Source organism: Rhizobium sp. BK619 (assembly GCF_014195245.1).
Classification (GTDB): Bacteria; Pseudomonadota; Alphaproteobacteria; order Rhizobiales; family Rhizobiaceae; genus Rhizobium; species Rhizobium acidisoli.
This window is the reverse complement of sequence record NZ_JACIBH010000001.1, coordinates 621,254-675,586: the sequence shown is the minus strand read 5'-3', so window position 1 is coordinate 675,586 and position 54,333 is coordinate 621,254. Positions and strand designations below refer to the sequence as shown.

The window sequence follows — 54,333 nt, the reverse complement described above, 5'->3', positions numbered from 1 at the left end:
CTGGTGCGGCAGCTCTGTCTGGAGCTCGAGAAGCGGGGACTTGGGGTGCGGCGCGCCGACCTGATCGTCCACCGCGTCGACAACACGCTTCAGTCGCTTCGGGCCGGCACAGCCAAACCGGTCCGTGACATTGCCTGGCTGACCAAACTCTTCCGTGATCGGATCGAGAAGATCGAGCCTGGCTTCGGTATCGAGAAGCTGAGCCTGACCGCTATCATTGCCGAACCGCTCGTTGACATGCAGTCGGCCTCCTCGTTGATCGAAGAGCAGGTCACCGATGTGACGCCGCTCATCGATGTGCTCGGCAATCGCGGCGGCCAGCGGATTTTCCGCGTGGCGCCAGTGGCAAGCGACGTCCCGGAACGCAGCGTCCAGCGCATTGCGCCCACGGCAGACGAGATCGGCGCTACCTGGCCGCTCCATTGGCCGCGGCCTTCCAGGCTTTTGCCGCATCCGGAGGCGATCGAGGTGATTGCGCTTCTGCCCGATCATCCGCCGGTCTCCTTTACCTGGCGCGGCAAGCGGCGTCGGGTGAAGCGCGCTGACGGCCCTGAGCGGATATTCGGAGAATGGTGGCAACGCAGCTCCGAATGGGTCGCCGTGCGCGACTACTTCGTGGTCGAGGATGACGCCGGCGAGCGCTTCTGGATCTTCCGATCCGGCGATGGCGTCGATGCGGAGACCGGATCGCGCAAATGGTTCCTGCATGGAGTGTTTGCCTGATGCGCTACGCCGAACTGCAGGTCACCAGTCATTTCTCCTTCCTCCGCGGCGCAAGCTCGGCGGAGGAGCTGTTCGCGACCGCCAAGCTCATGGGCATCGAGGCGCTCGGCATCGTCGACCGCAACAGCCTGGCCGGCATCGTCCGGGCGCTCGAGGCCTCGCGCGCCACCGGTCTGCGGTTGGTCGTCGGCTGCCGGCTCGATCTCGCCGACGGCATGTCGATTCTCGTCTACCCCACCGATCGCGCCGCCTATTCGCGGCTGACACGGCTGCTGACCTTGGGCAAGGGCAGGGGCGGGAAGGCCAAGTGCATCCTGCATCTCGACGATGTGGCGCTCTACGCCGAAGGCCTGATCGCCATCCTGGTGCCGGACATGCCAGACGACAGCTGCGCCGTGCAGCTCAGGAAGATGGCGGAACTCTTCGGCGACCGTGCCTATGTCTCGCTCTGTCTGCGTCGCCGCCCCAACGATCAGTTGCGGCTGCATGAGCTGTCGAACCTGGCGATAAAGCACCGGGTTAAGAGCGTGGTCACCAATGATGTGCTGTTTCATGAGCCTGGCCGGCGGCAGCTACAGGATGTCGTCACCTGCATCCGCACCGGCACCACCATCGACGACGTCGGATTCGAGCGCGAGCGGCACGCCGACCGTTATCTGAAGCCGCCCGAAGAGATGGCGCGTCTCTTTCCCCGCTACCCCGAAGCGCTGGCACGCACCATGGAGATCGTCGAGCGCTGCAGGTTTTCACTGGAAGAGCTCGTCTATCAGTATCCAGAAGAGGCGCTGATCCCGGGCATGACGGCGCAACAGTCGCTGGAGCACTATACCTGGAAGGGCGTCAGGGCACGTTACCCGGAAGGGCTGCCGGCGCATGTCGACAAGACCATCCGCCATGAATTGACGCTGATCGAGACCATGAAATACGCCCCCTATTTTTTGACGGTATTCTCCATTGTCCGTTATGCCCGATCGCAGGACATTCTCTGCCAGGGCAGGGGGTCGGCTGCCAATTCGGCCGTTTGTTATGTGCTCGGCATTACCTCGATCGACCCGGAAACCAACGACCTCCTCTTCGAGCGGTTCGTTTCCCAGGAGCGCGACGAGCCGCCCGACATCGACGTCGACTTCGAACATGAAAGGCGGGAGGAAGTCATTCAGTGGATCTACAAGACCTACGGCCATCACAAGGCGGCCCTATGCTCCACCGTGACCCGCTATCGCGCCAAGGGCGCCATTCGCGACGTCGGCAAGGCGCTCGGTCTGCCCGAGGATCTGGTCAAGGCGCTTTCCTCCGGCATCTGGTCCTGGTCGGAAACGGTCGGCGAGAACCAGGTGCGCGCCCTCGGCCTCAATCCGGAGGACCGCCGTCTCGCCTTGACCCTGCAGCTTGCCCAGCAGCTGATGGGAGCACCGCGGCATCTTGGCCAGCATCCCGGCGGCTTCGTCCTGACCCATGACAGGCTCGATCATCTCGTGCCGATCGAACCGGCGGCGATGGCCGACCGCCAGGTGATCGAATGGGACAAGGATGACGTCGAGGCGCTCAAGATGATGAAGGTCGATGTCTTAGCCTTGGGCATGCTGACCTGCATGGCCAAGGCCTTTGCCCTCATCGGCGAGCACAAGCATCAGGATCTCGACCTCGCCACCATCCCACAGGAAGACCCGGCGACGTATGCGATGATTCGCAGGGCCGATACTTTGGGGACGTTTCAGATTGAGAGCCGGGCGCAAATGTCGATGCTCCCGCGGATGAAACCGAAAACATTCTATGACCTCGTCATTCAGGTGGCGATCGTCCGCCCCGGGCCGATCCAGGGCGATATGGTCCATCCCTACCTGCGCCGCCGCGAAGGCAAGGAGAAGGTCGAGTATCCGACGCCCGAACTGGAGGCGGTCCTCCACAAGACGCTGGGCGTGCCGCTGTTTCAGGAGTCGGCGATGAAGGTGGCGATGGTCTGTGCCGGGTTTACCGGCGGCGAAGCCGATCAGTTGCGGAAATCCATGGCGACCTTCAAGTTCACCGGCGGCGTCTCGCGATTCCAGGACAAGCTTGTGAGCGGGATGATCCGAAACGGCTACACGAAGGAGTTTGCCGAGAGGACGTTTTCGCAGCTGGAAGGTTTTGGCAGTTACGGCTTTCCCGAAAGCCATGCCGCCTCCTTCGCACTGATTGCCTATGCCTCCAACTATGTGAAATGCCATTTTCCGGATGTCTTTTGCACAGCACTTCTGAACTCGCAGCCGATGGGTTTTTATGCGCCGGCACAGATCGTTTCCGACGCGAGGAAACACGGCGTCGAGGTCCGCCCGATCTGCATCAACCGCTCGCGCTGGGACTGCACGCTCGAGGAGGTGGAGGGTACAGGCCGGCACGCGGTGCGGCTCGGCATGCGCCTGGTGCGAGGATTGGCGACCGCCGACGCGGCACGCATTGTCGCCGCGCGCGCCGATGAACCCTTCGCATCGGTGGACGACATGTGGCGGCGGTCGGGTGTGCCGGTGGCGTCACTTGTCGAGCTCGCCGAGGCCGACGCCTTCCTGCCGTCATTGCGGCTCGAACGCCGCGATGCGCTCTGGGCGATCAAGGCGCTGCGCGACGAGCCGTTGCCTCTGTTTACCGCCGCCGCCGAACGCGAGGCGCGGGCGATTGCCGAGCAGCAGGAGCCGGACGTCGAGCTCAGGCAGATGACGGACGGCCATAACGTCGTCGAGGATTACAGTCACATCGGGCTGACACTCCGGGAGCATCCGTTACGATTCCTGCGGGCCGATCTTACCAAGCGCCGGATTGTGACCTGTGCCCAAGCGATGACGGCGCGGGACGGCCAGTGGCTGATGGCGGCCGGCCTGGTGCTGGTTCGGCAACGACCGGGTTCAGCGAAAGGCGTTATGTTCATCACCATCGAGGATGAGACCGGCATTGCCAACATCGTCGTCTGGCCGAAACTGTTCGAACGGTCCCGCCGGGTGGTGCTCGGCGCCAGCATGATGGCGATCAACGGCAGGATCCAACAGGAAGGGGAGGTACTTCACCTGGTCGCCCAGCAGCTCTTCGATCTCTCGGCCGATCTGTCAGGGCTTGCCGGGCGTGACGGTGCCTTCCATCCGCCGACCGGCCGCGGCGATGAATTCGCCCATGGCTCGCCGGGCAGTCCGGATTCACGCGAAAAAGCGCCTCCAGGGGTTCGTGCCAGGGATATGTTCACGCCGGATCTTCATATTGATACGATGAAGATCAAGAGCCGGAATTTTCAGTAGATTGGCGTAGGCCGAATGCTGCAATCGTGGGTTGTCAGTCCAGATCCCTTCAAGGCGATGGATTCCGTTAGAGCTGGTCGAGTGCTTCTTTGCGTTCGCAGCGACCTACGAAAACTGGCACCATTGAATTCCCGTTGATGAGCATTCCGGCCGTGGACGAACCGCGGCCGGAAACATGAAGAGAGGGGCTTCTATGATCCGCTCACGCGTGCCTTAACCGTACGCTCCGAGCCACTGCTCCTGACGGTCAGCTCGATCTGCGAGCCAACGGGCGTCAGGCCGATGCGATTGCGCAGATCAGCAGCACCATGAACCGGTCGACCATCGACAACCGACACCACGTCACCCGGTTTCAAACCCGCGCTAGCGGCCGGAGATCCTTGCTCAACCGCCGCGATCAGCGCGCCGCCCGCGTCATCCAGCCCGAGTGACGCTGCCATATCGGAAATCGCCACGCCAAGCTTGCCGCGAATGACCTCGCCATGTTGGATCAGCTGGGTCATCACCAATCTTGCGATCTTGCCCGGTATGGCGAAGCCGATACCGATGTTGCCGCCAGCCGGGCTGAGGATCGCGGAGTTGATCCCCGCAAGCCTGCCGTCAAAGGTTACCAATGCGCCGCCCGAGTTGCCGGGATTGATCGAAGCGTCCGTCTGGATAAAATCTTCATAACCATCGCGGCTAAGACCGCTTCGGCCAAGCGCGCTGACGATGCCCGATGTAACAGTCTGTCCAAGTCCAAACGGATTGCCGATCGCCACGACATAATCGCCAACGCGCAATGCATCCGAGTCGCCAAAAGGCAACGCGGTCAGATTGCGGGCCGGTATCTGGAGAACGGCGACGTCGGTACCCTTGTCGGACCCGACAAGCTTCGCATCCAGCCGCCTTCCGTCCTTGAGCGTCACGAGGATCTTACGGGCATTGGCGACGACATGATGGTTCGTTAACACGTAGCCTCGTGTCGCATCGACAATGACCCCCGATCCGGCGCTTAGACGAGGTTCCGCCTGAGGCTGATCCGGAAGGTTAAAGTAGCGGCGGAAATAGGGGTCACTGTAGAGCGGGTTATCCTCTTCGGGCGCCTGCGAGACAACTGAGATGTTGACGACTGCCGGCGTGACCTTTTCCAGCATCGGAGCAAGCGTCGGTACGCTGCCGCCGATCCCGGACACGAACTGCGCCTGGGCTGGAACGCCGCCAATGAGGAGGGAGACGGTGAAGACGATGATCAATGGCCTGATGAGCCTTATGAACGCGGACATAGTCCCTCCTTCTTTCGAACATACAGACGCAGAAAAAAGCCGGAGGGCGTCCTCCGGCTTTTTCCTTAATGTTTGATCGCGATGCGCTTGACCTGTGATTGCGCCTTCTCGTCCTTGGGCAAGGTTACGGTCAGCACGCCGTTTCGGAAGCGCGCATCGACTTCGTCTTCCCTGACTTCGACGCCGAGAGGAATCCGGCGCTCGAAGCGGCCATAGTAGCGCTCAGTAAACTGGCGATCCTTGTCTTCGGTCTCCGAGCGCTTCTCGCCCTTCAGCGTTAGCACGCCGTCGTTGAGCAGGACCTCGATGTCCTTCTCTTCGAGGCCGGGCACTTCAGCCGTGATCCTGATCTCCTTGTCGGTGTCGGAGATCTCGACGCTCGGCCAGCCGGAACCGAGGGCGGAAGTGCTGGTGAACGATGGCAGACCGGAGCCGAAGCCGCGGAAGACGTCGTCGAACAGGCGGTTTACCTCGCGATGCAGCGACAGGAAGGGATCACGGTCCCCATCGCGCGGAAGACCTGGAACCTGATTGCCATTGCTTCGGCCCCAGGGAATCAAATCACGAACACTCATGTTTCTTCTCCTTATCTTGTGGTTCGGCAAAGCTTCGCAGCTGGCACCGGGCGTCGCCCGGGGCCTTGTGCGCGTATTGGCGCCGTGGAAGGCTTACGCCGCTTGCTTGTTTGCTTCGATCTGCTTGGTCTCTGTCATGGGCAGCGCCTCGCCGGTGCTGATCGCGATCTGGCGCGGTTTCGCCTCTTCGGGGATTTCGCGCTTGAGATCGATGGTCAGCAGACCGTTGACGAGGACAGCACCGACGACCTTGACGTGGTCGGCAAGTTCGAACCGGCGTTGGAACGAGTGTCCCGCGATGCCGCGATGAAGATACTGAACATCGTCGGCATTTGCCTTCTGGCCGGATACGAAGAGCATGTTCTGCTCCTGCGTGATCGTCAGTTCGTCCAACGTGAAGCCCGCCACTGCCATGGCAATGCGATACGCGTCCTCACCAGATTTGACGATGTCGTAGGGCGGCCAGCTGTCAGTCGTTTCAACGCGGCTTGCAGCCTCGAGCACGTTCAGCATTCGGTCGAAGCCGATACTCGACCGGAACAGGGGAGAGAAATCGAGGTTTGTCCTCATAGCCATATCCTCCTTGTAAGCAACATGGATACAAGGAGACGCCAAGAGCACATGGCGCCTCCTGGACTTGTCGATCCCCATTGGGCAATCGAACAATAGTTATGTAATTCAGTAGCTTGCAATTTCAAGAACTTCGGATTTGGCCGGTAGAAAAAATTGATTTTTTTGCTCGGGTCACCAGATTCCGGTGAGGCAAACAGAAGGAGCAAAGGGTATGACAATGACCTCCGAAGACGTCATCGCTATCCTCGGACCTGTCGACGAAACTTTGATAGCTGATGTGGTGGCAACTGGTGCCAACCAAGCCGAACTGGCCGAAGCGTTCGCGTGGACCAACAGCGACGAAGCGTTGATGGGTGAACGGCGGCCTCTGCCGACGGGTAGAACCGCCTTGTTGATCGACCTTCTGGTCTCAGACGAGGAGGAGTTGGACTAGCAAGGTGCCTGTGTGGAAGCGGCCTCGCCTAAGCGGTGGTCAGCACGCGAACCTCGCCCCGGCGCCCGAGGGTGTCTACAACGACGCTTCGTCCAGAGCGACGTATCGCAACATCGGCGGAGCCGCTTGCGACCTGCAGGTGTCGCAGGATCACCTCATCCAGGAACGAGGGCAGTTGCGGCTCGTTGAAGCTTATGATCTGGGCATTGGGCTCGAAGTCGAGGCCGAGACAGCACTGGAGTAGAAGGAGGGGCGCTGCGGCTGCAGCACATCGAATTCGCGCGCCCGCCGGCGAATTTCCTCCAGCATCACAACCTGATGCGGCAGGTGATCTTTGACGGCAGGATTAAGACGGAGCGCCACATCTGCAGGACACCAGCTTCGCGGCGGTGATCGAATCTCCGCTGGCAAAAAGTGTGACGTCGTGACCTTGTGCGACGAGTGCGTCGGTGAGATAGGAAACAATGCGCTCGGTCCCACCCTAAAGCTTGGGCGGAACGCTTTCGGCGAGCGGTGCGATCTGAGCGATCTTCATCGGCAAAACCTCCTCAATTGAGCAAAGAGTCGACGGCAAAAATCAAGCTCGCGTCCTCTAGAGGCACGCGGCGGATGCGAAGTGTTTATATCTCGAATGGTTGTCGGCGACGTTCTTCTTTCCAATAGCTGCACAGGCCGAGCCCGCCAAATCGGCGCGTTCGCGGATTGCGGCGGTGGCGTCTGGGTACAGCGGAGCGAGCGGACACGCGTTCGACGCTTGCTTCACTATCCTTATCCAGGATCTTCAAAGCGTCGATGATGTCGTCGTAGGACACGGCTTTATCCGTGCCGGGATAAAGTCGAAGGGATGGAATGGACTCGACAGCAAAGACGTCGGAGGCCCATGAAGCGAGAATGGCTGGCTTCTCGTCTTTGCTGATATGCTCGGTGTAAAGCACATCGCGTGGATGGGTGAACTGCGTGGCCGGATGAAGCAGATGCGCAGCGCTGATCGCCGCTGCGGCTTCCATTGGGGCAGAGGAGTTTGTGTTTTCCTTTCTCATCGTCTAGCTCCACTGATATCGAATCTATGGATGTTATTGCACTATATGTTCAAGCCGCTTGGAGCGGACTTTTCTCGAAGAGCCGTCGCGCCGCCCGAACCATCGTTCTGGGATGATCGGGGTCGTGGACGCGCTGCCGGTACAGTTCCACGAGGATGGTTGATATGCGGTCAGCTTCTTCCGACTTCTTGACGAACCCGGCGCTCGATTGGATTTCGTCGACGACTTTCTGGCAGACCGCAAGGTCGTTCGAGTAGAATGGCTCGGGTGAGTGCTTAATCCTTGCTTGAACCATGTGCTTCACCTTCCTCAATAACGGCTCGTCCCATACGGTGGGACGAGCCACAGTGACCCTTAGAAGTCCATGCCGGCGCCAGCGGGGATCGCCGGTGCAGTTTCTTTCTTTGGCTTCTCGGCGATCATCGCTTCCGTGGTCACCAGCAGACCAGCGACGGAGGCGGCGTCCTGGAGCGCCGTACGGACGACCTTGGCGGGGTCGATCACGCCTTGCGCGTAGAGATCGCCATACTCGCCGGTCTGGGCGTTCCAGCCGAAGGAGAAGTTGGCTTTCTCGCGGAGCTTGCCGACGATGACGGAACCCTCCGCACCGGCGTTTTCGGCGATCTGGCGAACGGGCGCTTCGATCGCGCGCCGGACGATCTCGATACCGACCTTCTGGTCCTGGTTTTCCGTGATGAGGTTGTCGAGAGCCTTGACGGCGCGAAGCAGCGCGACTCCACCGCCCGGCAGGATGCCTTCCTCGACGGCGGCGCGGGTCGCATGCAGCGCATCGTCAACGCGGTCCTTCTTCTCCTTGACCTCGACGTCGGTGGAGCCGCCGACGCGGATGACAGCAACACCGCCGGCTAGCTTGGCGAGCCGTTCCTGCAGCTTCTCACGGTCGTAGTCGGAGGTGGTTTCCTCGATCTGCGCCCGAATTTGGGCAACACGTCCGTCAATCTCGGCTTTGGAGCCGACGCCGTCGATGATGGTGGTGTTTTCCTTTTCGATCGCTACCTTTTTGGCCCGGCCCAGCATGTTCAGCGTGACGTTTTCGAGTTTGATGCCGAGATCCTCGGAGATGACAGTGCCGCCGGTCAGGATGGCGATGTCTTCCAGCATTGCCTTGCGGCGGTCGCCGAAGCCCGGAGCCTTGACGGCGGCAATCTTCAGACCGCCACGCAGCTTGTTGACCACGAGGGTCGCAAGCGCTTCGCCTTCGACGTCTTCTGCGATGATCAGCAGCGGCTTGCCAGACTGCACGACTGCTTCGAGAACCGGCAGCATCGCCTGCAGGTTCGAGAGCTTCTTCTCGTGGATCAGGATATAGGGATCGTTGAGCTCGACGCGCATCTTGTCCTGATTGGTGACGAAGTAGGGGGAAAGATAGCCGCGGTCGAACTGCATGCCTTCGACGACCTCAAGCTCGGTTTCGGCAGTCTTGGCTTCTTCGACGGTGATAACACCTTCGTTGCCGACCTTTTCCATCGCCTCGGCAAGATAACGGCCGATCTCGGAATCGCCGTTTGCCGAGATCGTACCGACCTGGGCGATTTCGGAATTGCTAGTGATCTTGCGGGCGTTGGTCTTCAGTTCCTTGACGACGGCGTCGACGGCAAGATCGATGCCGCGCTTCAAGTCCATCGGGTTCATCCCGGAAGCGACCGCCTTGGCACCTTCCTTGACGATCGCCTGAGCGAGTACGGTTGCGGTGGTGGTACCATCGCCGGCCAGGTCGTTGGTTTTCGACGCTACCTCGCGCAGCATCTGGGCGCCCATATTCTCGAACTTATCTTCCAGCTCGATCTCCTTGGCGACGGAAACGCCGTCCTTGGTGATTCGCGGCGCGCCGAAAGACTTGTCGATGACGACGTTGCGGCCCTTAGGGCCGAGGGTGACCTTCACGGCATTGGCAAGCACATCGACCCCACGCAGCATGCGTTCACGGGCGTCGGTGTTGAATTTTACTTCTTTTGCAGCCATTTTTGTAACTCCTCAATAGGCAGCTATTTGACTGATGATATGGAGTTTGTGGAAAGTCGCCTCAGGCGGCGATCTTCCTTTCGGCATGGGCTTCGATAATGCCCAGAACGTCGCTTTCCTTCATGATCAGCAGATCTTCACCGTTGATCTTGATCTCGGTGCCAGACCATTTGCCGAACAGGATCCGGTCGCCAGCCTTCACGTCGAGCGCCTGGATCTGGCCGGCCTCGTTGCGAGCGCCAGTACCGATCGCGACGACCTCGCCCTCGGAAGGCTTTTCTTTCGCGGTATCGGGAATGATGATGCCGCCTTTGGTCTTTTCCTGGGAGTCGACCCGGCGAACGAGAATGCGATCATGAAGCGGTCGGAACGACATGTTTTCCTCCGTTGAGCAAAAATGATGACGTTGAAGACCCGGGCCGGACCGGATGACCAGTCCGGGCGGGGCGAACCTCATCGAGCGTTCGCGGGCAAAATTTATTTTCGGCTTTTTTCAATTTCAAGAGGGCTGACGAGAAAAATTAGCACTCGACGCCGGCGGCTGCTAACATATTGGTAAGGAACTATAAACAGCATCGAAGGGTTTAGAAAACCGTTGATGGCTGCAAGCTTTTGCGTCACCTTCGGCAGTATTATGAAACGGAGATGAAGCATGCAATTCTCGTCGGATTTCGAGCGTCAGCTTAACGGCTATGGACTGACCACCGCGCATATCCTCTACCGCATTCCTGATTTCGAATCCGTCCTGCAGACCTACGTTTGGCAGGACTACGATCTTGCACCTGATTTTCCGGAGATGCACAAGTTCCTGGACTTCTGGCGCGACAGCCTCGACGGGCCTCTCCACTCCGTCCGCTACAGCCACCAACGGCTGATCGGTCCGAATGAATGGCGCCGTGTCGAGGGCGAGTTCAAGCTTCAGTGAACTCTTGAATTTGATTTTTCCGCTTCCTAGCTCTCCGACCGCCCGAGGCGTTGAACTCGGTTTGTACGCCGATTGTGTTTGGAGTGAAACCTGCATGGAAGAGAATATCAACATCATCAAGAGTGTTGGCATCGCTGAACGGGAAGAGATCATCGTCGACTTTGCCAGATGGCTTGAGACCGCCTCAAAAGAGGCTCTTGTCTACGGAGAAGGGAAGTTCGCAATGATGTCCGCCAGTATGGCAGAAGCAATGCGGGTCAATGCTGACGAACTTGCTCGCGATAATCCTGAGAAGACCGAACGTGTGCTGCAGCAGGCCAGCGCGATGATGGCGCAGTTCAAGGCCGCCTACCCCCATCGAGTCATCAGTCGATCTGTCCATTGATCAAGATAGTGGTGGCCGATCCATGAAAGGCCAGCTCATGCCGGCGCTGCGGTAGGCAACAATTCTTGCTGGTAACATGGCGAGCCCGAACGATTTGGACGAAATGCAACCCGAAGATGCCGGCGGATTTCGGGGCTTTCTCGGTCGTTATCGCACCCGGCTCGTGGCAACTGCGACGCTGACCCTGTTTATACAATAGGGTGCGGTTCGGGGTTCGACGATTGTCGGTGCTGTGATAAGCGGGTACTCGTTGTCTGCCGGTCCCGTCACCATAGGAGCTGCGCTGGCGGCGTTTTCTCTGTTCTACGTGCTCCACGCATGGCGGCGTTGATCGAAAGCGAACGGAAAGAACGGCAGGGCCGACCAGCATGTCAGCATCTCGATCGCCAAAGACAGGCGGCGACAATCCGTCTACACATCAAAGAGACGCAGCCGTACCTTATTGTCCCGCGTAAGACGAAAACTCGATCAAACTGCCGTCTGGATCGCGGCAGTACAGCGCCTAAAGCCGGACCTCGAGGCGATCGTATTCATTCTAGCACTCGAAGGCTTTTCGCATGGCGCCCTGGTGGCTCTGGCATCGGCATGGATGGGATGAAGGACATGCACATAAACATGATGCAGGGGATGATGAAGAAGGACGCCGACGTCTCCTTCGTCTGCGGCATGATCGCCCACCACATGGGCGCGATCAGCATGTCGGAGGCCGAGCTTAAGTTCGGTGACAACGAAGAGGCCAAGCAGATGGCCCAGAAGATCATCAATGCCAAGAAAAAGGAGATCGAAAAGATGTCCAAGTGGGTGGACAGGGAAGCTAAGTAGGAGGTTTTGCCATGCATCACATGTCGACTGAAATGAAGGCCTGCATCGACAACTGCCTGGCCTGCTACGGCGAATGCCTGTCGATGGCCATGGGCCATTGCCTGGAAATGGACGGGGAGCACACGAAGCCCCCGCACTTCAAGCTGATGATGGCCTGCGCGGAGATCTGCCGGACCTCTGCGCATTTCATGCTGATCGGCTCGGATCACCACAAGCACGTCTGCCGGGAATGCGCCGAAATCTGCGCCCAGTGCGCCGACGACTGCGAACGGATCGGCGACATGCAGAGCTGCGTCGACGCCTGCCGCCGTTGCGCCGAGAGCTGCCGCAAGATGGCAGCGTGATCGAGAGGGCGCCCGCCTTCTTGCGGCCCAGATGAGAACGAATATCCGATGAGGCAACGGATATCCGTAGCAAAAGGCATGGGGCCCGATTCGGAACGCAGCGTTTATGAGACAGAACACTTGCATGAACAGGTTCTGGCCACTCTCCGTCGTGGGAGCAGTCGCGATGGCGGCAATCGCGTCGCCGGCCGCGGATGACGTCGTCGGCCTTCGGCAGGCGGACATGAAGGCCATGGCCGCCGCTGCGAAGACGATCTCCGGCATGTTCAGGGATCCGGCGAGTTACAAGGCCGGTGAGTTCAAGTGGGCCGCCGATACCATCCGCGACAGGTCGGGGGCCGTTCTCTCGGGACATTTCGCGTCCGAGGCCGCCAGCCCGCAGTCGAAGGCCAAGCCGAACATCCTTAAGGAGCGCGAGCGGTTCGACCGCATCGCGAACGACCTCCGCGACTACGCCATCGCGCTGGACGCCGCCGCGGAGAACAACCCCGGACCAATGACCGCCAGCATGCGCATGAAGCCCGGAGAGGCCATGGGCGGCGGCCCGCTCGGCACACACGTTCGCAACGAGCAGAAGCTGTCGGCGATGCCGGCCGAACACGCGTTCCACCTTATGCTCCAGACCTGCACGACCTGCCACGTCAGGTTCAGGATGGAATGACGGCGCCCCTCGGAACCGGGGATTCCCAACCTTGTTCAAGCTTTTTTGACGGAAGATCTGCGGGTTACGATGAGCGACGCGGAGTTCGACGCCAGCCTTGGGAAAACGATTGAAGCGATTTACAAGGCGAGCGTATTGAAGGCGTGAAGGTATTTCCCGTGAGCTCCACCTGCACGTCGAAACCGAGCCTCTTTAGTCCAGTTCAACCGACTCCCGGTTGGCATGCCGATATTGGATCCAGTTCCATAAATACCCTTTACGCCACTGACACTGAAATAGCGGGGCCAGCGGTTCTGGCACGGCGAGGGTTTTCGAGGCGTCCGGCTTGTTGCCGTTGTGTTCACGTTCTGGGCGAAGAAGATCGCATAATGGATCGAAGGAACACCAATTCATCGGACACGCCGATGGGTGGTACTGTGAAGGGAACTACGCCGGCAGGCGCGCCTCGGCATAATGGTCGGCCGCCTCTCCCAGCACCTCTTCTGCCCACTGGTTCAGACTCTTTCCCGAAAGCTCAGCAGCAAGAGCTGCTCGGCGATGGACTTCGGGAGCGACACGAAACATCATCTTCCCAGAATAGGGTCGCTGAGGCTCTTTGCCGATTTTCCTGCAGGTCTCCAGGTAGTCATCGACTGCCTCATGGAAGGCTTTCTTGAGTTCAGCGACACTATCACTGTGAAAGCCGATTACATCGGATATACCTGCAATCCTTCCGAAAAACACATCGTCCTCAGCGTCGAATTCGATGCGAGCGTGATATCCGTTGTAGGTCATGATGTTCATGGCGTTACTCCAATCTGCATCAGGAACTCGCGAGCATCGCGCACCTGATAACGCTTTGCTTCCTTGGCCGGATGTGGTCTGTGGAAGCTTGCAATGATCCCGTCTTTTTCAAACTTAACCCGGGATCCGTTCCCCTCAATGAGGTCGGCTCCGGCAGCCACAAGCAGATTCTCTATAGCGGCCCATTCAATGGTTCCCGAGACAGGGTCCTTGAAGACCGCCGCGAGAGTCTTTCTCTGCTTGCTGTTCATGCTAGCAAATATAGAGATGCTTGCTGATTATGCAAGCACAAACTCAACAGCCTCTTGAATTCATCCCAAAGGTCGAACGGGGGCGTGGTGGGGCAAATAATCACGGGTCGGCAGTTCGTATCCCTTCAAGGCCTGCAACAGCTTACCGGAGGGCGCAGGCCTGGGTCGGTGAGAACGGCGGAAACTCCTCGCTACCCACGGCGAATCCGATTTGCTCGACGCGCCTTAACAGCCCTTTCGCGGAAATTTCAAATATTTGTGGCAGTGTAAAAGTCGAACGGCACAATGTGTTGCGAAACTGTTGGCGATCGGCCGGTATCGAGAGCTTCCGCCATGGCGCGCACCAGGGTTTCTCCCAGCAGCTTTGCCGGATGAGACAGGACAACCCTGATCAGCCCCTCAGCAAGACCGGCTCTCGTTTCGTTCGTGAGCTCGTGTGCTATGACCACGAGGCGTCTGGCTGCCGGCCCACCATCCTCTCGCAGGGCTCGCATCACACCCGTGATCCCGCCGCCGGCAACGTAGAGTCCGACCCAATTCGGCTCGGTCTGCAGAAGGCGGCGCGTCGCCTCATAGGCAATTTCGGGGTCTTCAAGGGTCGCAACCGTCTCCAGCATCTGGAATCCGGGCGCGCTCTCCCGGAAGTAGGATCGAAAGCCCATTTCATTCAGCTCCTGGGCGAGATATCGGTGACTGCCGACGAAGACGGCAACCTTGCCGCCGTCGTTATTCAGCCCGGCGATGAACCATGCGGCCGTACGGCCCTTTTTTATGCAGTCGTTGCCGACATATCCCGCACGAGAGGCGGTGGAAATGTCGGAAATCATCGTCACGACCGGAATGTTTTCCGACGCCAGACCATCGACGGCGTGGTTCACCTGCGGATGGTCGGAGGTGATCATTCCAATGACATCGGCTTCGCGACTGAGAGCGTAGATCGCCTCGGCAGCCTTGTCAGGCGCAAGATCGTCCATGAATCTAACGATGGCCCTTCCATGGGCGTTGGGAAATGCCTCGGTCGCCGCGACGAGAATGTCGCTCCACATCTGATAAAGCTTGCGGTGAGACTGCTTGAGAAGAAAGCCGAATTTGATCACCGGCTTGTCGTGCTCAAGTCGGCGAGCGATGGCTGTCGCCCCATGAAAGCCGATCTGGCGGGCGGCGTTGAGAACCCGCTCGGCCGTCTGTGGACGCACTGGATCGCGACCGTTCAGCACGCGATCGACCGTTGAAATGCTCACATTTGCGGCCTTCGCCAGGTCGGGGATCGTGGGGCGAGACATCAGAAACCTCTCATTAGCTGATGTCTTTTATGAGAGTTTTTGGGAGAAAAATCTACCCGTTCGTTGAAAGATTGGGTAATTTTCGCGATTTCATCGTCCAGCAAATGCCAGCTTGGCAGGAGAGCTTGGGAGAGCTCTCTCATCTGGAGGAAATACTCTCATGTCTGCGACCTTTCAAAAGGTGGCGCCGCTTTCGGGCGGCGAAGGCGATCGCACGCCTATAGATAGCAAAGCCGCCTTCGTTCTTGAAATGCGGTCGATCACCAAGGCATTCCCTGGTGTTCTCGCGCTCGATGACATGAGCCTGAAGGTGCGTGCCGGCACGGTGCATGTCCTCGTCGGGGAGAATGGCGCGGGCAAGTCGACGCTCATGAAGATCCTGAGCGGCATCTACGCAATTGACGGTGGAGAGATCTTTTTCAGGGGCGAGAAGCTCGATCACCAGAGCGCTGCCGGCGCGCTGGAACGAGGGATTTCGATGATCCACCAGGAACTCAGCCCGGTGCTCGACATGACCATCGCCGAAAACATCTTTCTCGGCCGCGAGCCCACTTATGGCCAGACGGGCGTTTTGTCCCGGTTCGTCGATTTTGATCGGATGAATTCTGAAACCCAGACGCTCCTCGATCGTCTGGGCCTTAAATACAGCCCCAAAACGAAGATGCGCGACCTGTCGATCGCGACGACGCAACTCATCGAGATCGTCAAGGCGATTTCGCGCAAGGCCTCTCTCGTGATCATGGACGAACCGACGTCGGCCATCAGCGACACCGAAGTTGCGATGCTCTTCAGACAGATCGCAGATCTAAAAGCAGCAGGCGTCGCGATCATCTACATCACCCACAAGATGGACGAGATCTTCCAGATCGCCGACGACATCACCGTGATGCGTGACGGCCAGTTCGTCGCAGCCGCGCCGGCGAGCGAATACGAGCCGGCAAAGCTGATTTCTCAGATGGTGGGCCGCACCATCTCCAGCATATTCCCTAAAGAGGAGGTGCCGCTCGGCGAGATCGTCCTTTCCGTCGAGAACCTCTCTCGTGGCGGCGTTTTCGAAAATGTCGGCTTCGAGGTGCGTGCCGGCGAGATCGTCGGCCTTTCCGGCCTGATCGGTGCCGGGCGGACGGAGGTCGCTCGCGTCATCTTCGGCTTGGACGCCGCGGATGCGGGCGTCATCCGCCTGGATGGAAAACCGCTGAAGCTCAGGTCTCCGAAGGATGCCATCGCCAACGGCATCGCCATGGTCTCGGAGGATCGCAAGGCGGAAGGCCTGGTGCTTTGCCGGTCCGTCGGCGAAAACATTTCGCTTGCGAACCTCAAAAAATTCGCGTCCGGCCTTTTCATCACCGAGCGGCAGGAAGAGACCGCCGCCCAGCGTATGATCAAGATGCTCCAGATCAAGACGCCCGATACGGCAATGATCGTGGAGAACCTCAGCGGCGGCAATCAACAGAAGATCGTTCTGGCCAAATGGCTGCTGGGAGATCTGAAGCTGCTCATCCTCGACGAACCGACGCGCGGCATCGACGTCGGCTCCAAATCCGAAATTCACAGGCTGATGACCGAGTTCGCTCGCCAGGGGCTCGCAATCGTCATGATCTCATCCGAGCTGCCCGAGATCCTCGGCATGAGTGATCGCGTGGTGGTGATGAGCGAAGGTCGGGTCACCGGCGAACTGACAAGAGACGAGGCCAATCAGGAAAACATCATGCGCCTCGCCACGGGAGGACACTGATGAGCATCGAACGCGCAGACGCGGTCGCGAAACGAGAAGGCCAGGTCATCTCAGGCTCTCGGAGCATGAGCTTTTCCCAGATCTATCGCAAGTACGGCACAATCCTGATCTTCGCAGGCATCTGCGTCCTTGCCTCGATCTTGAGCCCGACGTTCCTGACGGAGGCCAACCTGACCAACGTCCTGCGCCAGGTCGTCGTGGTGAGCCTGCTTGCCTGCGGCGTTACCTTCATCATCATTCTGGGGCATATCGATGTCTCGCTTGGATCTGTTCTAGCGCTCTGCGGCGTCTTGGCGGCCAGCGTTATGGCGATGACCGGAAGCGTCGTTCTGGCGGTCGCCGCCGGTGTTGCGGTCGGGATCGTCACCGGCGTCATCAACGGCTTCGTCGTAACCTTCTTCCGAATCCCGTCATTCATCATGACATTGGCGATGACGACGGTCGCACGCGGCGCTGTGCTGCTTTACACCGGCGGTTCGCCGGTGACGGGACTAGGCGACTTCAAAGTGATCGGCCAGGGCTCGCTCGGCCCAGTGCCGATTTCCGTGATCATTCTCGCGGCCGTCGTCATTGTCTCCTGGATTCTTCTCAACAAGACCAAGTTCGGCCGATATGTCTATGCGGTCGGCGGTAACGAGCGTGCCGCCCGCGCTTCCGGCATCAATCCGGACAGCATCGTCGTGAAGGCCTTCATCTTCAACGGCATCCTGTGCGCGGTCGCAGGCATCGTCCTCATGTCTCGCATCAACTCCGGTCAGCCGGCCGGCGGCGTCGGCTACGAATTCGATGCGATCACCGCTGTCGTCGTCGGCGGCACCAGCCTGATGGGCGGTACCGGAACCATCACCGGCACGATCATCGGCTCGATGATCATCGGCGTCATCAACAACATGCTCAATCTCATGAATGTCAGCTCCTACTGGCAGCAGATCATCAAGGGTCTGATCATCGCGATCGCCGTGATCCTCGACGTCTGGACCAAGTCAGCCCGCAGCAAAAAGAAGGCATGACGACGTTCTTCGGCGGGCCGGCGCCTGCTTCCGAACCACCTCTTTGTCGGCGGGATTTCCCGCATCCGGAATGAACCTGAAACTCAATGGGAGGACCCAATGAAAGCCATTTCCAAACTTGCTCTCGCCTGCGCCATATCTGTTGCTGCCATCTCCACCAGCACCGCATTCGCCGCCGACAAGTTCGTCGTCGGCTACGCCAACATGGCGGATACAGATGTCTTCGTCATGGCACGCAAAAACGCCTTCATCGAAGCGTCGAAATCCGATCCAGCAGTCGAAGTGAATTTCTCCGACGCGAACAACGACGTCAGCAAGCAGCTTGATCAGATCGACAACTTCATTGCGCAGAAAGTCAATGCGATCGTCGTCGTGCCGGTCGACTACCAAGGCATCGTACCGGGCGTCGAGAAGGCGAATCAGGCCGGCATTCCCGTCATCGCTCTCGGCATCCAATCGGCGGGCGGCAAGTACACGTTCGTCGGCTCGAAGAATATCGATGCCGGCCGCCTTCAGGGTGAGTACATGAAAGAACACCTGCCGAAGGACGCCAAGATCCTCTACCTCGAAGGCACGCCGGGGCTTTCGCACACACAGGAGCGCAAGAAGGGCTTCGAGGATGCGCTCGGCCGTTCTGACGTGACCACGCTCGCCAGCCTCTCGGCCAATTACGACCGCGCAGAAGGCATGAAGGTCACGGAAGACTGGATCCAAAGCTTTCCGAAGTTCGATGCAATCGTCGCAGCCAACGACCAGATGGCGCTCGGCGCGCTGGAAGCACTTCAGGGCGCTGACCGACTCAAGGGCGTGATGATCTCGGGTGTCGATGGCACGGCCGATGCTCTGAATGCGATCAAGGCCGGCACCATGTCGCAGACCATCTTCCAGGACGCAGCAGGCCAGGCCAAGGCCGCCTTCGACGTCGTGGAAGGCCTGAAAAAGGGAGGGGATGCTCCGGCCGAAAAGCTGGTGCCGTTCGCTTCGATTACCAAGGACAACGTTGACCAATACGCAAAGAAGTAAGCCCTCCCAAGGGTGCGTGCCGGGATGGGGCTCCCGGCACGCGTTTCCCGCCAGGAGCAGTGCTTGCAAGCCGCAAATCGCTGGTTCTCCAAACGACAGGAATTATCGAAATGACAGTAAGGATCGCCGTCATCGGGGCGGGACTGATGGGAGCCGACCACGCGCGTATCGTCGCCGAAGATCTGCCTGGGGCGCACCTCCAGGTCGTCTGCGACATGGATGCAGACCGCGCCCGCAGAGTGGCAGACGCCTACAACGCCCATGATGTCGACTCTGATCCCGACCGGGTCGCCGCTCGTCCGGACGTGGATGCGGTTATTATCGCAAGCCCCGATTTCACCCACGCGCCCTTGTCGCTCTCCTGCATAAAATCCGGCAAACGGGCTCTCTGCGAAAAGCCGCTGTCGCAGTCCTCGCAAGAATGCGTGGAGATCATGCAGGCGGAAGAAGCCTCGGGATCGAAGTTCATCATGCTCGGCTTCATGCGCCGCTTCGATCAGTCCTATGTCGAAATGAAGCGGGCTCTAGAGCACGGTGCGATTGGCCGAGCCTTGATGATGCACAATTTTCATCGAAATGTCGCAACGCCCGCCTCAGACTTCACCGGAGCGATGGCGATCACCAATTCCGCCCCGCACGAGTTCGATGTCGTCCGCCACGTCCTCGACACCGAATACGTATCGATCTCCGCCTTCCAGCCGAAGCGTTCCGACTCGCTGGTCGCACCGGTCTATATGGTGCTCGAAACGGCGGACGAACAGCTCGTCAATATCGAGATCAACAACAACGCAGCCTACGGATACGACGTCCGCGCCGAACTGGTTGGGGAGAAGGCGACTATTGCCATGAACGCCGTGAACTACACTCGCGTCGACCGGGAACTCGGCCAGAGTACAAGCTACGACGCTGATTGGCGTGGGCGCTATGCCGAAGCCTATCGTCGTCAGAACCGCGCCTTCCTTCGTTTCGTTGAAACCGGAGTATTCCCGAACATCGCCTCGAGCAGTTGGGATGGATACTGCGCCGCAAAGGTCGCCGAGGCCGGCGTCAGAGCCTTGAACGACGGCCGCAAGATACCCGTGGAAATGATCGCCAAACCGGAGTTTTACGCATGAAACTGGGATTCGTATCAGACAGCCTCGGTGGACTGCCCTTCGAGGCGATGCTCGATCACGCTCGAAGGCTGGGGGTCTCCGGAGTCGAGGTCAATACCTGTGGCTGGTCGACGGCGCCGCATTTCAATCTGTCGACGATCCTGCGGGACAAGAATGCGCAGAAATCATTCCTCAGAGCTTTCGCCGACCGCGAACTGGAAGTGATCAGTTTGAACGCCAACGGAAATCCGCTGCATCCGACCGATCCTGCCCAGGGGCAGGGTCTTGAGGATACAATCCGCGCAGCGGGCGAGCTGGGCATTAAGACCGTTTGCGCGATGTCAGGACTTCCAGCCGGGAATGCTACCGACACCATGCCGAATTGGGTGGTTTCCTCGTGGCCGCCGGAAACGCAGGCGATCCTTCGCTACCAGTGGGAGGAGAAGCTCCTCCCGTACTGGACCGAGATCGTGGCGCTCGCCAGGGATCACGGTGTGGAACGCATCGCGTTGGAACTGCACGGCAACCAGTGCGTCTATAATGTGCCTTCGCTGTTGAAGCTTCGCGAAGCCGTCGGCCCGGTCGTCGGTGCGAATCTGGATCCGTCACATCTCTTCTGGCTGGGTGCCGATCCTCTTGTGGCCGCAGAAGCGCTCGGCGACGCCGTCTACCACGTGCATGCCAAGGACACCTTCCTCAACGGGCCGAAGCAGGCCGTCACCAGCCTTCTGGAGAACGGCAGCCTGATGGACATCCCGGCGCGCAGTTGGTCCTACATCACGCTGGGATTTGGCCATGGCGAAGAATGGTGGCGGCAGTTTTGCTACAGGCTGAAGATGGCCGGTTACGATGGCTGGCTCTCCATCGAGCATGAGGACGTGCTTCTGAACAGCCTAGAAGGGCTGGAGAAGTCCGTTGCTCTTTTGCAGGGCGTGATGCCGGTCGCAGCGAGCGACTTCAAGCCGCAGGCGATCTAGTGACGAAAACGCGTCCGATTTCATCTCGTGCATCTTAGTCAGGCGCTGCCTCTGCGCAGACTTCGACTGAGATTGCGTGAAGGCAGCTCTTTCGAAAGTGCTTGCAATGCTAAAGGATCGGAAGTCTCCTCCTCCCGCAACACTGCAAGAGCTGAAGCGCCTGATCGCCAGCCGGCGCTTGATATTTCCCGTCAGTCTCGAACGCGTCGCAAGGGAGATTATGGAAAGACCTGACATAACGGCGTTTGAAAGTGCTGCCGCGGTTGCGCGCCGTTGCCGCGTTTCTCCAACAACCGTCCATCGACTTGTGCGGCACATGGGGTTCCACACATTCGGCGAGTTTCGCACGATGATAAGAAAACATCTCTGCGGGCTTGCCGCAAGTAACCGCTGAAGATGTGGCGATTTCTGCCGCCGCGGCGGCGATCGGTAGATGCGCAGCGACGGTTCTGGGTCGCCGCTTCGATTTTGCTCCGCCGGATGTCTCCGCGAGGAGGTAACGCTAAAGATGTCCTTTTCTTCAAGGCCCACCTCGGCGGTCACCTTGATCTCCTTGTCGGTGTCGGAGATCTCGACGCTCGGCCAGCCGGCACTGAAGGCGGAACCGCTCCCGAAGGTTGGCAGGCCGGAGCCAAAGCCGCGGAAAACGTCGTCGATGACATCTCACTCTGCTGTTTTGTTAGCAAGACAACGTTGGCGGCGCAAAAAGGTCCCTATGGCGGACAGCAAAAAAACCCCGCAGCGGCGGGGACTTCTATTGACAAACCGGCTCGTTGATAGCGACTGACGTCCAAGATTCGGATCGAGCGTTGTCGACATCCCGCCTACCCATTTAAGAAGCCGACGATCGCTTTCGTAAGATCGCCTGGGTTTTCTTCGGCCACGTGATGTCCGCTGTCGATGCCGTAGCCGCAGACGTCACTCGCCCAGTTCCTCCAGATCGCAACCGGATTGCCATAGATTTGTTCGAGATCGTCCTGCGACGACCAGAGACAAAGCATCGGGCAGCCGACTTTCCGCCCGGCCTCGCGATCCGCCCTGTCATGGAGGTGGTCGATCCGAATCCCGGCGCGGTAGTCTTCCATCATACCGTGAACCGCCTCGGGACGACGGATGGTCGCTAGGATATCCGCATAGGCTTCCTCTCCCATAAGGCTCGGCGAAAGCTTATCGTACCATCCTTCCGGATCGGCAGAGATCACGCGTTCGGGCTTGTCGGGCTGGGCGAAGAAGAACCAGTGATACCAGTCTCGAGCAAACTTCCAATCGGCCCGCTCAAGATGTTCGAGTACAGGCAGACAATCGACTAGGATCAATTTGCGAACAGCCTGACGATAGTTCATTGCCATGCGAAATGCCGTCAGGCTTCCGCGATCGTGCCCGACAAGGAAGAATTCATCATGGCCCAACCGGCTCATGAGTTCCACCATGGCCGCCGCTTTCGCTTCTTTCGACGAGTAGCGACTATCGGAAGAATCCGGCGGCACGTAGGACTCCCCGAAGCCGGGAAGATCCGGACAGATGACCATGAACGACGGTGCTAGCAGATCTGCCACCTTGCTCCAGGTCATGTGCGTGCGCGGGTGGCCGTGGAGGAGGAGGACGGGCGGCCCATGTCCTCCGGTGCGAAGTCGAATGCGACCCGCATCCACATCTATGGTTCGTAGTTCGAAACCACCGAATGACATCTCTTTGCCTTTGTTGGCCTATGCTGGCCGGATGTGACCATCCACGACGTGGGCGGGGACCGGCCGTTCGGACGAATGACGGTTTGCGCATCCGTTGGACTTCTCTAAGAGGCGTCCCGCCCCTCTTCGAGACCGATGCGGTACGTAACAACGAACGACGGATCGATCTTGCCTTCGACGGTCATCGGCGCTTTCATATCGCTGCACGTGCGTAACCCGCGGATGAGGTGATCGTTCCGGTCACGGGCTTCATTTAAAGCGAACCGAAAACCGCATAGTGGGTCCGTCCTCGAAACTGGCTGCTGAACGAACATCAGGTTCTTGCGCCCCAGCGGCGTGGCCCCCAAATCGGTTCTCAACTTGTCGACCGTGGTGTGCGCTGTCTGCCGTGTAATGCCCGTCATCGCTGTGAACGGGCATAGAAAGGCTGTCGTCCATTTTGCGGAATAGTGAAGCCCGAGAAGGTGGCGGAGGTTGAGTCCGATGATCGTGCCTGCTCGCTCGATAGTGAGTCCTGTCGCCATCGTCGTGGTCGGAAGCTGCCATCGACAGATGCGGTTATGCCGGCTGACACTGCAACGGCTATTTCTTCAAATGGCTACCGTCCAGCGGGGCAAGTTCCGTTTCGTCGCAAAGCAGCCTCAACTCGGCTTTGCCGAGTTCGATTTGATTCCAGCGTATGCGATAGCCGCAATGCCTGCGGCGGAGGTGAAAAAGATCAAGTAGCTCTATACCTAATGGCGATGCAGACATTCGCTCCATGGCGGCGTATAGGCCGACATGGAACTCGGTTATAACAAGATCTGGCCCGTCTTGTTCGGCCCGTATCGCTTCGATATGGCCAATCGTTTTGCCCGCTCTCGATGAGACGGCCCGGCCCAGAAGCAATTCGATATTGATCTCCACCATTTTAGGCTCCGGGAATTTTACCCACCACTCTTTCTCGCAGCCAGTCTTGCCAGTCAAAAATCGCGGTGTCTCTCACGGCCGCGTTCAACTGAACATCAATCCCAATCCTGTGGACAGCGCTCCACGCCACGCGATGGGGTCTGGAGTGTCGCTCACCGCCAAGTTTGGTGGCAAACCAAGTTATCCATCGCTGTGGTCGGTGACCAAGTCGACCGGCCATCGCAATAGCGCCGACTTCTATCGCGACCACGCGGGGAGGGCCATCTTGGCGCAGTTCGGCGACGATGCCGTCTACCTTGCCCATCTTCACGCCGTCGCGGTCGACCAGTTGCTTGTCCAGAACATCATGCAGCAAATCCATCACGTGCCTCCGAGCAGCTCCAGCGGGATGGTCACAATCGCCAGGACAGAGCCCAGGAGAATGATCAAGACGACTGCCGAATTAGAAATAATGCCGTTCCCATGTTTTCCAACATATCGCTCATCATTCATCAGGAAGAGAAACGGAACGACTGTCAGCGGAAGCGTGGCAGCAGTCAAAGCCATGGACAGAATTGTCAGATTTAGCGGATCGACCCCAAAGGCGATCGGGATGGCCGCAAACAAAAGTGCCAGCGTGTAGGCAGCACTGAATCCTGGGTCTTCACTCGGTTTGCGGTCTTCGCCCCAGTTCCAACCCAGTCCCTGAGCCGCCAGGTATGCCTGCTGCAACCCAACTTCCAGGATCGCGCCGAAACAGGCGATACCCAAGGAAGCAACAAACAACCAGTATCCCCAAAGGCCAAACACGGGGACGAGCATGGTCGGCAACTGATGGTAATCGGTAACTTCATCCACCCCATTCGGAGCCAGCACAAGGCCGGCAACGATCAGCACGGCGATCGATATTGTGCCGCCAAAGCTCATTCCAAGTCCTGCGATGATGCGATTGGTGCCTAGATACGTTTTGTCCCACCGGTCTTCGACGGCTCCAGATGAATAGAACAGGAATAGGTAGGGTGAAATCGAGGCGCCGAGAATGCTGACGGCCATAAACCAGTAGCTGGCGTGGTCATGCTGCGGCATGCTTGGCAAAAAACCGGCGGCCACCGTCTTCAAATCAGGTTTAAGCAATACTGCCGCAACGACGAAACAGAGCGTCACCAACCCGAGGATGGAAACGCCTTTCTCGATGAAACCGAAAGTGCCCCTCCAGAGCAACAACCAGGCAATGAACGCAACGGCGAGCGCCCACCACTGAAAAGCAATGCCTGTGGCAAGCTCCAGGGCAACAGCCGTGCCTCCTATTTCGGCGGCAAGGACCATCAGATTGAGCAACAGAGTCGAGAGGAATGGAAGCAGGAAAAAATTGAAACCGAACCGCTCACGGATGCCATCCGAAATCGTATGGCCGCTCACCGCGGCAAAACGCCCAGCCATTTCAACAAGAAAAATGATGCAGATCGTGCCGAGCACGATCGCCCAGATGAGCTGAAGACCAAATGCCGATCCCGCTTGGGCAGCCGTCGCCAGCGATCCGATTTCAAGAAAGCCGCCAACACTCGTCACAATTCCAAGCGATATTTGGGTGTCGTGATCTCCATGCGCAACCTGATTTTGCGCTTCCGCAAGTAGATTGACTATGTCGTTCACCGACCTCGTCAGTAATTCGCGCTTTGTAGGGTCGCCCTGGACGGTTTCGATTTCAGAAGCAGCACTTTCGACACTGCGCTGCATCGACTGCAAGGTCTGCTGTACATAAGCGTCTGGTAGCTGCTCCAAGTGCCAGCCAGTGAGCGCCATGCGGGCAGAATTCGAGCAGGACGCAATAATTCTTGATTGCGCGGCGACTTGGTCAGTACCGGAAGAGGAGCAGCCTGATAGGGCTGCGACCAAGCATAGAACACCTACGTGGCTTTTCGAGAAATTCCGACGGTCCATGTTTGTTCGGCCAGCGCTTTATTGCCTTCACCGTAAAACGCACGTCCAATGAGCATGTTCCTGGCATGCGTCGTATGCCGTGACAGGTCCGAAGCTTGACTTGTTATCAGGAGCGATCGGCGCTGCCATCGCCAGACCAAAACCCGCTGAGGCTCTAATCCGATGAAAGTTCAGTGGCGGGTCAGTCACCTAATGCCCACCGGCCGCGGCAATGCGCAGCCATCAGGTTATCGATTATTCCTTCGGCGGCCCGCCCCGCCGCTCCAGCGCCGTCTTTCGGATTGTCTCCGCGATCTCCGGACTACTGCTCGACAATATCTGGAAATCCACGGCGTAGAGCGACAACAGCGATACCTCGGTTGCTGCGCTGACCGTCGCTGAGCGAGGATCGCCACTGACCAGCGCCATCTCGCCAAAGAAGTTTCCGGCACTGAGTTCCACTGGATGGTCGGGTGTCGCCACGGTGACCCGCCCCTCGACAATGAAGAACATCTGATCGCCAACATCGCCTTTGCGACAGATCACGGCACCTGCGGGGACAATGCGCGGTCGCAGCGCCCGAACGATCTCGATCAGTGCAGCGGAACCAAGCTTCTGGAACAGGGGTACGGCGGCGACCAATTGCCAGTTGCGAACGAAGTCTTGGCGGCGAACCTCTTCGTAGAAGCCGGTGGCGAGGATGCCGGCCCAAAGCGCAAAAATGCCGATGCCGCTCATCATCACCAATCCGGCCAGCACCCGGCCTGCCAGGCTTTGTGGGATCTCGTCGCCGTAGCCGGTCGTCGACAGCGTCACGACCGCCCACCACATCGCCTGCGGAATGCTGCCGAACTTATCGGGCTGGACGTCTCGCTCGATGACATAACCAGCCAACGCAGCGCCAAAGAGAACGATGCCGAAGACAGATGTCACGCCAAGCAGATTGCGCGATTCATTCGCAACCACCTTTGCCAGCAGCCTGAAGAAGGTCGAGTCGCGCAATGGCTTGAGAAGCCAAATGGCGCAATAGAGGTCTCGATCACGGGACCCAACGAACAAGAATGCAGCCGCCGGAACCAGAACCGCGAGCAAATCAATCACGAGGGCCGGCATCCCGCCCGACAAGCGGTGTCGCCGTGAAAGCAATGTGCCGCTCAATTGGAGGATATAGGCCAGCCAAATTGCTGCAAGTAGCAACTCAAAGACAAGCCTCTCCTGTCCAGTAAGGCCCTGCGTCGTCAGTGCGGCAACGGCCAAGAGTCCGATTGCAGCGAACTGCACGTTGAGCGGCGTCGAAATCTTTGAGAACGGCACTGCCGACATTAAATACTCCCAACCGCCCGGCATTCGTCGACAATAGATACCTTCGAGCCACACGCAAGGGAACGGGGACTGATGCAATATGTCTTCGCCCCAAAGAATTTGGCAGCCGGAATCGTTACAACGTCTCACAGGGAATGTGGATCATCCAAATAACGAAGGGATCCTCTTGACCCGGCGATGTCGCGTTGTTCGTGGACGCCTGAACAAGGCGCTTGTTTGTCACGTCAGGCAGTTGCGCCGGCCACGGCTTTCCACTGCACGATGCGGCCATGTGCGTAGGCTTTCGGGGTCAGCTCTTGCGTTTCGCGGGAACACCATAACTAGAAGCCAAAAGCTGGCGGCAGGCTGTTGAGGGTATGGAGTGGCAGTGCGATAATCGTTATTTCCGATGTATCAGCATTTACCAAACCCATCCGAGAATTCTCCAAGCCAATGGCTCGATCACGCGTCCGATAGCGCACCAAACTGCAGTCTGAGGAACCTGGCAGCGGCGCCGTTGTTTCGCTGGGAACGTCAACAGGAGGTCTATTGTGGAAAACGTTATCGACGTCGCCTTCCACGTCACCTGGGACACACCGGTATTTGTGCGGACAGGCAACGGCTTCCGCGAACGGATCGATGGCCCTGACGCGGCGCTTTCTGAACTCCTCCACCGCTGGCCTGCGAACGGTTGTCCAGAATATGCCGTGGCCAAGAGACGATGCTTGGACGCGATCGCCCGTCACGGCAGCCCTGCGCTGGCCCGGAGCGCATTCATAGAGGCCGCGGTCGCAGCGAAGGTCCTGGCATGACTGGCATAGCAGGCGGCGATAGAAGAAAGTTCCCGATGTCCGCCGGTCTTCTTCTGGGAGTAGGACTCGGCGGTTTCTTCGATGGCATTTTCCTTCACCAATTGCTCCAATGGCACCACGTGGTCAGCTCCTGGTATCCCATCACCTCCATCGAAAACCTCGAACTTAACACCTTTTGGGACGGTGTCTTCCATTCAGCGACTTACGTTTTGGTGCTTGCGGGACTCTTCATTCTCTGGCGGTCCAGCCGCCTTGACCACTTCCGTTGAGTGGCAGATGCCAATCCGGCTCGGCGAGCCTCGGACGGCAAGTCGAACGTCCCCGCACTTGCAAGATCCAGTCAGCGTCGTCATCTCGTCGAACCCTTGGGGTCGTCGTCCACGACCTCGGTATCGGGCCGGTCGCCGCCATCCACGTGTTCCGTCTGCCAGCTCCCATCGGCAACTTGATAGGATATCTCGGCGTCGCGGCCTTCGAGGTGCTGCCGGTCCGCCGCAGATTTAGCGGCTCTGAGCGCCGTGTCATGATCAGGAAAGGTCTCGGACCAAACGTCGCCGAGCCTGTATCCAAAACCGCCGTCATGCTCGCCGACATGATATGTGAGCTTCGTCATGCAAATTCCTCCGTTGGAGGACGTATCTAGTGCGGCGGAGGGACGGTCCAACCCCATCTTTCGGTGGCAGGTTGAAGCTCTTTTTCACAGTCCTACGTGTTGGAGGCTGGAAGGAGTGCTTGAATGAAGAAAGAGCTCGAAAAGCCCGACTTTAAGACGATGTCCGAAGCCGTGCAGGCTTGGCGGCGTGCCCGGTGCGCTAGGCGTCATCCAGAAACCGGTCCTCGATCTCGAGCTCGTCTAAGTGATCCAATACGTCGCCGATCGAAGGGCGGGTAATACGGACATGCCCCGCCGAAATGTTTTATTGAATTTCCGCCGCTCGGCTCTGCTGCACCGTAGCACCTAGCCGGAACGTCAGCCCGAAATGCACGACCCTGCCTGCGTGATCAGCTCGCGATATCGCGCCAGGCTTGCTCTGTTTGGCCGAAAGATCAACTCACCACGGCAGCGATTCCGGTCTTATCGGCATGAGCGATCACCGACCGCATCTTGGTTAGGAAGATCGCATAATGGATCGATCGGACCCTGCGCTGTGGCGGCTCACAACCAGCTCGATACAGCATTTAGTTTCGCGGGTTGTCAGGGGTGTGCAGTGAAGCCCCCGCCTTTGCGGCCGCTGCCCGCAGACGCTTGTCTCTGGTCCACAGCGCCGTTCGTTGGTCGAGGAGAACTGAGGCCATCAAGTGGGCATCTGTGTAGCCAATGCCCATGCTGAAAATGGCGTGGCGATCAATCATCATCATAACTTCGTCGTGCGTCGCGACGAACGCTTCGCGCTGGGCCGCCAGGAATGCTATCACACTACTGCGATCCCGAAGGCTGCCAAGTGCGAGCTCTCCGATTACGGCTGGATGGCATAAGAGACGGTCGTCCTCAATAATCCTGCGCAGCTCTGAATCGGCATGTCGGAAATGATCGATCCAGATGGAAGTGTCGGCAAGTATCACTTGGCAGCTACGCTCCGGCGGCGTGGGGCCGCTTTCGCATCCGGCATAGTGCCGCCGAGCGCGATTAGGCGTTTTCCCGACTCCACACGAACAAGCGTCTCCAACGCTTGGCGGACCAGAGTGGCGGTTTCTTTCGTGCCCGTCAGAGACCTAGCCCTTTCCATAAGGGTGTCGTCGAGATTGATAGTCGATCGCATCGTTAGGCTTCCTTATTATGGTGCTATGAATAGCACCATTTGGTGATAAAATCTACGCTTGACCTCCACTCCAATTCGTCGGCCGCGCGCGGGTTCCTGTGGCGGGGTCGGTGGTTCGTATCCCTTCAAGGCGAGTGGGGGGCTCGGAATGGTTGGCCGCCCCAGATGCGGATTGATCAGGCCAGAACGCGGATGACGGTTTTTCCTGCGCGCCGCTCCGTTGAGGTGAGCGCGGCGACAGCGTCGGTCAAAGTTGTGATCTTGCCGACATTTGTACGCAGTCTGCCATCGCGGAGCCGCTGCACGATCTCGAACAGTTGGTTTCCATCGGCCTCGCCAGGCGGCGACGATGGTATCCGCTGCTTCTTGAAATTGAATAGTTTACCAAGACCTGTCCTTGGCCTGCCGTTGAAACCGCCTAGATCTAACGAATGAGCACTGCAGCCCGGTACATTTTTCACCTGATAACGCCGGTCGGCGCGGTGAACGATCTTGCGAACGCAGATTTTGCCTCTTTGGACGATGCTCGCGCAGAAGCCATGACGCTTGCAAAGGAGTATATGAGGAGGGCGGCGGGCGACGGGCGGGATGTTTCGGGTTATGCAATAGAAATTTGCAATGAGGCCGGCCGAACCCTTTCTGTCGTGACGTTCCGTCAGGCTCGCTAGCAACTTGGGAGTGGCGTCACAGTCGCAGTTGTGACCCGTGGCTCACCTGTTCCCATCTACATCCCCGTCTTTATCTAGCATATCCACCGGCAGATAGGTGTTCTTAGCCATCCATTCCCTGACGATGAACCTGATGGTGTCGTTGCGCGTCAGTCCGAACTCCCCCGCCAGGTCACGAAGGACTTCTTCCACATCATCATCCATCGAGACGGCCGAGGCGTTGCGTAGCCTCAGCGCAGCCCGCCGAAGCATGATCTGCAGATCCGGTCGGGAGATGTCAGCAATCCGATCGGCGGCGTCTTCGAGGAGGGTGGCGGTGTCGGTTGCGGTCATTTCTTGGATCCGGTTGGTGACGCGGACGAACGTCCGCAGGGAACCGTGGATATCGACACGTTGCATGTTGCGCAACTTCCGTAGTTGTTGCACGATAGCCTTACCGAAAGGAGAGGATGGTTGCAGCCATCCTCTCCCCACGCGGGCGTAGCGCCAAAGCGAAAGGGCGTCCAGAATGGTTGGCCGCCCCAGATGCGGATTGATCAGGCCAGAACGCGGATGACGGTTTTTCCTGCGCGCCGCTCCGTTGAGGTGAGCGCGGCGACCGCGTCGGTCAAAGTTGTGATCTTGCCGACATTTGTACGCAGTCTGCCATCGCGGACCCGCTGCACGATCTCGAACAGTTGGTTTCGATCGGCCTCAACCACAAAATCAACGGTGGATCCGTTTGCAGGCCGAACATCGGTTGGCCCGACCGCAGTCACAAGCGTTCCGCCGGTTCTGATCAGGGCAGCCGACCGCTTCTGGATGTCCCCGCCGATGACGTCGAAGACCAAGTCCACGCTGCCTATGTCTTCAAGGCTGTCGTTTGCAAGATCGACGAACTCATTCGCCCCGAAATCGAGAACCTTTTGACGGTCGGCGGTGCGCCCCGTACCGACGACATAGGCACCGGCTTCCTTCGCGAGCTGCGTCACGATCGAGCCGACGGCGCCGGCGGCGCCATGCGCCAGAACTATTTGCCCCGCCTGAAGGCGGCCATGCTGGAACAGACCCTGCCATGCTGTCAGACCGGAAATCGGCAGACTGGCACCGACGGTGAAATCGATGTCGCCCGGTAGCGGCGCCAGATTGCGAGCCTCCAGCGCGACATACTCGGCGAGCGTGCCGTCGCGATACCAGTCCGCAAGGCCGAACACACGCTGGCCGATCGACAGTCCTGTGGTGCCGTGACCCAAAGCCGTGACCACGCCAGCCACCTCATGACCAAGGATTGACGGCGTCCGATCATGCGAGGTCCGATCGGTCCAGGTAGACGGCCATTCAAGTTCGGTATTGACGAATCCCGCCGCATGAACCCTGACAACGACGTCGTTGATGGCGGCCGTTGGCTCGGGTCGTTCCATCAGTGTTAGACCGGCAAGCTCCGCCTCCGGGTTGGTTGCTACAATGGCTTTCATGGGACGCACTCCTTAATTTCCGTTGCATTGAAAGATTTGAGGACCACAAGCCAATATCGGCCTTGTGCAGGCAGTTGCCGCTCGACTGTGGCTTGGTTGACCGGATGCCGACGGACGAGCCTCATTAATTGGCAATCACAGGTTCGATACCGGCGAGCGCTTCATCAGCAAGAGGTCTTTGACATCCTGCAGATCGCTTCCATCCGAGACGGGAAGCGTCAGCCATTTTCCATCGACATAGGTTCTAGCGTTGTCGTAGAGGGTGACCAGTTCAGGCCGCCAGGCATAGCGCCGCTCCTCGAATCTCTCGCGCTCCGCCCGGCCCATCACCACGATGGCCGAAAGTCGCCTGAATTCCGGGACCAGGGTAGTGAGGGCCTTGGTTTTCTTGTAGCGCAAGGTCCAGCCGCGGTTCTTGCCACCGTAAAGCCAGTCCGGGACAAAAACGCCCGGGTAGAATTCGTCGATCCAGGCCCGCAGCTCGGACCAACGGGCGAACCCCGCCGGTCCGATCCACTCACGGAGAGCGACATCAAGCGGTGGTGCTGCCCGTTCGCTCATCCTGTCGCCGATCTGGGGAAGGGATAGCGTTGTTTCACGCATATAAAAGCCTCCTATGTGACCCCGGGGCGGAATGGTTGAGATGTCCGGGCCGCCAGCGTGGATGTCTCCGGGACCCGGCACGACTGACAAATCGAGGGCGGGGAGAAGCGCCTGCCGCGCCAGTGCCGCGTGTTCCCAGTCGAGGAACGCGGTGCCTTGCAGCGGAAAGAATTGTTGCGTCTTCAGCCCGATCGAGCTCAGCGACAGGGACAGGTAGGGTGTGAGAAAATCGGGTTGGTTCGCTCTTTCACCGGTGTAGAAGGCGCCCGAAGCGACTCCGATAAACACAGGACGGTCATGGAGCAGTCCAACCTTTCCCGCCGGAGTCGATTTCATCGTGCGGCCGACGCGCAGGATCTGGTCGATCCAGGCCTTGAGAACCGAGGGAATGGTCAGATTGTGCATCGGCGTTCCGATTACAATCATGTCCGCCGCTTCGACCTCCCCGATAAGTATTTCGGAAAGGTCGAGGGAGCCCGCAGGCGGCGCTGCCAAGGTCGCCGGTGATGCCAACGCGGCGGCATGTAACAGCGTGGTCTGGGGCAGGGGATCTGCCCCGATGTCACGCCGTGTGATGCTTGCCGTGGGCACGACCTCAAGAAGCTTCTCGACGATCGCCGCCGAAAGCGCACGACTATGCGATTCCAGACGCGGGCTGCTATCAATATGGAGGATGTTCATGGGATTGATCCAACGGCTTCATGAGGTTGTGAGAGAGCGGAACTCAGATCGTGCCAGCTGGGGCAACGGCGGGAAAGTCCTTGTCGGGATCGAAGACATTGTTGAACAGGTTCGTCAGGGTGTACATGGCGACCAGAGCGACGATCTCGATGATGTTCGCCTCGGTGAACCCGGCATCGCGGACAGCCTCCAGATCGGCGTCGCTGACTTGCCCTCGGCTTTCGACAACCTTGCGGGCGAACTGCACCGCCGCGTCCCGCTTCGGGTCATTTGCATGGCCCTTGCGAGCGAGAATGATCTCGTCGGCTGGCAGCTTGGCCATGTGTTCGGCGGTGAAGCTGTGAACCGTGAGACAGTAGTTGCAGCCATTCAATTCGGAGACAGCAAGGCCGATGCTGTCTCGTGTCCTCACGTCGAGGGCCTTGCTGAGCGAGCCGAGCAGGCCAGCCCACGCGTTGAAGGCAATCGGGCTTTGCGCAAAGGCCGCCATCATGTTTGGGGTGAAGCCGATGTTTCTCGTGAAAGCATCGAGGGTCTCTTTGGATGCAGCCGGCACCTGTTCCGGCGTCAGAACGTTCGTTCTGGTCATGGTCGTCTCCATAAATGGTGCTGAAGATGGGGGTTATGCGAAGGACAGGACGTCGGCCACGGGAAGGCGCGGCTTCTGCGGCCAGTTGCCGGACCGCTCGGGTCCGACGGTCAAGAGCATGACCGGGATTTCATCTTCGGCGAGGCCGAATTCGCGATGCACGGCTTCCGCGTCGAATCCGATCATCGGCGTCGAACCAAGTCCCAGCGCGCGCGCCGCATAGATGATCGCTGCCGTACCGAAGGTCGCGGAGCGAACCGCTTCGTCACGCTGCCGCTGCGGCTGGTTGTCATAGAGGCCGCGTGCCGGCGCTTCCCATTCCGGCACCAGGTGGGCCGGCATGATGCCGGCTTCCACGACCGGGGCCAGGCGGGTGGGCACGGTGCTGGCATCGGCCAATTGCCCGATGATGACGAAGGTAACGGCGGCGTCGAGGATCGCGGGCTGCTTCCAGGCGACCGGGTGGAGCCGCGCCTTGGCTTCAGGCGTGCGGACGGCGATAAACCGCCAGTTCTGAAGATGGAATGATGTCGGCGCCGACGTGCCGATGCGCACCAGATCCCGGATCTGATCGTCGCTCAATGTGGCGGTGGTGTCGTAATATTTGGCGGCGCTGCGGCTGAGGATGGCGTCGATAACCGCATTCGTCGGCGTAGTTTTGGAGGCTGTGTTGCTGATGTAGTTCATTGGGTGGCTCCCTCATCAAGTGATAACGGAGCCAATTTTACGAGCGGCAGTGATATTATCGAGACTGAATTGCCTCAATATAATGCTCAAAAGGATCAAGCCTGAGCCCAGCACTAACCCTCACTTTTCCCGCCGGTCTGCGCCAGCCTTCGCCATTCCCCTGGCGTCATCCCCATCTTCTCGGTGAACACGCGGCGGAATGCCGAAACGGATTGATAGCCGACCGTTTCGGCGATTGCCTCGGTACTGACCGCCGGCTTCTTGAGCTCGTTGGCGGCCAGGCTCATGCGCAAATCAGTCAAGAGGTCGAGCGCGGAGCAACCGAGCCTGTCTTGGAAGCGGCGCATGAACGTAGCGCGGGACATGCCGCACAGATCTGCCAGATCGGGCAATTTCCAGGGCTTTGCCGGGTCGGCGAGCATTGCGGTGACTGCAGGCGCCAGTCTTGGATGACCGGCGAGCGCCAACAGTCCCTCGGGGGCTTTTTTCGATTCACTTGCTGCTCTCAGCACAAGGGTAAACAGAACTGAAGACAGGGCGTTCAAAACGGCGCGGCCACCCACCAGGTCGCCGGCCGCCTCCATGCGCATCAACCCCACCAGACTGGCCAGTTGATCGGTGGCGGAGCCCTCACCGTCCTCTTCACGACGGTCGATTGCACGCGCCACCACGTCTGTGGGCAGGTAGGTGCGGATCAGCCGATCGTGGGGCGGCGCGATGAAGAAGCGGCCGCACAAAAGATCGAGTTGCTCGTCATGGCTATCGTTCTCGCTCAGCATCCAGCCAGCGGTTCCCCGGTGCTGTCGCGTTGCGATCGGTATTTCCCCGCTGCCATCATGGAGCACATGCGGCGCGCCGTGAGGCAGCAATATGATATCTCCCGCGCAAAGTTCTTTCGTCGATTTGGTCTCCGGGTGCTCGAAGATGGCCCGACCCTTGACGATCACGTGGTATGGGATCTCATTCGCCGCAGCCCGCGGCCACGCAACTCGCCACGGTGCACCATATGAACACCGGACCTCGAGTTGGCCGGTCACGCTGACGATCTGCAGGAGATGACTCAACCAGTCGACTTCGGACATGGAATCTCGTGGGTTTTCAGTTAGACATCCCACGTCACTTGTCACGTTTTTCATATTTTCTCCATCTCCCTGCAGACAACATCCCGTGAGCGGCCCAAGCCCAGAAAGGCAAGACTAGATGTCGACTTGTCAGGGCCATCCTCTATGTCCCGAAGCAGCAACACTGGATGGAGAGCTGACATGCACATCGATGGCGCATGCCAATGCGGAAAGATCACATATGAAGCCGAGGTCGATCCGCAAGACGTCGCGATCTGCCATTGTACCGACTGCCAGAGATTGACTGGCACCGCCTATAGGGTGACCGTCAGCACACAACGTAGCCAGTTCCATATCACGTCAGGTGAGCCCAAGCTTTATGTTAAGACCGCCGACAATGGTCGTCGGCGGCTGCAGTTCTTCTGTTCCGATTGCGGATCGCCCATCTATACGGCGGGAGAGAATAAAGACGCCGAGCAGGTCGGTGTCAGACTGGGAACGGTCAATCAGCGTCAGGAACTGAAGCCCCATTCGCAGATCTGGTGCTCTTCGGCGTTGGCATGGGCGCAGGATCTGACTGGACTTCCAGGTCGACCGGGCGATTGAGCGCCCCGGCAGAAGACGTAACGGAACGGTTTTCGGCTTTTCCCAAAAAGAAAAGCGACGAAGGTCGTGCGCCAGCGCGTCGTCCAGCGGCTCCCGGTAGATAGCCTTGAAATTGGCCGTCACCGCGAGATCGAAGTCGAGCCGCCGTCATTGCCATCAGCCGCCGAGGCATACATATTTTTGTGTATCCAGATCGATTGTTAAATCGCCATAGGAGAAAGCATGGCCCGCCTTTCGAACATGATCGCCGTCGTAACTGGCGGCGGCAGAGGAATAGGTCGAGAGATCGCTCTGCAGCAGGCTAGGGAAGGGGCGAAGGTTGCCGCGTTGGCGCGAACGGCGACCGAGATTGAGGAAACAGTCTCTCTCATTGAGGAAGCGGGCGGTGAAGCGATCGCTGTTTCGACGGACTTGATTGACCTTGGCGCCGTTGAAAGTGCCTTTGCTCGCGTTGCGAGCGAATTGGGCCCGATCGACATTCTCATCAACAACCACGGCTCATTTCAGGGCTTTGGTCTTATTTGGGACTGCGATCCCCTTGTTTGGTGGCGGGATGTCGAGATCAATCTGCGTGGTACATTCAACACTTGCCGCACGGCCGCCCCTATGATGTTGGCGCAGGGCAGCGGCCGTATCGTAAACCTCGTTGGTGGCGGAACGGGCAACAGCTTTCCTCACGGCTCTGGCTACGCCTCTAGCAAGGCCGCCATCATGCGTTTCACGGAGTGTCTAAACGACACAACCATTGGCAACGACGTGCGCGCCTTCGCCGTCGATCCCGGTCTTGTTCGCACTGCGATGACCGAGTTGCAGCTATCGTCGGAGGCCGGGAAAACCTACTTGCCCGGGATCCAGAAGCTTTTTGAGGATGGTGTCAATATCGAACCGTCACGGGCTGCACTCTTGATTGCCGACATCGCTGCCGGACGTTTCGATACTCTGGCTGGCCGTCTCTTGCGCGGTGTCGATGATCGCGATGCGCTCGCAGAGGAGATGGATGCGATAGTCGCGGCAGACGGCAGAGCGCTGCGTTTTAGCTCCGTCGAACAAGCTAAGCTCTGAAGATATTCTTGGAGGTTGGAGAGCCCCGTTTGCAGAGTGCCTGAATGAACAGGCGGCGAACCGCTGCACTCAGTCTCGACGTCCTACCGAACCGTCGTCATCACGGAGGTCACAGGCGAGATCATCGACCCGGCGGGCAGCGCGTAGCATCACCCGGATGCGGGCGCCGAGCATGTCTCGGCGGATGGCGAGCGGCCACGTTTGAATAACTCGCCTATACGTGGCCGATGAAGTCGGAGCTTTTAAGCAGGCAGACAAACGAAAGTCGGTGCGGTTTCGCCCCGGCTTTTTTTGTTGCGTCGGCACTCAGGCCGGACGCACGTTTTCCGCCTTGGACTTTCCGGTCTTGCGATCCTGGCCTAGCTCGTAGCTGACCGCCTGGCCGTCGCGCAGCGATCCGCCTTGCACCGCGGAGATGTGGACGAAGACGTCCTGCCCGCCGTTATCCGGCGTGATGAAGCCGAAGCCCTTGTCCTGGTTGAAAAACTTGACGGTAACCGTTTGCCACGCGATTTTCCCTTTCCGGATTGACTGGCGAATGTCATAGCTCTCTGGGATCGACTTCGCAACGATGCCCGCTGCCAGGCAGGTTTCGGACTGACCGCGATACCGCCGCGCCTCAACTACCTTGACGAAGGCCGGCGACGTCTGATGCTGGCTTGGATATTGGAGGTATTACCCGTCCCACGGCGGATCTAAAGCCGTCAAGACGTCTCAATTTTTAAGCAATCGGATAACTCGATCTGAAAGCGGGGCTGATAGGTAGCTATCTCCTTAGCGAGACGGTGCATGATGATACTCACCTTGCAGAACGCCATTCTTGAGATGATCGCCAAGGGAGAGCCGTTGGCGACGACAATGGCGGAGCTCTGCTTGAGGGTCGAGTCCGCCGTCCCCGGCATTTCCGCCTCGGTTCTGGCATACGATGGCCGCTGCCTGCATACGCTCGCGGCCCCGTCGCTTCCTGCATCCTATTCGGCCGCGATCGAAAACCTGAAGGCCGGACCATTGGCTGGTTCCTGCGGCACGGCTGCGTACTATGGAGAGCCGGTGATCGTCGCCGATATCGCGACGGACCCGCGTTGGCAGGATTATCGGTCACTCGCTATGCCAATCGGCATTCGTGCCTGCTGGTCAAGCCCGATCAAAAGTGGCGCCCGCGTCGTCGGGACCTTCGCCTTCTATTATCGCGAGGTGCGAACCCCTAGCGATCTCGAGCAAAAGATCATCGACGCCTGCGTCCACCTCTGCTCAATTGCTATCGATCGCGAAGAGCGTGTCAGAGAGCGCCAGCGCCTGACTTACACGGACGCTTTAACCGGCCTACCAAACCGGGCTGCCTTCGATCGGGTCTTGAACCAAGAACTTGACATCTCCGAGCGCGCTTGGGGAATTTTGCTCGCTGACATCGATAATCTGAAACTCGTGAATGACACCTTCGGTCACGCGGCCGGCGACGCACTGATCAATACGGTCGCAGTTCGTCTTCGCGCCGCCGTGGGGGCAGAAGCAGCCTTCAGGCTCGGCGGCGATGAATTTGCCTTGATCGTGTTTCCGATGCAGAGCCTCGGTCTGGAACGGACGGCGACTGAGATCCTCGCTGCGTTGGCATTCCCCGCCGAATGTGACGGTCACGTCGTCTTTCCTGCCGCAACCATCGGTGGAGCGTTACCAGAAGACGGCTTGACGCCCGACCAAATCCGCCGAAACGCCGACGTGGCTCTTTATCATGCAAAGGAAAACAATCGGGGGAAGTATTTGCAGTTTCACCGCGGCCTCGGCACGGCGCTAACAAGGCGTTTCAGAGCGGTTCGGGACGTCAGTCTTGCGCTCTCGCAAGGTCGCATCAATCCGCATTATCAGCCCATCGTGCGCATCGACACCAGAGAGATTGTTGGCTTTGAAGCCCTATGCCGGATGACCACGCCGTCGGGCGAGGTCATCGCCGCTGCACACTTCCAGGAAGCCACGAAGGATGCTCGCGTGGCCGCCGAACTGACCCAGCGGATGATGACAAGCGTGGCGCACGACATGCGGAGCTGGCTTGATGCTGGTCTCCCTCTGCAGCATGTCGGCATCAATCTGTCCGCCGCAGACTTTCGCGCCGGAGGCCTAAGGGAAAAGATCTGCAAAGCTTTTGATGAGGCTGAAGTTCCGCTAGACCACGTCATACTAGAGGTGACGGAATCGGTCTACCTCGGGCAGCGCGATCATGTTGTTGCGGCGGAGATCAAGGCCCTGCGCGCAGAAGGAATAAAAGTGGCCCTGGACGATTTCGGGACCGGATTTGCCTCCCTTACCCACTTGCTGACCATGCCCGTCGATATCCTCAAAATCGATAAGTCCTTCGTCGATCGGTTGACGCCTGGAGATGCTGGCTTATTCATCGTCGAAGGGCTGATCGGCATTGCCAGCAACCTCGGCGTCCGGGTGGTAGCAGAAGGAATAGAATCTGAAGCCCAGGCCGAACAGCTGGAAAAGCTCGGCTGCAAGCTCGGGCAGGGATATCTTTTCTCAAAGGCAGTCAACCGCGTAGAGACAACAACGTTGCTCAGAGACCGCGCTCAGCGGCCTCCCCATCAAACTGCGGCCAACGGTGTTAGATCAAGGCAGGGTTCTTTACCGCGCCACGAGTCTATTTAGCTATTTGGTATCCAGGGATAGAGAATGCAGAAGCGGATTCAGGTGAACCAGCTACGGGTTGGGATGTTCGTAGAAGACGTCGAGCTCGGCGGCCATGGTGATGCAGTCAGATGCGAGCCATTTCTGATCAGGTCCAATAACGACGTCAGACGCATCATAGCAAGCCACGTCAAAAGCGTGGTCATCAATGTCGCCAAAGGCATCGATCTTGATCGAAACCCGGCTCAAGGGGAGGACGCTGCGAGCTATGAGGCAAGGCTGCTCATGGTGTTCACTCCGCAGGAGATCGGGCGAGCGCGACAGTCTATTAGGGAAATCGATCCACACCTCCGGAAAGTCCTCAGCGACGCCCGCTTGCAAGCTTGCTTCGCTGACGGACCGGCCAGCACAGCCGTGGAGCGGATCATGTCCGCATCACTCGATAATGCTGGAGCTCTGATTGCTGTTGCCAAGCTGAAGGAGAAGGACGAGGTGACCTTTCTTCATTCGCTGGCGGTCAGCGCGCTTATGGTTGCGTTCGGACGTAGCCTCGGCCACAGCGAAGACGATATCCGCCTGCTTGGCCTCGGCGGCCTGGTGCATGATCTGGGCAAGATGACGCTCTCCGACGACATCCTAACCAAGACCGGCAAACTGACTGCCGAGGAGATGGAGCTTGTTCGACGACATCCGCAGCTTGGCTACGAGATGTTATCAAGAGCGGGCACAGCGCCAAAAGAGGTTCTGGATATCTGTCGCTATCATCACGAACGGTATGAGGGCGGCGGTTACCCCGGCAGACTTTCCGGCAGAAGCATACCTTACGTCGCGCGGCTGGCGGCCATCTGCGACGTCTACGAGGCACTCACCACAATCCGCCCTTATAAGCGTGCGTTCTCGCAAACCGAGGCCATTAACATGATGATGAATTCGCCGGGGCATTTCGATACGAAGCTCTTATCTGCCTTCGTTTCAAAGATGGTCATCAGCGGCACGATCCATTAGCCGACCACCGCAACTAGCGCCCCAATCTCCACTGGCAAGCACCTGGACCACGCAGGCATACGACATCAGGCTTTGCCTCGGCGAGCCAGCGAGCAGGGCGACCAGAACTTCCCCTGATACCATGCGATCGACATCTGGGAGCCGAAGGCGGCTGTGCCGGTTCTCTGAGGCCCACGTTATGTTTCCTGCTGTGTCTTTCTTGCAATCTCCGTTGTTAACCCCGCAGCTAAGGATACTGGCGGCCCCCATAGGCCCGGCCGCCAGGAGATAGCCGATCAGCTTTTGATGGCAATACGCTTGACCTGCGACTGCGCCTTCTCGCTCTTCGGCAAGGTCACGGTCACCGTCATCGCCATCCTCGGGCCCGCCGACAAAACACTAGTCGCCGAGGTCATCGCGACAGGTGCGACGCAGGCCGAACTTGCCGAGGCATTGCATGGGCCAATAACGAAGAAGCATTGATGGGTGAAGGCCGGCATCTGCCGACCGGCAGGGTTGCCAGGCTTGTCGATCTGCTACGGTCGGATGAAGAGGAAGAGGATTGGAAAGGCGGGCTACCTGCCTTCCGGGACCCTCTCTTCATCAGGCCGTGATGAGCACCTGAACATTGCCCTGGCGATTGATCACGTCGACAACGACCTGGTCTCCCGACCGGCGAACGGCGACGTCTGCCGAGCCGCTACCGATCAGCAGGCGTCGCAAGATCACCTCGTCGAGGAAGGAGGGAAGGCGCGGCATATTGAAGCTGATGAGCGGGCCGTTGGGGTCGAAGTCGAGGCCGAGACAGGATTGTAGCAGAGACAGGGGTGCTGCTGCCGCCCATGCTTGAGGCGAGCAGGCGACCGGATAAAAGGTGGGCCCGCGTGCCCGCTGGCGCGGCATGCCGCAGAGGAGCTCGGGGAGCCGTCGCAGGTCGATATAGGTCGCGGCGGCGAACAGCCCCTCGAAGATCCGCGTCGCTTCGACGCGATAGCCATAGCGGGCAAGGCCACTGGCGATCAGGGCATTGTCATGTGGCCAGATCGAGCCATTGTGATAGCTCATCGGATTGTAACGTGCTTCAGTGGAGGGGATGGTACGAATGCCCCAGCCGCAGAAGGACGATGCGCTCATCAGAGTGCGGGTAAGCTGTTGGACCCGTTCAGGATAAGCAATGCCGGTGAACAGTGTATGGCCGGCATTTGAGGATCGAATCCGGCAGGGTCGTTTGTCTCCGTCGAGGGCCAACACATATGTGCCAAGCTCCTCGTCGAAGAAGCTGATGTCGAAAGCCCGGCGCAGTCCCTCCGCCCGCGCGAGAAAACTCGCGGCTCGTTCCGGCCTGCCCTTCCGCCTGAAGATTTCGGCAGCACTTTGCCACGCGCCGTAGACATAAGCCTGGACTTCGGCGATCGCGATCGGCCCCCGGGCCAATGTGCCGTCGGCATGGAAAACCGAATCGTGGCTGTCTTTCCATGCCTGGTTGATCAGTCCTTCTTCCGTCAGCCGTCCATATTCAACGAAGCCGTCGCTGTCGCGATCGCCATATTCGTCGATCCACGTCAGCGCCGCTTCGACATATGGCAGGAGCCGGTCGATCGTCGCAAGATCACCGGTTCGCTGGAGATAGGCGCCAGCCAGCATTACAAATAGCGGCGTTGAATCGACGCTGCCGTAATAACGTCCGAACGGAACCTCGCCAAGTTCGGCCATCTCGCCGTAGCGCGTTTCGTGGAGGATCTTGCCAGGCTCGGCGTCCGAAGCAGGATCGACAGTCGTCGCCTGGTTGGCTGCCAGATGACCGAGAACGCCGCGGGCGATCTCCGGATCGAGCCAAAGCGTCTGAAGCGCGGTGATCAGAGCGTCGCGGCCGAAGACGGTGCTGAACCAGGGGATGCCGGCATAGGGATAGGGACCTTCTGCCTTGTCGGTCATCAACATGTAGAGGTCGGAGACGCTGCGGCGCGAGACTTCGTTGAAGATCTCGTTGGAGGTTGCAATCAACGCCGCGCGCGAGGAAGAGGCGCGCAACGCACGACGGGCATCCCGCAAGGCCAGGAAGAAAGAAAGGCGGCTCAGTCGGTCGGCGGAGGTCTGGTCGCAGCCGATCTGGAGGAACAGCGACTTGGTCTCGTGCGGCTCTAGATGGAGATCGAAGGTGACAAGATCGCTCCGAATCTCGGTCGGTTCCGGCATGAAGGAAAGTCGCGTCGACCTCTTGCGATCGTCCAAGCCAATATAGGAAAGGAGGATGCTATCCTGTTCTATGACGGCAGGAAGATGGCGCCCTCGCCTTGCCCTTGCGGTTCCCCGGACTTCGAAAAGGTCAGCGAAATCGGCATCAAACGCGATCTGGATGCGGACATGTTGCCGACGCTCGTCATAGTTCCTCACGGCTAGCCGTTCATAACAACAGGCATTCCAGAGAAAGCGCGACCTCCGCAGATGAATGGTGTCATGGCCGAGAACCAGCCTTCCCTTGTCATCGAATTGATCAGGATTGGTGAGATCGCAGGTCAGCGTGGCATTGTCATCGCGAAGTGTCGACGACAGGAGCATCGGCCGCTGCCCGGTGATCGTCAGGTAGAGATGCGAGAGGTAACGGGTATCCCGGTGAAAGAGACCTTCCGGACTGCCGGGACCGGAAAGAGCGTCGCCATTGTGGTCGAAGACGGCGAAAGTATCGCCGTGCTTCAGGGTGCGCGGCCGGCGCTCCTGCAGCGATGCGGCGGCCGGAATGAAAAACTGAGCGACCGCCGCCGCCGGGCCCGGCGATGCCGCGGCGGAGTTGCTGTCCGCGGAAATGTTTGACATGTCTCCTCCTTGAGGTCAGGCAACGGCCTGCAGGTCGGGCGCCTGACCATTCGACCGGCGGATTGGCGCGGCTTTGGTACGAACGCCAGGCAAGTTGCGGTAGATATCGACATAGTCGACCGCCATCCGTTTCGCGGTGAAGCGCTTTTCGAATGCTGCCCGTACCCTTTGCCGATCGAGCCGCAGCGCCCATTCGACGTTCTCAGCCGCCTCGGTGACACTGTCGACGAGAATGCCGGAAATGCCATTGTCAATGACCTCGGGTACCGAGCCACAGCCGAAAGCGATCACTGGCGTGCCGCAGGCCATGGCCTCGATCATCACCAGCCCGAAGGGCTCCGGCCAATCGATCGGGAAGAGCAGAGCGCCAGCATTACCAAGGAAGTCAGCCTTCTGATGTTCGTCGATCTCGCCGATGAATTCGACATTCGGATGGCTCTTCACCATCGGCTCGATTAGGGTTTCCCAATAGGCCTTGTCGGCATTATCGATCTTGGCGGCGATCTTCAGCGGCATTCCAACCTTTGCCGCGATCTGGATCGCGCGGTCGGGGCGCTTTTCCGGAGAAATCCGCCCAAGGAAGGCAAGGTAATTGCCCCTAGGGTTCTGCGTGAAGGGAAGAAGGTCGGCAGGCAAACCGTGATAGACTGTTCCGCGCCAGTCGACCGGTGGCATCGGGCGGCGCTGGTCATCGGAGATCGACACCAGCGGAACATCCGGAAACGCCGCGTAGAACGGCTTCAGATCCGGCAGGTCGAGTCGCCCGTGCAGCGTGGTAACCGTGCGGTCGGCGAAATCGTGGATCAGCGGGAAATGCAGGAGATCGATGTGGAAATGCAGCACATCGAACTCATGCGCCCGCCGGCGGATCTCCTCCAGCATCACGACCTGATGCGGCAGATGGTCCTTGATGGCCGGATTAAGACGCAACGCGACATCGGAGCATCCTACGAGGCGCGCGCCGGTAACAGAATCGCTGCTGGCAAACAGCGTGACATCATGGCCCTGACGGACCAGTTCTTCGGTGAGATAGGAAACAATGCGCTCGGTTCCCCCATAAAGCTTGGGCGGAACGCTTTCAGCAAGTGGTGCGATCTGAGCGATTTTCATCGGCAAAACCTCCTCAGCTAAGGGTCGTCGGCAAAAACCCTGTTCGTGTCCTCCAGGCACACGGGTGTTACGTCGAAGTCCACATTTCAAATGGCTGTCAGCATCGATCTCCTTTCCGGTAGCCGGAGAGGCCAAGGCCACCAAACCGGCGCGCTCCCGCTCTGCGGCGGCGTGCCCCGCGGACGTCAATGGATTTAGGCGAGTCTTGACCCCCAGATTGCAGATTGTGCCCGTCCAAAGTTTTCAGCGCTTCAATGATCTCGTCATAGGAGACGGCTTCATCCGCACCGGGATAAAGACGAACCGCCGGAATAGACTCGACGGCAAAGATGTCGGATGCCCACGACGCGAGAATGGCGCGCTTTTCGTCATCGCCGATATCGTTGGCGGTAAGCACGTCACGCAGGTGACCAAAATGTTTCGCCGGATGCAGCAGGTGGTCGGCGCTGATCGCTGCCCTGGCTTCGTCCGGTATCGAATTACTGGCGGTTTCCTTTCTCATGGTCTGGCTCCACTAGCCTCCGGTTGGCCGGACCGGATGACCAGCCCGGGCGGGTGCAAAGCCCGTTGTCGAGTACTTTGCGCGAAAAGATTTGGTTCTGACATTTTTCGATTTCAAGAGAGCGAAACGAAAAATTTGTATACATGCTCCTGCGCTGCTAACCCGCTAAAAAGGAACCGTCAGTGGCCACAAATCTTGCACCACCTTCGCAATTTCAATGAAACGGCAATGAAGCCCTCGAAGGGCGCTCCATTCCATCAGCTATACCCATCAGCGTCTGACCGGAGCCAACGAATGGCGCCGTATCGAAGGTGAGCTCAAACTTCGCTGACGTCTTGAAACAGAAATTCTCCCTTGTTAGCTGTTTTGCTTCCCGAGGCTTGATGAGCTCGGGCAGCATCGCACGTCTGTTCAGGGTGAGACAGAAATGGAAGAGAAGATCAAAATTATCAAAGACCTCAGCATAGAGGAGCGGGAAGAGGTGTTTGCCGATGTCGCGCGCGTTCTGGAGGGCACCGCACATGAGGCCCATTCCGAAGGCAACCGGCACTTTGCCGCGCTTTCGGCGAACATGGCTCATGCAATTCGCATAAATGCCGACGAACTGGCGCGTGACGATATGGAAAACGCCGAACGCGTGTTGCTGCAGGCCAAGACCATTATCTCCCAGTTCAATGCCGTTCATCCCTACCGGATGGTGAGCAAGGCCATGCACTGACAATCGACGCCCGCCCAGTGGAAAGAAACCATTCTCGGTATGAATCGACGTCCCATTAGGACCGGCAGCCGATGATTTCGTCTTCAAATCAAAACGCTGCGAGAAACACATTAGACGCCAGTTTCTTACGCTGCGACGGCGTGACAGCAATGGTAGTCCGGAGACAGCGTCATATCAGGATTTATGTTAGACCCTCCATTTACCGTCGGATATCTCAATGCAAGCCGAACCTACGTTCCAGATCACCTACACCCTGACCGCGTGGGACTATGCCGCCATGGCGCGGGGGCTCACCCGTCGCCCTTGGCGCCGCAGCATAGTTACGGTGGTTCTTTGGCTGTTTTCCGTCTGGTGCCTTCTGGCCTTCTTCACGGATCTCTACAATCCACTAACCATGATCAACGCCGTCGCTGACAGCAATGCCTGGCTTTGGCTACCTGCCGGCCTCGTCGTCGTCGCGCTGGTGTCGCTGGCCACGCACTGGCTGGCCTGGGGAGCATCGTTTCTGTCCTATCGGCAAATTGCGTCCGCGGACGCCACCATCACCATATCCTTCAACGATGATGCCATTCATGTGAAGTCAAACGTCGCAGATTCGACCGTTCCCTGGGCGAGTGTGAAACGCATCATTCGTGAGAAAGATTATCTGATGCTGCCGATATCAAAGCGGGAGGCTTTTATTCTACCCAGACGCAGCTTCGAAAATCAAAAGCGTTTTGAGGACGCCTTTCGGTATGCGAGCGCGCAAATTTCGGCAGGATCGGCTGGCGCCGGGGACAGGCATCAGTAGCTTTCCGTCCGTTTCCCCTAGACGATAGACAACGGAGCATCGAGCGCTCGTTTGCTCACTAGAATACCCGCTGATCGCATTCGGCATCGCGGCGACAAATCCACTATCCGGCTGAAGCCGGAGCGCGCCATCCAACATGCACCAGCAGGGATCTTCGCGGACTTGACCAAGCTTGCTCCGAGCCTAGAATCGCGGCTCGCACACTGGGCCGTGAGACACTGTCTCTGGCCCTTTTTTGCGCCAACCTCGGTCCGCTTTGGTGCAATTGCAATCGGCATGCGACCTGTGCAATTCGATCCCCGTCGAGTGCACGCCGGCCTCCCGGACTGGAGGCCAGCGTGCAGAAGGCTGGTAAGGATCATCTCATCGGCTTGAACGCAGCTCGCAACTCCTCTGCAAAGATCTGCGGTTGCTCCCAGGCGGCGAAATGACCTCCCTTTGCCGCTTGATTGTAGTAGGCCAGCGACGGGTAGGCCTGCCTGCTCCAGCTTTCCGGCGCCTTGTAGATTTCCTTTGGAAACGCGGTGATAGCCACCGGAACCTTAATGTCACGGGTTTTCTGGGTGTCGGAACTGAAGTTGTTGTTGTTGTTTTCCCAATAGAAGCGGGAGGATGAGGCGCCGCTGTTGGTAAACCAGTAGAGCGTGATGTCGTTGAGCATCTCATCCCGCGAAAGTTCCGGGACGCCGTCGCTATCCGTCCACTGGTCGAATTTTTCATACATCCAGGCTGCCATACCCGACGGAGAATCCGCCAGCGAGTAGCCAATGGTCTGCGGCCGCGTCACCATGATCCCGCCATAGGCCGCATTGCGTCCGAAGAACGTGCTCAGGGATTGGTAGGCGTCACGCTCCGGTGCGGACAAGCTTGCTGGTGGCGGTTCCCTGCATTGATACCTTTCATCAAGTCCCCCGGTACGGTCGCCGGCATGTTGAGATGGATGCCGATCAGGCCCTTCGGAGCCTGTCGCGCCAGAGCATCGGAGATCACCGACCCATGGTCTCCGCCCTGTGATACATAGTTGTTGTAACCGAGACGCTTCATGAGGAGATCCCAGGCCTTGGCCACGCGGTCCGGCCCCCAGCCAAGCTCGGTCGGCTTGCCTGAGAAGCCGTATCCGGGAATGGACGGGATAACCACATCAAACGCATCCTCCGGGCGCCCTCCATAGGCAGTCGGGTCGGTGAGCGGGCCGATCGCCTTAAGGAATTCGAACTGCGATCCCGGCCAGCCATGGGTGAGGATGACCGGCAGAGCGTTCGGATGACGGGAGCGAACATGAATGAACTGAATGTCGACGCCATCGATGGTGGTGATGAATTCCGGCAGTGCATTCAGCTCCTGCTCAGCCTTTCGCCAGTCGTAATCGGTTCCCCAGTATCGAACGAGCTTCTGAACACGATCGAGCTGAATGCCTTGAGAAATATCCCCCACCGTCTCCTTGTCCGGCCAGCGAGTATCTGCAATCCTTTCGCGAAGTTCATCCAGCTGCGACTGTGGAACATGAATGCGAAACGGCCGGATGCGTTCATCGGCATTCTTCTCTGGGGTGGAGACAGTTACTGGGTCTGCAGCATTAGCGCTCTCAAAGCCGACCACGGGGAACAGCAACATTGAGGCCGTTGCGACTGCGATTACGCGGCCCGATAAACGGACCTGATTAAACATTAATTTGTTGGCGCACATACTGCTTCTCCTTGGTTATGCCGTTGTCAGGGCACTGGCGCGGAGGAGAAATTTGCGGATCTCATGTATCCGGCTTGTTTCGGGATTCGTTGAAGTTGTATCAAATCGTATGATCCAGGAAACGAACCTACCTGTTGCCATCGCATATCAATGCAAAATGTCTGATGGGTCGCTATCGGCAAAGGTCAGACGGCCGAATGTAACAGAGAGAAGGGAGGGAAGGTACATCTCTAACAATCTAAACCGTGAGATAGCCAAATTTCCCAGCCCCAAGAGATGCGTTTTAACGAACTCATTCGCCCCGAAGTCGAGAACCTTTTGACGGTCGGCGGTGCGCCCCGTACCGACGACATAGGCACCGGCTTCCTTCGCGAGCTGCGTCACGATCGAGCCGACGGCGCCGGCGGCGCCATGCGCCAGAACTATTTGCCCCGCCTGAAGGCGGCCATGCTGGAACAGACCATGCCATGCTGTCAGACCGGAAATCGGCAGACTGGCACCGACGGTGAAATCGATGTCGCCCGGTAGCGGCGCCAGATTGCGCGCCTCCAGCGCGACATACTCGGCGAGCGTGCCGTCGCGATACCAGTCAGCCAGGCCGAATACTCGCTGGCCGATCGACAGTCCCGTGGTGCCGTAACCCAAAGCCGTGACCACGCCAGCCACCTCATGACCGGGGATTGACGGCGTCCGATCATGCGATGTTCGATCGGTCCAGGTTAAGAGGCTTGCGTCTGAAGGAACACGGCAAGGCGGAGGAAGTGGTCGTGGTGTCGATCGGCCCCAGCTGCGCAACCCACTTGCATCGGCGCCGGCCGCACCGTGCTGGTCGAGAACGACGTTTCGGTCGAGCCCTTGGCGGTTGCCAAGATCGTCAAGGGTGTCGTCGATGCAGAACAGCCCGGCCTCGTCATAGTCGGCAAGTGGGGACGGGATCTGGCTGCGATTCGATGTTGAGGTCCAGACAGCGGTGACGTTCAGTCATCCCCATCCGTCCGACTCGCGATCCGCGTGTCGGACAGAAAGCTGTTCTTTTCCATCCACTCCCTGATGATGTGTCTCATCACGTCCTCGCGTGTCAGCCCAAGCTCGCTGGCCAAGTCCCCTAAGACTTCATCAACATCGTCTTCCATCGAAACAGTTGTAGCATTGCGCAGCCGGAGTGCGGCTCGACGAAGCAGGATCTGCAGCTCCGGACGCGGGATGTCCGCGATCCGGTCAGCGGCATCCTGGAGAAGCGCGGCGGCGTCGGTCGATGTCATCGTCATGTGCGCTTCCGCGCGGCCTCCCCAACCACGTTCCCCAAGTGCGGCCTGACGTGAGTGCCGAACCTGTGGACACCGGCCACTCGTAAGAGGACCGTCCGAAAAATGCCGGACCAATGGCGACAAGCGCTTTCCGGGTGAGCTTCGCGAGAAGCAACTTAAATTGTCTGTTCAGGCGCCGGTAGGCTTGACCATAACGGCGGAACGGATTCCCTGGATGCGTTTACGATTTTTTTCGAACTCCGCGGATGATTTCGAGGGCAGGGGTGTTTTTCCAAAGTGCCGGCTGAGTTCGATAGAAAGGGCGGCGGGCGAGGTCATCCCGTCGCGATAAAGCTTGAACAGGAGTCTGACGGCGATGTTGTAATCTTTCGGATCTGCGAGGCTACTAGTGGAATCGTATCCTGCGTCGTCGAGGACGCCTTGCAATACCGTCAGGTCGGAAGTCCGCACAGATATGTTGAGATTGGAAGACATGCTGTCCTCCTTCAATTTGGGGCGAAGGCAGCAATCGACCTCCACGCAGTAGCGCCCGGAAAAACAGCTACTGAAGACCCATCGTGCGCCTAATCAATGCGGCTAGCAAACTAAATATTCGGGGTGAGCAGGTGAGGCGGCAAGCTTGTGCTTCGAAAGGTGTCTCGGGCATCTCAGATTACCTAGAAGCTCCCGCCTTTATGGTGCCTAACACTCCGTTGTCCGCTATATCTGCCGTCGCCGGGCCGGATATCGCTTCAACATGGATCAAGTTGAGGTTGTCACCTTGGCAATGTTGGCGGCCCGCGCTGTATGGGCTTTCCGAGTTTGCTTGACGAAAGACGATCTCGACCGTGCGGAAACTTAATGAATAGACAAATATCGGCATGACATCAATCGTCGCTGGCACTCTCAACGTAAGACTGCTAAGGTCGTGTTATCGGGATTGGCCATTCGGCCGCGACCCCGTTGAGGAACCCCAAAATGATTAATACCATTTTCCGGCCGTTGCACGACCGCGTCGTCGTGCGCCGTATCGAGGCTGAAGCCACGACCAGGGGCGGGATCATCATTCCCGACACCGCCAAAGAGAAGCCGCAGGAAGGCGAGATCGTCGCCGTCGGCACCGGCGCACGCGACGAGAGCGGCAAGATCGTTCCCCTCGATGTTAAGGCGGGCGATCGCATCCTGTTCGGCAAGTGGTCCGGCACCGAGATCAAGTTCAACGGCGAAGACCTGCTGATCATGAAGGAAGCAGACGTCATGGGCGTCATCACCTTATCTTCGGCCGCCTAGTTATCCTTTTGACGAAGACCAAGGGGCCAATGGCCCGGGAGCTATTCCATGTCTGCGAAACAGATCAAATTCGGCCGTGATGCGCGCGAGAAGCTGCTGCGGGGCGTCGATATCCTTGCCGATGCAGTGAAGGTCACGCTCGGTCCGAAGGGCCGCAACGTCGTGATCGACAAGTCCTTCGGCGCACCTCGTATTACCAAGGACGGCGTGGCTGTCGCCAAGGAAATCGAACTGGACGACAAGTTCGAAAACATGGGCGCCCAGATGGTCCGCGAAGTTGCTTCGAAGACCAATGACGTCGCTGGTGACGGCACCACCACAGCTACCGTTCTCGCCCAGGCGATCGTTCGCGAAGGCGGCAAGGCCGTTGCCGCCGGCATGAATCCGATGGACCTGAAGCGCGGCATCGATCTTGCCGTTACCGCGGTCGTGAAGGACCTGCTGGCGAAGGCCAAGAAGATCAACACATCGGAAGAGATTGCCCAGGTCGGCACCATCTCGGCCAATGGCGAGAAGGAAATAGGCCAGTATATCGCCGACGCGATGCAGAAGGTCGGCAATGAGGGTGTGATTACCGTCGAAGAAGCCAAGACCGCCGAAACCGAGCTCGAAGTCGTCGAAGGCATGCAGTTCGATCGTGGTTATCTTAGCCCCTATTTTGTCACCAATGCCGAAAAGATGGTGGCAGAGCTGGAAGATGCCTATGTGCTGCTGCACGAAAAGAAGCTCTCCAATCTGCAGGCCATGCTTCCTATCCTGGAAGCAGTCGTCCAGAGTGGCAAGCCGCTGCTCATCATTTCCGAGGACGTCGAAGGCGAAGCTCTTGCGACGCTCGTCGTCAACAAGCTGCGCGGCGGCCTCAAGATCGCTGCCGTCAAGGCTCCTGGCTTTGGCGACCGCCGCAAGGCCATGCTGGAGGATCTGGCGATCCTGACCGGCGGCACTGTCATCTCCGAAGACCTCGGCATCAAGCTCGAAAACGTCACGCTCGAGATGCTCGGCCGTGCCAAAAAGGTCTCTATCTCCAAGGAGACTACTACCATCGTTGATGGTGCGGGCACCAAGGCGGATATTGATGGTCGCATCGGCCAGATCAAGGCTCAGATCGAGGAAACCACCTCCGACTACGACCGCGAGAAGCTGCAGGAACGTCTTGCCAAGCTCGCTGGCGGCGTTGCCGTGATCCGCGTCGGCGGCTCGACGGAAGTTGAAGTGAAGGAAAAGAAGGACCGCATCGACGACGCCCTCAACGCAACGCGTGCAGCGGTCGAAGAAGGTATCGTGCCTGGCGGCGGAACAGCCCTTCTTCGCGCCTCTATCCTTCTGGACATCAAGGGCGAGAACGAGGATCAGAATGCCGGAATAAGCATCATTCGCAAGGCCCTGCAATCGCTGGTTCGCCAGATTGCTGAGAATGCTGGTGACGAGGGTTCCATCGTGGTTGGCAAGATCCTGGAAAGCAACACCGACAACTTCGGTTATAACGCCCAGACCGGCGAATTCGGCGACATGATCGCTATGGGCATCGTCGATCCAGTCAAAGTGGTTCGCACCGCCCTGCAGAACGCTGCTTCGGTTGCCGGCCTGCTGGTGACCACAGAAGCCATGATTGCCGATCTGCCGAAGAAGGATGCTACCGGCGGCGGCATGCCTGACATGAGCGGCATGGGCGGCATGATGTAACGGGTCCGCTCCGAAGCTCCCGGAATTACTGCGCAGCTTGGGCGTTTTTCAATGCCCAAGCTGCAGCCTTTCGTCCTCTCCTTGACGAGCAGGTACTATTGCCGCGATCGTTGACCTCGCGCGCGTCCTGACCAATGACAGGACTAAAGCAGGCAACCGTCATCTGTCGCTATTCTCGTATCTCGACCACCTTGACCGACACGTCCAAATCCTGAAAATCGTCCGGCACTCCACTATATCCGCCAGTAACAGGCATGATCTGTCCATTGTTGCGGGCAAACGCTACGGGAACAAGACATGCTTCTCCCACTCGTCGATGGGTGGGATCAAACGCGATCCAACCGGCTCCCGGAAGATAGACTTCAGCCCAAGCATGTGTCGATCCGCCGTCGTCGACAGATGCCCGCGGGTCATAGATGTAACCGGAGACAGCACGCGCGCCAAACCCAAGGCAGCGAACAGCTTCAATGAAAAGCGCTGCGATGTCCCTGCATGAGCCACTGGCCCGCTCCAGTGTTTGTTGCGGCGACTGTGTGCCTTCCTCGTCTCTGATGCGATAGCTAACATTTGTCAGAATGCCGGCATTTATGTCCTTCAGGAGCGAAAGCGTATCGGTCGGGTGGCTGCCCACGAACGCTCGCGCCCAATCCGCCACACGGTTACCACGAGAGGTCGCGGCAGCAAACGCGCCGAGATCGGTCTTGTCTTCGCTCGAATAGGTGAAGGGATAGGCATGCGCCGAGATGTCTATATTGAAGACCGGCCATGGGTCGGCGGTCTGCTCGACAAAGGCAGCACTGGAGATCGTCAGTTCGGAGGTCCGCTCCGAAAACGTCACTGTCGCGATCGTGTTGCCGAAAACGTCCTGCGACCAGGCAATCGACCCGTTCGCGGAACAGTCAATGTTGAAAGACAAGATCCGAAGCTGCTGGTCGGTCCGGGGCGACAGGATCAGGCGGTGCGCAAGTAGCCCGACGGGTCGCAAGTAACGATAGGTCGTTTGATGCTTGATCTGAAGTTTCATGATGATTTCCCGGCCGTCAGATTTTCAGTCTACCTCAGACGTGGCCAGCGGAGCGCGCTCGCGAAGTGGTCATGCCCTAGGAACTCCATTGCGGCGACGAGACTTCTTCTCGATGTTCGGATTCAATGAGGAGCTTGAAGCATGTCATTAGGGGCTTGGTAGCGTACGGTTTCCTGACAAATCTAAAGCGGTGCGGCAGCAACGACTGTCGCAGGTTTACGACCCCGGACGTCATAACGATTGGTAGCTTTGGCCATCGTGCATGAATGCGCACTGCGAGTTGGACACCATCTATTGGGCCTTTCATATTAACGGAGGTGAACACGAGACTTATGTCGCCCCGCTTTTCCAGGATCTCCAACGCATGCGCGCCATTGGCCGCCTCGGCTGTCCCGTAGCAAGATCCTTTGCACGCAACAACCGCTTCCGCGCGGAGGATCCGGTTCTCTTCTACAATCAGGATCACGTGTTTTTGCGCATGGCCGGCTGACAACTTGATTGCCCAGTAAAGAGTTTAGCGACGTGAACCATCAAATCATCATTGCTGCGGCGCAGCAACAAGTTATTGGCAAAGGTGGGGTGGACGGCGTCAATGAGCTCTGTGGGCCATCAAGAGCCTGGAGCTTCGCCAACGAGCATGGCGAGCGGCGCGAGTGCCCCGAGAGCGACCAGCCCGAAGTGCATGATGGCCGGCCACACCCAGAGGAAGTTTCTCAGGGATTTTTAGCATATGTGGCTGGCCGGTCAGCCCATCTGACAAGTGACGAAAACTATCCATGCCAGTTGGTTCTCGTAGGCCGCAACCACGGCCCGACGGCTTCGCGAAAGATTTCGCCCCGGCAGGCAGGTCACGATCGATAGGGCGCTTATGGCCAGACACGATGATTTCGATGGGTGCCTGCGGTCCCGAACAGCCGCCGCAAGTTTCATTCCG

The 54,333-nt window shown here is 58.6% G+C and carries 56 protein-coding genes and 13 pseudogenes (2 of these 69 only partly in view); 27 read left to right on the top strand and 42 right to left on the bottom strand.

Annotated features, from left to right (window positions below; genetic code table 11):
* Window positions 1-723, top strand: partial view of a DNA polymerase Y family protein gene (locus FHX14_RS03240; RefSeq protein WP_184376160.1) — the 3' portion only. The gene continues 792 nt to the left of window position 1, outside the view; only the last 723 of its 1,515 coding nucleotides appear in the window; its start codon lies off the left edge, out of view; the stop codon is at window positions 721-723.
* Window positions 723-3,986 carry an error-prone DNA polymerase gene (locus tag FHX14_RS03235; RefSeq protein ID WP_184376158.1) on the top strand — a complete coding sequence of 1,088 codons (3,264 nt, stop codon included), beginning with the start codon at window positions 723-725 and terminating at the stop codon, window positions 3,984-3,986. Before FHX14_RS03240 ends, FHX14_RS03235 begins: the two co-directional genes overlap by 1 nt.
* 191 nt (window positions 3,987-4,177) lie before the next feature.
* On the opposite strand, the gene FHX14_RS03230 is transcribed toward FHX14_RS03235, so the two are convergent.
* The 3 genes from FHX14_RS03230 to FHX14_RS03220 form a co-directional block, all read right to left on the bottom strand.
* The gene (locus FHX14_RS03230) at window positions 4,178-5,251 is read right to left on the bottom strand and encodes a trypsin-like peptidase domain-containing protein (protein WP_184376156.1); all 1,074 of its coding nucleotides are present in this window, start codon (window positions 5,249-5,251) and stop codon (window positions 4,178-4,180) included.
* Window positions 5,252-5,316: 65 nt separating this feature from the next.
* A complete protein-coding gene (locus FHX14_RS03225; protein ID WP_184376154.1) occupies window positions 5,317-5,826 on the bottom strand; it encodes an Hsp20/alpha crystallin family protein in 510 nt (169 codons plus the stop codon).
* A 93-nt stretch (window positions 5,827-5,919) separates the two neighbouring features.
* Window positions 5,920-6,396, bottom strand: a complete 477-nt coding sequence (locus FHX14_RS03220) for an Hsp20 family protein (RefSeq protein WP_184376268.1) — start codon at window positions 6,394-6,396, stop codon at window positions 5,920-5,922.
* Window positions 6,397-6,610: 214 nt separating this feature from the next.
* On the opposite strand from FHX14_RS03220, the gene FHX14_RS03215 reads away from it, so the two are divergent.
* Window positions 6,611-6,832, top strand: coding sequence for a hypothetical protein (locus tag FHX14_RS03215; protein ID WP_184376152.1), 222 nt, complete (start codon window positions 6,611-6,613; stop codon window positions 6,830-6,832).
* 28 nt (window positions 6,833-6,860) lie between these two features.
* On the opposite strand, the pseudogene FHX14_RS32940 reads toward FHX14_RS03215, so the two are convergent.
* From FHX14_RS32940 to FHX14_RS03190, 6 genes and pseudogenes are all read right to left on the bottom strand, one after another.
* Window positions 6,861-7,097 (bottom strand): annotated as a pseudogene (locus FHX14_RS32940) (amylo-alpha-1,6-glucosidase); the annotation flags it as partial.
* Window positions 7,097-7,367 (bottom strand): annotated as a pseudogene (locus tag FHX14_RS03210) (glycosyltransferase); the annotation flags it as partial. The pseudogenes FHX14_RS32940 and FHX14_RS03210, both read right to left, overlap by 1 nt.
* Before the next feature lie 85 nt (window positions 7,368-7,452).
* Window positions 7,453-7,872 (bottom strand): hypothetical protein, encoded by a 420-nt coding sequence (locus FHX14_RS03205; RefSeq protein WP_184376150.1) that lies wholly within the window; start codon window positions 7,870-7,872, stop codon window positions 7,453-7,455.
* A 49-nt stretch (window positions 7,873-7,921) separates the two neighbouring features.
* The gene (locus tag FHX14_RS03200) at window positions 7,922-8,167 is read right to left on the bottom strand and encodes a hypothetical protein (protein WP_184376148.1); all 246 of its coding nucleotides are present in this window, start codon (window positions 8,165-8,167) and stop codon (window positions 7,922-7,924) included.
* A gap of 59 nt (window positions 8,168-8,226) precedes the next feature.
* A complete protein-coding gene (groL, locus tag FHX14_RS03195; protein ID WP_184376146.1) occupies window positions 8,227-9,855 on the bottom strand; it encodes a chaperonin GroEL in 1,629 nt (542 codons plus the stop codon).
* A gap of 61 nt (window positions 9,856-9,916) precedes the next feature.
* A complete protein-coding gene (locus FHX14_RS03190; protein ID WP_184376144.1) occupies window positions 9,917-10,231 on the bottom strand; it encodes a co-chaperone GroES in 315 nt (104 codons plus the stop codon).
* A 276-nt stretch (window positions 10,232-10,507) separates the two neighbouring features.
* On the opposite strand from FHX14_RS03190, the gene FHX14_RS03185 reads away from it, so the two are divergent.
* The 6 genes and pseudogenes from FHX14_RS03185 to FHX14_RS32935 all read left to right on the top strand — a co-directional run.
* Entirely contained in the window at window positions 10,508-10,780 is a 273-nt protein-coding gene (locus FHX14_RS03185) for an usg protein (RefSeq protein WP_184376141.1), read from the top strand.
* Between the two features lie 94 nt (window positions 10,781-10,874).
* Window positions 10,875-11,165 carry a hypothetical protein gene (locus FHX14_RS03180; RefSeq protein ID WP_184376137.1) on the top strand — a complete coding sequence of 97 codons (291 nt, stop codon included), beginning with the start codon at window positions 10,875-10,877 and terminating at the stop codon, window positions 11,163-11,165.
* 585 nt (window positions 11,166-11,750) lie between these two features.
* Window positions 11,751-11,987: pseudogene (locus FHX14_RS03175) on the top strand (DUF305 domain-containing protein); the annotation flags it as partial.
* An 11-nt stretch (window positions 11,988-11,998) separates the two neighbouring features.
* Window positions 11,999-12,331 carry a four-helix bundle copper-binding protein gene (locus FHX14_RS03170; protein ID WP_184376135.1) on the top strand — a complete coding sequence of 111 codons (333 nt, stop codon included), beginning with the start codon at window positions 11,999-12,001 and terminating at the stop codon, window positions 12,329-12,331.
* A gap of 106 nt (window positions 12,332-12,437) precedes the next feature.
* The gene (locus FHX14_RS03165) at window positions 12,438-12,992 is read left to right on the top strand and encodes a cytochrome c (RefSeq protein WP_184376133.1); all 555 of its coding nucleotides are present in this window, start codon (window positions 12,438-12,440) and stop codon (window positions 12,990-12,992) included.
* Window positions 12,993-13,028: 36 nt separating this feature from the next.
* Window positions 13,029-13,139 (top strand): annotated as a pseudogene (locus FHX14_RS32935) (class I fructose-bisphosphate aldolase); the annotation flags it as partial.
* A 279-nt stretch (window positions 13,140-13,418) separates the two neighbouring features.
* Here FHX14_RS32935 and FHX14_RS03160 read toward each other — a convergent pair.
* The 3 genes from FHX14_RS03160 to FHX14_RS03150 all read right to left on the bottom strand — a co-directional run bounded on the left by FHX14_RS03160 (window position 13,419) and on the right by FHX14_RS03150 (window position 15,309).
* Window positions 13,419-13,775, bottom strand: a complete 357-nt coding sequence (locus FHX14_RS03160; protein WP_184376131.1) for a type II toxin-antitoxin system HicB family antitoxin — start codon at window positions 13,773-13,775, stop codon at window positions 13,419-13,421.
* A complete protein-coding gene (locus FHX14_RS03155; protein WP_010053144.1) occupies window positions 13,772-14,026 on the bottom strand; it encodes a type II toxin-antitoxin system HicA family toxin in 255 nt (84 codons plus the stop codon). Before FHX14_RS03155 ends, FHX14_RS03160 begins: the two co-directional genes overlap by 4 nt.
* 248 nt (window positions 14,027-14,274) lie before the next feature.
* Complete coding sequence (locus FHX14_RS03150) at window positions 14,275-15,309, bottom strand: LacI family DNA-binding transcriptional regulator (protein WP_184376129.1); 1,035 nt, start codon at window positions 15,307-15,309, stop codon at window positions 14,275-14,277.
* Between the two features lie 160 nt (window positions 15,310-15,469).
* Between FHX14_RS03150 and FHX14_RS03145 the strand changes: the two genes are divergently transcribed.
* The 6 genes from FHX14_RS03145 (at window position 15,470) to FHX14_RS03120 (ending at window position 21,542) form a co-directional block, all read left to right on the top strand.
* Entirely contained in the window at window positions 15,470-17,044 is a 1,575-nt protein-coding gene (locus FHX14_RS03145) for a sugar ABC transporter ATP-binding protein (RefSeq protein WP_184376126.1), read from the top strand.
* Window positions 17,044-18,054: an ABC transporter permease gene (locus FHX14_RS03140; protein WP_184376124.1), complete on the top strand. Its 1,011-nt coding sequence runs from the start codon at window positions 17,044-17,046 to the stop codon at window positions 18,052-18,054. The genes FHX14_RS03145 and FHX14_RS03140 overlap by 1 nt, the downstream gene beginning before the upstream one ends.
* 99 nt (window positions 18,055-18,153) lie before the next feature.
* Window positions 18,154-19,077 (top strand): sugar ABC transporter substrate-binding protein, encoded by a 924-nt coding sequence (locus FHX14_RS03135; RefSeq protein WP_184376121.1) that lies wholly within the window; start codon window positions 18,154-18,156, stop codon window positions 19,075-19,077.
* Window positions 19,078-19,187: 110 nt separating this feature from the next.
* Window positions 19,188-20,192 carry a Gfo/Idh/MocA family oxidoreductase gene (locus tag FHX14_RS03130; protein ID WP_184376119.1) on the top strand — a complete coding sequence of 335 codons (1,005 nt, stop codon included), beginning with the start codon at window positions 19,188-19,190 and terminating at the stop codon, window positions 20,190-20,192.
* Window positions 20,189-21,148: a sugar phosphate isomerase/epimerase gene (locus FHX14_RS03125; RefSeq protein WP_184376116.1), complete on the top strand. Its 960-nt coding sequence runs from the start codon at window positions 20,189-20,191 to the stop codon at window positions 21,146-21,148. Before FHX14_RS03130 ends, FHX14_RS03125 begins: the two co-directional genes overlap by 4 nt.
* A 106-nt stretch (window positions 21,149-21,254) precedes the next feature.
* Entirely contained in the window at window positions 21,255-21,542 is a 288-nt protein-coding gene (locus tag FHX14_RS03120; protein ID WP_184376266.1) for a MurR/RpiR family transcriptional regulator, read from the top strand.
* 113 nt (window positions 21,543-21,655) lie between these two features.
* On the opposite strand, the pseudogene FHX14_RS32930 reads toward FHX14_RS03120, so the two are convergent.
* From FHX14_RS32930 to FHX14_RS03090, 7 genes and pseudogenes are all read right to left on the bottom strand, one after another.
* Window positions 21,656-21,808, bottom strand: a pseudogene (locus FHX14_RS32930) (Hsp20/alpha crystallin family protein); the annotation flags it as partial.
* 164 nt (window positions 21,809-21,972) lie between these two features.
* A complete protein-coding gene (locus tag FHX14_RS03115) occupies window positions 21,973-22,836 on the bottom strand; it encodes an alpha/beta hydrolase (RefSeq protein ID WP_184376114.1) in 864 nt (287 codons plus the stop codon).
* A gap of 104 nt (window positions 22,837-22,940) precedes the next feature.
* Window positions 22,941-23,360, bottom strand: a complete 420-nt coding sequence (locus FHX14_RS03110) for a hypothetical protein (RefSeq protein WP_184376112.1) — start codon at window positions 23,358-23,360, stop codon at window positions 22,941-22,943.
* 58 nt (window positions 23,361-23,418) lie between these two features.
* Complete coding sequence (locus tag FHX14_RS03105) at window positions 23,419-23,745, bottom strand: hypothetical protein (protein ID WP_179611274.1); 327 nt, start codon at window positions 23,743-23,745, stop codon at window positions 23,419-23,421.
* A gap of 1 nt (window position 23,746) precedes the next feature.
* Entirely contained in the window at window positions 23,747-24,106 is a 360-nt protein-coding gene (locus FHX14_RS03100; RefSeq protein WP_184376109.1) for a hypothetical protein, read from the bottom strand.
* Window positions 24,106-25,527, bottom strand: coding sequence for an Nramp family divalent metal transporter (locus FHX14_RS03095; RefSeq protein WP_246713342.1), 1,422 nt, complete (start codon window positions 25,525-25,527; stop codon window positions 24,106-24,108). The genes FHX14_RS03100 and FHX14_RS03095 overlap by 1 nt, the downstream gene beginning before the upstream one ends.
* Window positions 25,528-25,899: 372 nt before the next feature.
* Entirely contained in the window at window positions 25,900-26,967 is a 1,068-nt protein-coding gene (locus tag FHX14_RS03090) for a cyclic nucleotide-gated ion channel (RefSeq protein ID WP_184376106.1), read from the bottom strand.
* Window positions 26,968-27,497: 530 nt separating this feature from the next.
* Here FHX14_RS03090 and FHX14_RS03085 point away from each other — a divergent pair.
* Together FHX14_RS03085 and FHX14_RS03080 are read left to right on the top strand one after the other, a co-directional pair.
* Window positions 27,498-27,758, top strand: coding sequence for a DUF982 domain-containing protein (locus FHX14_RS03085; protein WP_184376103.1), 261 nt, complete (start codon window positions 27,498-27,500; stop codon window positions 27,756-27,758).
* Window positions 27,755-28,009: pseudogene (locus tag FHX14_RS03080) on the top strand (DUF2243 domain-containing protein); the annotation flags it as partial. The gene FHX14_RS03085 and the pseudogene FHX14_RS03080, both read left to right, overlap by 4 nt.
* A gap of 98 nt (window positions 28,010-28,107) precedes the next feature.
* On the opposite strand, the gene FHX14_RS03075 reads toward FHX14_RS03080, so the two are convergent.
* The 11 genes and pseudogenes from FHX14_RS03075 to FHX14_RS03025 all read right to left on the bottom strand — a co-directional run bounded on the left by FHX14_RS03075 (window position 28,108) and on the right by FHX14_RS03025 (window position 35,282).
* Complete coding sequence (locus FHX14_RS03075) at window positions 28,108-28,371, bottom strand: hypothetical protein (protein ID WP_184376099.1); 264 nt, start codon at window positions 28,369-28,371, stop codon at window positions 28,108-28,110.
* 566 nt (window positions 28,372-28,937) lie between these two features.
* Entirely contained in the window at window positions 28,938-29,321 is a 384-nt protein-coding gene (locus FHX14_RS03070; protein ID WP_184376096.1) for a type II toxin-antitoxin system VapC family toxin, read from the bottom strand.
* Complete coding sequence (locus tag FHX14_RS03065; protein WP_054184628.1) at window positions 29,318-29,518, bottom strand: type II toxin-antitoxin system VapB family antitoxin; 201 nt, start codon at window positions 29,516-29,518, stop codon at window positions 29,318-29,320. The genes FHX14_RS03070 and FHX14_RS03065 overlap by 4 nt, the downstream gene beginning before the upstream one ends.
* A 176-nt stretch (window positions 29,519-29,694) precedes the next feature.
* Window positions 29,695-29,853 (bottom strand): annotated as a pseudogene (locus tag FHX14_RS03060) (NADP-dependent oxidoreductase); the annotation flags it as partial.
* 375 nt (window positions 29,854-30,228) lie between these two features.
* Window positions 30,229-30,519 (bottom strand): CopG family transcriptional regulator, encoded by a 291-nt coding sequence (locus tag FHX14_RS03055; RefSeq protein WP_184376262.1) that lies wholly within the window; start codon window positions 30,517-30,519, stop codon window positions 30,229-30,231.
* Between the two features lie 203 nt (window positions 30,520-30,722).
* Window positions 30,723-31,640 carry an NADP-dependent oxidoreductase gene (locus FHX14_RS03050; protein ID WP_184376094.1) on the bottom strand — a complete coding sequence of 306 codons (918 nt, stop codon included), beginning with the start codon at window positions 31,638-31,640 and terminating at the stop codon, window positions 30,723-30,725.
* Window positions 31,641-31,775: 135 nt separating this feature from the next.
* Complete coding sequence (locus FHX14_RS03045) at window positions 31,776-32,243, bottom strand: DUF3788 domain-containing protein (RefSeq protein ID WP_184376260.1); 468 nt, start codon at window positions 32,241-32,243, stop codon at window positions 31,776-31,778.
* Window positions 32,244-32,381: 138 nt separating this feature from the next.
* Window positions 32,382-32,924: pseudogene (locus tag FHX14_RS03040) on the bottom strand (NAD(P)H-dependent oxidoreductase); the annotation flags it as partial.
* 43 nt (window positions 32,925-32,967) lie between these two features.
* Window positions 32,968-33,513, bottom strand: coding sequence for a carboxymuconolactone decarboxylase family protein (locus FHX14_RS03035; RefSeq protein WP_184376092.1), 546 nt, complete (start codon window positions 33,511-33,513; stop codon window positions 32,968-32,970).
* Window positions 33,514-33,546: 33 nt separating this feature from the next.
* Window positions 33,547-34,200 (bottom strand): nitroreductase family protein, encoded by a 654-nt coding sequence (locus tag FHX14_RS03030; protein ID WP_003595310.1) that lies wholly within the window; start codon window positions 34,198-34,200, stop codon window positions 33,547-33,549.
* A 113-nt stretch (window positions 34,201-34,313) separates the two neighbouring features.
* A complete protein-coding gene (locus FHX14_RS03025) occupies window positions 34,314-35,282 on the bottom strand; it encodes an AraC family transcriptional regulator (protein ID WP_184376090.1) in 969 nt (322 codons plus the stop codon).
* Window positions 35,283-35,462: 180 nt separating this feature from the next.
* On the opposite strand from FHX14_RS03025, the gene FHX14_RS03020 reads away from it, so the two are divergent.
* Together FHX14_RS03020 and FHX14_RS03015 are read left to right on the top strand one after the other, a co-directional pair.
* Window positions 35,463-35,867, top strand: coding sequence for a GFA family protein (locus FHX14_RS03020; protein WP_003595312.1), 405 nt, complete (start codon window positions 35,463-35,465; stop codon window positions 35,865-35,867).
* Between the two features lie 222 nt (window positions 35,868-36,089).
* Window positions 36,090-36,929, top strand: a complete 840-nt coding sequence (locus FHX14_RS03015; protein WP_184376088.1) for an SDR family oxidoreductase — start codon at window positions 36,090-36,092, stop codon at window positions 36,927-36,929.
* A 306-nt stretch (window positions 36,930-37,235) separates the two neighbouring features.
* On the opposite strand, the gene FHX14_RS03010 is transcribed toward FHX14_RS03015, so the two are convergent.
* Window positions 37,236-37,442, bottom strand: coding sequence for a cold-shock protein (locus FHX14_RS03010; RefSeq protein ID WP_184376258.1), 207 nt, complete (start codon window positions 37,440-37,442; stop codon window positions 37,236-37,238).
* A gap of 279 nt (window positions 37,443-37,721) precedes the next feature.
* Between FHX14_RS03010 and FHX14_RS03005 the strand changes: the two genes are divergently transcribed.
* Both FHX14_RS03005 and FHX14_RS03000 read left to right on the top strand, forming a co-directional pair.
* The gene (locus tag FHX14_RS03005; protein ID WP_184376256.1) at window positions 37,722-39,572 is read left to right on the top strand and encodes an EAL domain-containing protein; all 1,851 of its coding nucleotides are present in this window, start codon (window positions 37,722-37,724) and stop codon (window positions 39,570-39,572) included.
* Window positions 39,573-39,596: 24 nt separating this feature from the next.
* Entirely contained in the window at window positions 39,597-40,556 is a 960-nt protein-coding gene (locus tag FHX14_RS03000; protein WP_184376086.1) for an HD-GYP domain-containing protein, read from the top strand.
* A gap of 275 nt (window positions 40,557-40,831) precedes the next feature.
* On the opposite strand, the pseudogene FHX14_RS33440 reads toward FHX14_RS03000, so the two are convergent.
* Window positions 40,832-40,900: pseudogene (locus FHX14_RS33440) on the bottom strand (Hsp20/alpha crystallin family protein); the annotation flags it as partial.
* Window positions 40,901-40,904: 4 nt separating this feature from the next.
* Between FHX14_RS33440 and FHX14_RS02995 the strand changes: the two are divergent.
* Window positions 40,905-41,149 (top strand): annotated as a pseudogene (locus FHX14_RS02995) (hypothetical protein).
* Here the strand turns inward: FHX14_RS02995 and FHX14_RS02990 are convergent.
* The 3 genes from FHX14_RS02990 to FHX14_RS02980 all read right to left on the bottom strand — a co-directional run bounded on the left by FHX14_RS02990 (window position 41,139) and on the right by FHX14_RS02980 (window position 44,961).
* Complete coding sequence (locus FHX14_RS02990) at window positions 41,139-43,349, bottom strand: amylo-alpha-1,6-glucosidase (RefSeq protein WP_184376084.1); 2,211 nt, start codon at window positions 43,347-43,349, stop codon at window positions 41,139-41,141. The pseudogene FHX14_RS02995 and the gene FHX14_RS02990 overlap by 11 nt on opposite strands.
* A gap of 15 nt (window positions 43,350-43,364) precedes the next feature.
* Window positions 43,365-44,459, bottom strand: coding sequence for a glycosyltransferase family 4 protein (locus FHX14_RS02985; RefSeq protein WP_184376082.1), 1,095 nt, complete (start codon window positions 44,457-44,459; stop codon window positions 43,365-43,367).
* 97 nt (window positions 44,460-44,556) lie between these two features.
* Entirely contained in the window at window positions 44,557-44,961 is a 405-nt protein-coding gene (locus FHX14_RS02980; protein WP_184376080.1) for a hypothetical protein, read from the bottom strand.
* A gap of 427 nt (window positions 44,962-45,388) precedes the next feature.
* Here FHX14_RS02980 and FHX14_RS02975 point away from each other — a divergent pair, with 427 nt between their 5' ends.
* A complete protein-coding gene (locus FHX14_RS02975) occupies window positions 45,389-45,679 on the top strand; it encodes a hypothetical protein (protein ID WP_184376078.1) in 291 nt (96 codons plus the stop codon).
* 217 nt (window positions 45,680-45,896) lie between these two features.
* On the top strand, window positions 45,897-46,469 hold the full coding sequence (locus tag FHX14_RS02970; RefSeq protein WP_184376076.1) for a YcxB family protein: 573 nt from the start codon (window positions 45,897-45,899) through the stop codon (window positions 46,467-46,469).
* Between the two features lie 358 nt (window positions 46,470-46,827).
* Here FHX14_RS02970 and FHX14_RS02965 read toward each other — a convergent pair.
* Window positions 46,828-48,083 (bottom strand): annotated as a pseudogene (locus tag FHX14_RS02965) (epoxide hydrolase family protein).
* Window positions 48,084-48,440: 357 nt separating this feature from the next.
* A pseudogene (locus tag FHX14_RS02960) lies at window positions 48,441-48,875 on the bottom strand (alcohol dehydrogenase catalytic domain-containing protein); the annotation flags it as partial.
* An 8-nt stretch (window positions 48,876-48,883) separates the two neighbouring features.
* Between FHX14_RS02960 and FHX14_RS32925 the strand changes: the two are divergent.
* Window positions 48,884-49,079 (top strand): annotated as a pseudogene (locus FHX14_RS32925) (electron transfer flavoprotein subunit beta/FixA family protein); the annotation flags it as partial.
* Window positions 49,080-49,132: 53 nt separating this feature from the next.
* On the opposite strand, the gene FHX14_RS02955 reads toward FHX14_RS32925, so the two are convergent.
* Together FHX14_RS02955 and FHX14_RS02950 are read right to left on the bottom strand one after the other, a co-directional pair.
* Complete coding sequence (locus FHX14_RS02955) at window positions 49,133-49,417, bottom strand: ribbon-helix-helix protein, CopG family (RefSeq protein ID WP_037074454.1); 285 nt, start codon at window positions 49,415-49,417, stop codon at window positions 49,133-49,135.
* A gap of 174 nt (window positions 49,418-49,591) precedes the next feature.
* A complete protein-coding gene (locus FHX14_RS02950) occupies window positions 49,592-49,897 on the bottom strand; it encodes a hypothetical protein (RefSeq protein ID WP_003595337.1) in 306 nt (101 codons plus the stop codon).
* 483 nt (window positions 49,898-50,380) lie between these two features.
* Between FHX14_RS02950 and FHX14_RS02945 the strand changes: the two genes are divergently transcribed.
* Together FHX14_RS02945 and groL (FHX14_RS02940) are read left to right on the top strand one after the other, a co-directional pair.
* Window positions 50,381-50,692: a co-chaperone GroES gene (locus FHX14_RS02945; RefSeq protein ID WP_184376074.1), complete on the top strand. Its 312-nt coding sequence runs from the start codon at window positions 50,381-50,383 to the stop codon at window positions 50,690-50,692.
* A gap of 48 nt (window positions 50,693-50,740) precedes the next feature.
* Window positions 50,741-52,375, top strand: coding sequence for a chaperonin GroEL (groL, locus tag FHX14_RS02940; protein WP_184376072.1), 1,635 nt, complete (start codon window positions 50,741-50,743; stop codon window positions 52,373-52,375).
* Between the two features lie 169 nt (window positions 52,376-52,544).
* Here the strand turns inward: groL (FHX14_RS02940) and FHX14_RS02935 are convergent, their stop codons facing one another.
* From FHX14_RS02935 to FHX14_RS33435, 3 genes are all read right to left on the bottom strand, one after another.
* The gene (locus FHX14_RS02935; RefSeq protein ID WP_184376070.1) at window positions 52,545-53,399 is read right to left on the bottom strand and encodes a transglutaminase family protein; all 855 of its coding nucleotides are present in this window, start codon (window positions 53,397-53,399) and stop codon (window positions 52,545-52,547) included.
* Between the two features lie 76 nt (window positions 53,400-53,475).
* Window positions 53,476-53,865 carry a response regulator gene (locus FHX14_RS02930; protein WP_348649223.1) on the bottom strand — a complete coding sequence of 130 codons (390 nt, stop codon included), beginning with the start codon at window positions 53,863-53,865 and terminating at the stop codon, window positions 53,476-53,478.
* 278 nt (window positions 53,866-54,143) lie between these two features.
* Window positions 54,144-54,333, bottom strand: the 3' end of a protein-coding gene (locus FHX14_RS33435; RefSeq protein WP_348649226.1) for a transposase. The gene runs 227 nt beyond the window's last position; the window shows 190 of its 417 coding nt (coding positions 228-417); its start codon lies beyond the right edge, outside the window; its stop codon occupies window positions 54,144-54,146.

What these genes read in the sequence shown, in the direction of transcription:
- FHX14_RS03030 (WP_003595310.1), bottom strand. Translation starts at nt 34,200, where the DNA reads ATGAACTACATCAGCAACACAGCCTCCAAAACTACGCCGACGAATGCG.
- FHX14_RS03150 (WP_184376129.1), bottom strand. Translation starts at nt 15,309, where the DNA reads ATGTCTCGCCCCACGATCCCCGACCTGGCGAAGGCCGCAAATGTGAGC.
- FHX14_RS03095 (WP_246713342.1), bottom strand. Translation starts at nt 25,527, where the DNA reads ATGGCGCTCACTGGCTGGCACTTGGAGCAGCTACCAGACGCTTATGTA.
- FHX14_RS03170 (WP_184376135.1), top strand. Translation starts at nt 11,999, where the DNA reads ATGCATCACATGTCGACTGAAATGAAGGCCTGCATCGACAACTGCCTG.
- FHX14_RS03075 (WP_184376099.1), bottom strand. Translation starts at nt 28,371, where the DNA reads ATGACGAAGCTCACATATCATGTCGGCGAGCATGACGGCGGTTTTGGA.
- FHX14_RS03220 (WP_184376268.1), bottom strand. Translation starts at nt 6,396, where the DNA reads ATGAGGACAAACCTCGATTTCTCTCCCCTGTTCCGGTCGAGTATCGGC.
- FHX14_RS03190 (WP_184376144.1), bottom strand. Translation starts at nt 10,231, where the DNA reads ATGTCGTTCCGACCGCTTCATGATCGCATTCTCGTTCGCCGGGTCGAC.
- FHX14_RS03025 (WP_184376090.1), bottom strand. Translation starts at nt 35,282, where the DNA reads ATGTCCGAAGTCGACTGGTTGAGTCATCTCCTGCAGATCGTCAGCGTG.
- FHX14_RS02945 (WP_184376074.1), top strand. Translation starts at nt 50,381, where the DNA reads ATGATTAATACCATTTTCCGGCCGTTGCACGACCGCGTCGTCGTGCGC.
- FHX14_RS03120 (WP_184376266.1), top strand. Translation starts at nt 21,255, where the DNA reads ATGCTAAAGGATCGGAAGTCTCCTCCTCCCGCAACACTGCAAGAGCTG.
- FHX14_RS03185 (WP_184376141.1), top strand. Translation starts at nt 10,508, where the DNA reads ATGCAATTCTCGTCGGATTTCGAGCGTCAGCTTAACGGCTATGGACTG.
- FHX14_RS02975 (WP_184376078.1), top strand. Translation starts at nt 45,389, where the DNA reads ATGGAAGAGAAGATCAAAATTATCAAAGACCTCAGCATAGAGGAGCGG.
- FHX14_RS03200 (WP_184376148.1), bottom strand. Translation starts at nt 8,167, where the DNA reads ATGGTTCAAGCAAGGATTAAGCACTCACCCGAGCCATTCTACTCGAAC.
- FHX14_RS03230 (WP_184376156.1), bottom strand. Translation starts at nt 5,251, where the DNA reads ATGTCCGCGTTCATAAGGCTCATCAGGCCATTGATCATCGTCTTCACC.
- FHX14_RS03140 (WP_184376124.1), top strand. Translation starts at nt 17,044, where the DNA reads ATGAGCATCGAACGCGCAGACGCGGTCGCGAAACGAGAAGGCCAGGTC.
- FHX14_RS03020 (WP_003595312.1), top strand. Translation starts at nt 35,463, where the DNA reads ATGCACATCGATGGCGCATGCCAATGCGGAAAGATCACATATGAAGCC.
- FHX14_RS02935 (WP_184376070.1), bottom strand. Translation starts at nt 53,399, where the DNA reads ATGAAACTTCAGATCAAGCATCAAACGACCTATCGTTACTTGCGACCC.
- FHX14_RS03155 (WP_010053144.1), bottom strand. Translation starts at nt 14,026, where the DNA reads ATGAACAGCAAGCAGAGAAAGACTCTCGCGGCGGTCTTCAAGGACCCT.
- FHX14_RS02950 (WP_003595337.1), bottom strand. Translation starts at nt 49,897, where the DNA reads ATGTCTTCCAATCTCAACATATCTGTGCGGACTTCCGACCTGACGGTA.
- FHX14_RS03180 (WP_184376137.1), top strand. Translation starts at nt 10,875, where the DNA reads ATGGAAGAGAATATCAACATCATCAAGAGTGTTGGCATCGCTGAACGG.
- FHX14_RS03145 (WP_184376126.1), top strand. Translation starts at nt 15,470, where the DNA reads ATGTCTGCGACCTTTCAAAAGGTGGCGCCGCTTTCGGGCGGCGAAGGC.
- FHX14_RS02990 (WP_184376084.1), bottom strand. Translation starts at nt 43,349, where the DNA reads ATGTCAAACATTTCCGCGGACAGCAACTCCGCCGCGGCATCGCCGGGC.
- FHX14_RS03100 (WP_184376109.1), bottom strand. Translation starts at nt 24,106, where the DNA reads ATGGATTTGCTGCATGATGTTCTGGACAAGCAACTGGTCGACCGCGAC.
- FHX14_RS03205 (WP_184376150.1), bottom strand. Translation starts at nt 7,872, where the DNA reads ATGAGAAAGGAAAACACAAACTCCTCTGCCCCAATGGAAGCCGCAGCG.
- FHX14_RS03035 (WP_184376092.1), bottom strand. Translation starts at nt 33,513, where the DNA reads ATGACCAGAACGAACGTTCTGACGCCGGAACAGGTGCCGGCTGCATCC.
- FHX14_RS03105 (WP_179611274.1), bottom strand. Translation starts at nt 23,745, where the DNA reads ATGGTGGAGATCAATATCGAATTGCTTCTGGGCCGGGCCGTCTCATCG.
- FHX14_RS02980 (WP_184376080.1), bottom strand. Translation starts at nt 44,961, where the DNA reads ATGAGAAAGGAAACCGCCAGTAATTCGATACCGGACGAAGCCAGGGCA.
- FHX14_RS03065 (WP_054184628.1), bottom strand. Translation starts at nt 29,518, where the DNA reads ATGCGATCGACTATCAATCTCGACGACACCCTTATGGAAAGGGCTAGG.
- FHX14_RS03110 (WP_184376112.1), bottom strand. Translation starts at nt 23,360, where the DNA reads ATGGCGACAGGACTCACTATCGAGCGAGCAGGCACGATCATCGGACTC.
- FHX14_RS02970 (WP_184376076.1), top strand. Translation starts at nt 45,897, where the DNA reads ATGCAAGCCGAACCTACGTTCCAGATCACCTACACCCTGACCGCGTGG.
- FHX14_RS03135 (WP_184376121.1), top strand. Translation starts at nt 18,154, where the DNA reads ATGAAAGCCATTTCCAAACTTGCTCTCGCCTGCGCCATATCTGTTGCT.
- FHX14_RS03050 (WP_184376094.1), bottom strand. Translation starts at nt 31,640, where the DNA reads ATGAAAGCCATTGTAGCAACCAACCCGGAGGCGGAGCTTGCCGGTCTA.
- FHX14_RS03160 (WP_184376131.1), bottom strand. Translation starts at nt 13,775, where the DNA reads ATGAACATCATGACCTACAACGGATATCACGCTCGCATCGAATTCGAC.
- FHX14_RS03225 (WP_184376154.1), bottom strand. Translation starts at nt 5,826, where the DNA reads ATGAGTGTTCGTGATTTGATTCCCTGGGGCCGAAGCAATGGCAATCAG.
- FHX14_RS03130 (WP_184376119.1), top strand. Translation starts at nt 19,188, where the DNA reads ATGACAGTAAGGATCGCCGTCATCGGGGCGGGACTGATGGGAGCCGAC.
- groL (WP_184376146.1), bottom strand. Translation starts at nt 9,855, where the DNA reads ATGGCTGCAAAAGAAGTAAAATTCAACACCGACGCCCGTGAACGCATG.
- FHX14_RS02955 (WP_037074454.1), bottom strand. Translation starts at nt 49,417, where the DNA reads ATGACATCGACCGACGCCGCCGCGCTTCTCCAGGATGCCGCTGACCGG.
- FHX14_RS03215 (WP_184376152.1), top strand. Translation starts at nt 6,611, where the DNA reads ATGACAATGACCTCCGAAGACGTCATCGCTATCCTCGGACCTGTCGAC.
- FHX14_RS03005 (WP_184376256.1), top strand. Translation starts at nt 37,722, where the DNA reads ATGATACTCACCTTGCAGAACGCCATTCTTGAGATGATCGCCAAGGGA.
- FHX14_RS03090 (WP_184376106.1), bottom strand. Translation starts at nt 26,967, where the DNA reads ATGTCGGCAGTGCCGTTCTCAAAGATTTCGACGCCGCTCAACGTGCAG.
- FHX14_RS03115 (WP_184376114.1), bottom strand. Translation starts at nt 22,836, where the DNA reads ATGTCATTCGGTGGTTTCGAACTACGAACCATAGATGTGGATGCGGGT.
- FHX14_RS03235 (WP_184376158.1), top strand. Translation starts at nt 723, where the DNA reads ATGCGCTACGCCGAACTGCAGGTCACCAGTCATTTCTCCTTCCTCCGC.
- FHX14_RS03045 (WP_184376260.1), bottom strand. Translation starts at nt 32,243, where the DNA reads ATGCGTGAAACAACGCTATCCCTTCCCCAGATCGGCGACAGGATGAGC.
- FHX14_RS03015 (WP_184376088.1), top strand. Translation starts at nt 36,090, where the DNA reads ATGGCCCGCCTTTCGAACATGATCGCCGTCGTAACTGGCGGCGGCAGA.
- FHX14_RS03125 (WP_184376116.1), top strand. Translation starts at nt 20,189, where the DNA reads ATGAAACTGGGATTCGTATCAGACAGCCTCGGTGGACTGCCCTTCGAG.
- groL (WP_184376072.1), top strand. Translation starts at nt 50,741, where the DNA reads ATGTCTGCGAAACAGATCAAATTCGGCCGTGATGCGCGCGAGAAGCTG.
- FHX14_RS02985 (WP_184376082.1), bottom strand. Translation starts at nt 44,459, where the DNA reads ATGAAAATCGCTCAGATCGCACCACTTGCTGAAAGCGTTCCGCCCAAG.
- FHX14_RS03055 (WP_184376262.1), bottom strand. Translation starts at nt 30,519, where the DNA reads ATGACCGCAACCGACACCGCCACCCTCCTCGAAGACGCCGCCGATCGG.
- FHX14_RS03000 (WP_184376086.1), top strand. Translation starts at nt 39,597, where the DNA reads ATGCAGAAGCGGATTCAGGTGAACCAGCTACGGGTTGGGATGTTCGTA.
- FHX14_RS03165 (WP_184376133.1), top strand. Translation starts at nt 12,438, where the DNA reads ATGAGACAGAACACTTGCATGAACAGGTTCTGGCCACTCTCCGTCGTG.